General features: G+C 71.5%; 54 protein-coding genes, 1 tRNA gene and 2 pseudogenes (1 of these 57 cut by a window edge). 38 read left to right on the forward strand and 19 right to left on the reverse strand.

Annotated features, from left to right (window positions below; translation table 11 throughout):
- Positions 1-118: 118 nt before the first annotated feature.
- The gene (locus ABZU99_RS28355) at positions 119-1,090 is read right to left on the reverse strand and encodes a YafY family protein (RefSeq protein WP_355946288.1); all 972 of its coding nucleotides are present in this window, start codon (positions 1,088-1,090) and stop codon (positions 119-121) included.
- Positions 1,091-1,189: 99 nt separating this feature from the next.
- On the opposite strand from ABZU99_RS28355, the gene ABZU99_RS28360 reads away from it, so the two are divergent.
- Positions 1,190-1,753, forward strand: coding sequence for a DinB family protein (locus ABZU99_RS28360; RefSeq protein ID WP_356050488.1), 564 nt, complete (start codon positions 1,190-1,192; stop codon positions 1,751-1,753).
- Positions 1,754-1,851: 98 nt separating this feature from the next.
- On the opposite strand, the gene speB is transcribed toward ABZU99_RS28360, so the two are convergent.
- Positions 1,852-2,838: an agmatinase gene (gene speB / locus ABZU99_RS28365; RefSeq protein WP_355946282.1), complete on the reverse strand. Its 987-nt coding sequence runs from the start codon at positions 2,836-2,838 to the stop codon at positions 1,852-1,854.
- A 164-nt stretch (positions 2,839-3,002) separates the two neighbouring features.
- Positions 3,003-3,302 (reverse strand): SCO5918 family protein, encoded by a 300-nt coding sequence (locus ABZU99_RS28370; protein ID WP_355946279.1) that lies wholly within the window; start codon positions 3,300-3,302, stop codon positions 3,003-3,005.
- Between the two features lie 296 nt (positions 3,303-3,598).
- On the opposite strand from ABZU99_RS28370, the gene ABZU99_RS28375 reads away from it, so the two are divergent.
- The 3 genes and pseudogenes from ABZU99_RS28375 to ABZU99_RS28385 all read left to right on the forward strand — a co-directional run bounded on the left by ABZU99_RS28375 (position 3,599) and on the right by ABZU99_RS28385 (position 5,260).
- A complete protein-coding gene (locus ABZU99_RS28375; RefSeq protein ID WP_010986199.1) occupies positions 3,599-3,802 on the forward strand; it encodes a cold-shock protein in 204 nt (67 codons plus the stop codon).
- A 253-nt stretch (positions 3,803-4,055) separates the two neighbouring features.
- Positions 4,056-4,394, forward strand: a pseudogene (locus tag ABZU99_RS28380) (hypothetical protein); the annotation flags it as partial.
- Between the two features lie 65 nt (positions 4,395-4,459).
- Positions 4,460-5,260, forward strand: a complete 801-nt coding sequence (locus ABZU99_RS28385) for a phosphatase (protein ID WP_355946277.1) — start codon at positions 4,460-4,462, stop codon at positions 5,258-5,260.
- A 99-nt stretch (positions 5,261-5,359) separates the two neighbouring features.
- On the opposite strand, the gene ABZU99_RS28390 is transcribed toward ABZU99_RS28385, so the two are convergent.
- From ABZU99_RS28390 to ABZU99_RS28400, 3 genes are all read right to left on the reverse strand, one after another.
- The gene (locus ABZU99_RS28390) at positions 5,360-6,250 is read right to left on the reverse strand and encodes an acyl-CoA thioesterase II (RefSeq protein ID WP_355946274.1); all 891 of its coding nucleotides are present in this window, start codon (positions 6,248-6,250) and stop codon (positions 5,360-5,362) included.
- A 65-nt stretch (positions 6,251-6,315) separates the two neighbouring features.
- The gene (locus ABZU99_RS28395; protein WP_355946271.1) at positions 6,316-7,473 is read right to left on the reverse strand and encodes an acyl-CoA dehydrogenase family protein; all 1,158 of its coding nucleotides are present in this window, start codon (positions 7,471-7,473) and stop codon (positions 6,316-6,318) included.
- A 142-nt stretch (positions 7,474-7,615) separates the two neighbouring features.
- Entirely contained in the window at positions 7,616-8,239 is a 624-nt protein-coding gene (locus ABZU99_RS28400; RefSeq protein WP_355946268.1) for a TetR/AcrR family transcriptional regulator, read from the reverse strand.
- A 97-nt stretch (positions 8,240-8,336) separates the two neighbouring features.
- On the opposite strand from ABZU99_RS28400, the gene ABZU99_RS28405 reads away from it, so the two are divergent.
- The 5 genes from ABZU99_RS28405 (at position 8,337) to ABZU99_RS28425 (ending at position 15,498) form a co-directional block, all read left to right on the forward strand.
- Complete coding sequence (locus tag ABZU99_RS28405) at positions 8,337-9,989, forward strand: carboxyl transferase domain-containing protein (protein WP_356048961.1); 1,653 nt, start codon at positions 8,337-8,339, stop codon at positions 9,987-9,989.
- Between the two features lie 14 nt (positions 9,990-10,003).
- A complete protein-coding gene (locus ABZU99_RS28410; protein ID WP_356048963.1) occupies positions 10,004-12,127 on the forward strand; it encodes a biotin carboxylase N-terminal domain-containing protein in 2,124 nt (707 codons plus the stop codon).
- Positions 12,128-12,195: 68 nt separating this feature from the next.
- Entirely contained in the window at positions 12,196-13,116 is a 921-nt protein-coding gene (locus ABZU99_RS28415) for a hydroxymethylglutaryl-CoA lyase (protein ID WP_356049028.1), read from the forward strand.
- Positions 13,117-13,119: 3 nt separating this feature from the next.
- Positions 13,120-14,286, forward strand: coding sequence for an acyl-CoA dehydrogenase family protein (locus ABZU99_RS28420; RefSeq protein ID WP_355946258.1), 1,167 nt, complete (start codon positions 13,120-13,122; stop codon positions 14,284-14,286).
- A gap of 207 nt (positions 14,287-14,493) precedes the next feature.
- Positions 14,494-15,498 (forward strand): hypothetical protein, encoded by a 1,005-nt coding sequence (locus ABZU99_RS28425; protein ID WP_356048966.1) that lies wholly within the window; start codon positions 14,494-14,496, stop codon positions 15,496-15,498.
- Positions 15,499-15,577: 79 nt separating this feature from the next.
- On the opposite strand, the gene ABZU99_RS28430 is transcribed toward ABZU99_RS28425, so the two are convergent.
- A complete protein-coding gene (locus ABZU99_RS28430; protein WP_356048968.1) occupies positions 15,578-17,173 on the reverse strand; it encodes a beta-N-acetylhexosaminidase in 1,596 nt (531 codons plus the stop codon).
- 103 nt (positions 17,174-17,276) lie between these two features.
- Between ABZU99_RS28430 and ABZU99_RS28435 the strand changes: the two genes are divergently transcribed.
- From ABZU99_RS28435 to glmS, 3 genes are all read left to right on the forward strand, one after another.
- Complete coding sequence (locus ABZU99_RS28435; RefSeq protein WP_356048969.1) at positions 17,277-18,191, forward strand: DUF4429 domain-containing protein; 915 nt, start codon at positions 17,277-17,279, stop codon at positions 18,189-18,191.
- 74 nt (positions 18,192-18,265) lie between these two features.
- Positions 18,266-18,541, forward strand: a complete 276-nt coding sequence (locus ABZU99_RS28440; RefSeq protein WP_355946246.1) for a hypothetical protein — start codon at positions 18,266-18,268, stop codon at positions 18,539-18,541.
- Between the two features lie 94 nt (positions 18,542-18,635).
- The gene (gene glmS, locus ABZU99_RS28445) at positions 18,636-20,468 is read left to right on the forward strand and encodes a glutamine--fructose-6-phosphate transaminase (isomerizing) (protein WP_356048971.1); all 1,833 of its coding nucleotides are present in this window, start codon (positions 18,636-18,638) and stop codon (positions 20,466-20,468) included.
- Positions 20,469-20,835: 367 nt separating this feature from the next.
- Here the strand turns inward: glmS and ABZU99_RS28450 are convergent, their stop codons facing one another.
- A complete protein-coding gene (locus ABZU99_RS28450) occupies positions 20,836-21,357 on the reverse strand; it encodes a universal stress protein (protein ID WP_356048973.1) in 522 nt (173 codons plus the stop codon).
- Between the two features lie 447 nt (positions 21,358-21,804).
- On the opposite strand from ABZU99_RS28450, the gene ABZU99_RS28455 reads away from it, so the two are divergent.
- The 4 genes from ABZU99_RS28455 to ABZU99_RS28470 all read left to right on the forward strand — a co-directional run bounded on the left by ABZU99_RS28455 (position 21,805) and on the right by ABZU99_RS28470 (position 24,778).
- Positions 21,805-22,227, forward strand: a complete 423-nt coding sequence (locus ABZU99_RS28455) for a hypothetical protein (RefSeq protein ID WP_356048975.1) — start codon at positions 21,805-21,807, stop codon at positions 22,225-22,227.
- A 439-nt stretch (positions 22,228-22,666) separates the two neighbouring features.
- Entirely contained in the window at positions 22,667-23,995 is a 1,329-nt protein-coding gene (locus tag ABZU99_RS28460) for a helix-turn-helix domain-containing protein (RefSeq protein WP_356048977.1), read from the forward strand.
- Positions 23,996-24,000: 5 nt separating this feature from the next.
- Entirely contained in the window at positions 24,001-24,609 is a 609-nt protein-coding gene (gene orn / locus ABZU99_RS28465; RefSeq protein WP_356048979.1) for an oligoribonuclease, read from the forward strand.
- A gap of 96 nt (positions 24,610-24,705) precedes the next feature.
- Positions 24,706-24,778, forward strand: a tRNA-His gene (locus tag ABZU99_RS28470).
- A 389-nt stretch (positions 24,779-25,167) separates the two neighbouring features.
- Here ABZU99_RS28470 and ABZU99_RS28475 read toward each other — a convergent pair.
- Positions 25,168-25,425, reverse strand: a complete 258-nt coding sequence (locus ABZU99_RS28475; protein WP_355946225.1) for a hypothetical protein — start codon at positions 25,423-25,425, stop codon at positions 25,168-25,170.
- Between the two features lie 164 nt (positions 25,426-25,589).
- Positions 25,590-25,802, reverse strand: coding sequence for a hypothetical protein (locus tag ABZU99_RS28480; RefSeq protein ID WP_355946222.1), 213 nt, complete (start codon positions 25,800-25,802; stop codon positions 25,590-25,592).
- A 114-nt stretch (positions 25,803-25,916) separates the two neighbouring features.
- Between ABZU99_RS28480 and ABZU99_RS28485 the strand changes: the two genes are divergently transcribed.
- From ABZU99_RS28485 to ABZU99_RS28535, 11 genes and pseudogenes are all read left to right on the forward strand, one after another.
- Positions 25,917-26,258 carry a DUF6011 domain-containing protein gene (locus tag ABZU99_RS28485; protein ID WP_355946219.1) on the forward strand — a complete coding sequence of 114 codons (342 nt, stop codon included), beginning with the start codon at positions 25,917-25,919 and terminating at the stop codon, positions 26,256-26,258.
- A gap of 15 nt (positions 26,259-26,273) precedes the next feature.
- Positions 26,274-26,519, forward strand: coding sequence for a hypothetical protein (locus ABZU99_RS28490; RefSeq protein WP_356048981.1), 246 nt, complete (start codon positions 26,274-26,276; stop codon positions 26,517-26,519).
- A gap of 243 nt (positions 26,520-26,762) precedes the next feature.
- On the forward strand, positions 26,763-26,936 hold the full coding sequence (locus tag ABZU99_RS28495) for a hypothetical protein (protein ID WP_356048983.1): 174 nt from the start codon (positions 26,763-26,765) through the stop codon (positions 26,934-26,936).
- The gene (locus tag ABZU99_RS28500; RefSeq protein ID WP_356048985.1) at positions 26,933-28,393 is read left to right on the forward strand and encodes a glycosyltransferase; all 1,461 of its coding nucleotides are present in this window, start codon (positions 26,933-26,935) and stop codon (positions 28,391-28,393) included. Before ABZU99_RS28495 ends, ABZU99_RS28500 begins: the two co-directional genes overlap by 4 nt.
- 82 nt (positions 28,394-28,475) lie before the next feature.
- Entirely contained in the window at positions 28,476-28,760 is a 285-nt protein-coding gene (locus tag ABZU99_RS28505) for a hypothetical protein (RefSeq protein ID WP_355946208.1), read from the forward strand.
- An 18-nt stretch (positions 28,761-28,778) separates the two neighbouring features.
- Complete coding sequence (locus ABZU99_RS28510) at positions 28,779-29,969, forward strand: M20/M25/M40 family metallo-hydrolase (protein WP_356048987.1); 1,191 nt, start codon at positions 28,779-28,781, stop codon at positions 29,967-29,969.
- 137 nt (positions 29,970-30,106) lie between these two features.
- Positions 30,107-30,280 (forward strand): hypothetical protein, encoded by a 174-nt coding sequence (locus ABZU99_RS28515; protein WP_355946202.1) that lies wholly within the window; start codon positions 30,107-30,109, stop codon positions 30,278-30,280.
- Positions 30,281-30,361: 81 nt separating this feature from the next.
- Positions 30,362-31,084 (forward strand): asparagine synthase-related protein, encoded by a 723-nt coding sequence (locus tag ABZU99_RS28520; protein ID WP_356048989.1) that lies wholly within the window; start codon positions 30,362-30,364, stop codon positions 31,082-31,084.
- Positions 31,085-31,138: 54 nt separating this feature from the next.
- The gene (locus ABZU99_RS28525; RefSeq protein WP_356048990.1) at positions 31,139-31,630 is read left to right on the forward strand and encodes a DUF2975 domain-containing protein; all 492 of its coding nucleotides are present in this window, start codon (positions 31,139-31,141) and stop codon (positions 31,628-31,630) included.
- Positions 31,630-31,851: a helix-turn-helix transcriptional regulator gene (locus tag ABZU99_RS28530; RefSeq protein ID WP_355946194.1), complete on the forward strand. Its 222-nt coding sequence runs from the start codon at positions 31,630-31,632 to the stop codon at positions 31,849-31,851. Before ABZU99_RS28525 ends, ABZU99_RS28530 begins: the two co-directional genes overlap by 1 nt.
- 332 nt (positions 31,852-32,183) lie before the next feature.
- Positions 32,184-32,438, forward strand: a pseudogene (locus ABZU99_RS28535) (BTAD domain-containing putative transcriptional regulator); the annotation flags it as partial.
- A 341-nt stretch (positions 32,439-32,779) separates the two neighbouring features.
- Here ABZU99_RS28535 and ABZU99_RS28540 read toward each other — a convergent pair.
- From ABZU99_RS28540 to ABZU99_RS28550, 3 genes are all read right to left on the reverse strand, one after another.
- Positions 32,780-33,076 (reverse strand): hypothetical protein, encoded by a 297-nt coding sequence (locus ABZU99_RS28540; RefSeq protein ID WP_355946191.1) that lies wholly within the window; start codon positions 33,074-33,076, stop codon positions 32,780-32,782.
- A gap of 252 nt (positions 33,077-33,328) precedes the next feature.
- Positions 33,329-34,078 carry a hypothetical protein gene (locus ABZU99_RS28545; RefSeq protein ID WP_356048992.1) on the reverse strand — a complete coding sequence of 250 codons (750 nt, stop codon included), beginning with the start codon at positions 34,076-34,078 and terminating at the stop codon, positions 33,329-33,331.
- A gap of 83 nt (positions 34,079-34,161) precedes the next feature.
- Positions 34,162-35,208 (reverse strand): LacI family DNA-binding transcriptional regulator, encoded by a 1,047-nt coding sequence (locus ABZU99_RS28550; RefSeq protein WP_355946186.1) that lies wholly within the window; start codon positions 35,206-35,208, stop codon positions 34,162-34,164.
- Between the two features lie 277 nt (positions 35,209-35,485).
- On the opposite strand from ABZU99_RS28550, the gene ABZU99_RS28555 reads away from it, so the two are divergent.
- The 5 genes from ABZU99_RS28555 to ABZU99_RS28575 all read left to right on the forward strand — a co-directional run bounded on the left by ABZU99_RS28555 (position 35,486) and on the right by ABZU99_RS28575 (position 42,118).
- Positions 35,486-36,826, forward strand: coding sequence for an ABC transporter substrate-binding protein (locus ABZU99_RS28555; protein ID WP_356048993.1), 1,341 nt, complete (start codon positions 35,486-35,488; stop codon positions 36,824-36,826).
- 5 nt (positions 36,827-36,831) lie between these two features.
- Positions 36,832-37,848 (forward strand): sugar ABC transporter permease, encoded by a 1,017-nt coding sequence (locus tag ABZU99_RS28560; RefSeq protein WP_355946180.1) that lies wholly within the window; start codon positions 36,832-36,834, stop codon positions 37,846-37,848.
- 18 nt (positions 37,849-37,866) lie between these two features.
- Positions 37,867-38,769: a carbohydrate ABC transporter permease gene (locus ABZU99_RS28565; protein ID WP_356048995.1), complete on the forward strand. Its 903-nt coding sequence runs from the start codon at positions 37,867-37,869 to the stop codon at positions 38,767-38,769.
- A gap of 76 nt (positions 38,770-38,845) precedes the next feature.
- Complete coding sequence (locus ABZU99_RS28570; RefSeq protein ID WP_356048997.1) at positions 38,846-40,285, forward strand: GH1 family beta-glucosidase; 1,440 nt, start codon at positions 38,846-38,848, stop codon at positions 40,283-40,285.
- A gap of 162 nt (positions 40,286-40,447) precedes the next feature.
- Entirely contained in the window at positions 40,448-42,118 is a 1,671-nt protein-coding gene (locus tag ABZU99_RS28575) for a cytochrome bc complex cytochrome b subunit (protein WP_356048999.1), read from the forward strand.
- Positions 42,119-42,261: 143 nt separating this feature from the next.
- On the opposite strand, the gene ABZU99_RS28580 is transcribed toward ABZU99_RS28575, so the two are convergent.
- Positions 42,262-43,320 (reverse strand): chitinase, encoded by a 1,059-nt coding sequence (locus ABZU99_RS28580; RefSeq protein ID WP_356049000.1) that lies wholly within the window; start codon positions 43,318-43,320, stop codon positions 42,262-42,264.
- A gap of 225 nt (positions 43,321-43,545) precedes the next feature.
- Between ABZU99_RS28580 and ABZU99_RS28585 the strand changes: the two genes are divergently transcribed.
- The gene (locus tag ABZU99_RS28585; protein ID WP_356049001.1) at positions 43,546-44,505 is read left to right on the forward strand and encodes an SGNH/GDSL hydrolase family protein; all 960 of its coding nucleotides are present in this window, start codon (positions 43,546-43,548) and stop codon (positions 44,503-44,505) included.
- Between the two features lie 37 nt (positions 44,506-44,542).
- Here the strand turns inward: ABZU99_RS28585 and ABZU99_RS28590 are convergent, their stop codons facing one another.
- The gene (locus tag ABZU99_RS28590) at positions 44,543-45,928 is read right to left on the reverse strand and encodes a HAMP domain-containing sensor histidine kinase (RefSeq protein WP_355946168.1); all 1,386 of its coding nucleotides are present in this window, start codon (positions 45,926-45,928) and stop codon (positions 44,543-44,545) included.
- Positions 45,925-46,626, reverse strand: coding sequence for a response regulator transcription factor (locus tag ABZU99_RS28595; RefSeq protein WP_355946165.1), 702 nt, complete (start codon positions 46,624-46,626; stop codon positions 45,925-45,927). The genes ABZU99_RS28590 and ABZU99_RS28595 overlap by 4 nt, the downstream gene beginning before the upstream one ends.
- Before the next feature lie 42 nt (positions 46,627-46,668).
- Between ABZU99_RS28595 and ABZU99_RS28600 the strand changes: the two genes are divergently transcribed.
- The gene (locus ABZU99_RS28600; protein ID WP_356049002.1) at positions 46,669-47,211 is read left to right on the forward strand and encodes a hypothetical protein; all 543 of its coding nucleotides are present in this window, start codon (positions 46,669-46,671) and stop codon (positions 47,209-47,211) included.
- Positions 47,212-47,322: 111 nt separating this feature from the next.
- On the opposite strand, the gene ABZU99_RS28605 is transcribed toward ABZU99_RS28600, so the two are convergent.
- On the reverse strand, positions 47,323-48,213 hold the full coding sequence (locus ABZU99_RS28605) for a fused MFS/spermidine synthase (protein ID WP_356049003.1): 891 nt from the start codon (positions 48,211-48,213) through the stop codon (positions 47,323-47,325).
- A gap of 66 nt (positions 48,214-48,279) precedes the next feature.
- Complete coding sequence (locus ABZU99_RS28610) at positions 48,280-48,702, reverse strand: hypothetical protein (protein ID WP_356049004.1); 423 nt, start codon at positions 48,700-48,702, stop codon at positions 48,280-48,282.
- 209 nt (positions 48,703-48,911) lie between these two features.
- On the opposite strand from ABZU99_RS28610, the gene ABZU99_RS28615 reads away from it, so the two are divergent.
- On the forward strand, positions 48,912-50,279 hold the full coding sequence (locus ABZU99_RS28615) for a tetratricopeptide repeat protein (protein WP_356049005.1): 1,368 nt from the start codon (positions 48,912-48,914) through the stop codon (positions 50,277-50,279).
- Between the two features lie 49 nt (positions 50,280-50,328).
- Here ABZU99_RS28615 and ABZU99_RS28620 read toward each other — a convergent pair whose 3' ends face one another.
- Positions 50,329-50,922, reverse strand: coding sequence for a histidine phosphatase family protein (locus ABZU99_RS28620; protein WP_355946153.1), 594 nt, complete (start codon positions 50,920-50,922; stop codon positions 50,329-50,331).
- Between the two features lie 324 nt (positions 50,923-51,246).
- Here ABZU99_RS28620 and ABZU99_RS28625 point away from each other — a divergent pair, with 324 nt between their 5' ends.
- The 3 genes in view from ABZU99_RS28625 to ABZU99_RS28635 are tightly spaced (at most 31 nt apart) and all read left to right on the forward strand, a layout consistent with a single transcriptional unit that may run on beyond the window.
- Positions 51,247-52,374: a phosphatase PAP2 family protein gene (locus ABZU99_RS28625; RefSeq protein WP_356049007.1), complete on the forward strand. Its 1,128-nt coding sequence runs from the start codon at positions 51,247-51,249 to the stop codon at positions 52,372-52,374.
- Positions 52,375-52,405: 31 nt separating this feature from the next.
- The gene (locus ABZU99_RS28630; protein WP_356049029.1) at positions 52,406-53,518 is read left to right on the forward strand and encodes a hypothetical protein; all 1,113 of its coding nucleotides are present in this window, start codon (positions 52,406-52,408) and stop codon (positions 53,516-53,518) included.
- A protein-coding gene (locus tag ABZU99_RS28635; RefSeq protein WP_356049008.1) for a hypothetical protein crosses the window boundary here: on the forward strand, positions 53,509-54,986 show its 5' portion. The gene runs 106 nt beyond the window's last position; only the first 1,478 of its 1,584 coding nucleotides appear in the window; the start codon lies at positions 53,509-53,511; its stop codon lies off the right edge, out of view. Before ABZU99_RS28630 ends, ABZU99_RS28635 begins: the two co-directional genes overlap by 10 nt.

The following is a 54,986-nucleotide window of genomic DNA, read 5'->3' on the forward strand; positions in this document are numbered from 1 at the left end:
CGTGCCCCGGCCGGCGCGGCTGAACCGGGCGCCCCAGGGACGCCCAAGCCTGAGTCCTACGGCATGCCCCGGCCGGCGCGGCTGAACCGGGCGCCCCAGGGACGCCCAAGCCTGAGTCCTACGGCATGCCCCGGCCGGCGCGGCTGAACCGGGCGCCCCAGTCGCGGATGCGGTCGGCCAATTCGGGCGGGTTGATGACGCGGAAGTCGGCGCCGACCACGCCCAGCGCCATGACCGGCCAGTCCAGGGAGTCGACGGTCATGCGCACCCGGCAGTGCGCGGCGTCCACCGCCTCGACCGTGCTCCACCGGCCGATCCGTTCGCGCGCCGTCGCGGCCGGGGCATCGACCAGGACCTCCACCTGGTACGGGCGCGGCAGGCTGCCCAGGCTGGTGCGGATGAACTCGGCGGCGTCGGCGGCGGGCAGCTCGCGCGGCCGGAACCGGGAGCCGGTGCCCTGCGGCGCGGTGAGCCGGTCGGCCCGGAAGCTGCGCCAGTCGTGCCGGACGAGGTCGTAGGCGACCAGGTACCAGCGACGGCCGAGACAGACCAGCCGATGCGGTTCGACATGCCGGTCGGTGCGCTTGCCGTCGGCCGCGGTGTAGGAGAAGCGGAGGTGTTCGCTGTCCCGGCAGGCCAGCGCGACCGTGGTGAGCACGCCCGGGTCGACGCCCGCCCGCGCCGGGCCGCCGCCCCAGTCGGCGGGCACGGTCATCGCGCGCAGCGCCTCGACCCGGCGCCGCAGCCGGGCAGGCATCACCTGCGCCACCTTGGCCAGCACCCGGACGGAGGACTCGGCGATGCCCTCCACCGCCCCCTGCGCGGCGGTCTGCAGCCCCACGGCCAGGGCGACCGCCTCCTCGTCGTCGATCACCAGCGGCGGCAGTGCCGCGCCCGCGGCGAGCTGGTAGCCGCCGTCGACGCCGCGCTGCGCTTCCACCGGATAGCCCAGCTCGCGCAGCCGGTCGACGTCCCGGCGCAGGGTGCGTACGGAGACGTCCAGCCGCTCGGCCAGTTCGGTACCCGGCCAGTACCGGTGGGTCTGGAGCAGGGACAACAGCCGCAGCGTCCGGGTGCTCGTGTTCGCCATGCCCCCGATTCTCCCGCCCATTGCGGTCAGAAACTGACCGCAATGGTCCCTAGCGTGGTCGTTGACCGACGGACGGGAACATACGAAAGGGCGGGAGCCATGACCGTTGACGAGCTGACCACCGAGGGCAAAAGCCCGGCCGACGCCACCGCGGCCACCGGCGAGCGCGCCGATCTGCTGGCGATACTGACCAAGCAGCGGCACTTCCTGCGGTTCACCACCCGCGACCTCACCGACGAGCAGGCCGGGCAGCGGACCACCGCCAGCGAGCTGTGCCTCGGCGGCCTGATCAAGCACGTTACCTCGGTCGAACGACACTGGGTGGCCTTCATCCAGGAGGGCCCGGTGGCGATGGGCGACTTCACCGCCATGACGGAGGCCGACTGGGCCCGGCGGGCCGACGAGTTCCGGCTGCTGCCGGGTGAGACGCTGGCCGGTGTGCTGGCGGACTACGCCGAGACGGCCCGCCGGACCGACGAGCTGATCGCCACTGTGCCCGACCTGGGCGCCTCCCAGCCGCTGCCGAAGGCTCCGTGGTTCGAGCCCGGCGCGCGGTGGTCGGTCCGACGCGTGGCGATGCACATCATCGCCGAGACCGCCCAGCACGCCGGCCACGCGGACATCATTCGCGAGTCCCTGGACGGAGCCAAGACCATGGGCTGACCAACGGGCCGGGGAAGGGCGAGGGGGAGCGCGAACGGCAATCCGTTCGCGCTCCCCCTCGCCTGCTCCGTCAGCGCTCAGGCGTCCGGCGACGGTGCTCAGGCGTCCCGCGACGCGGCGATCTGGCGGGCCATGATCGTGGTGAGCTCGTACGCCGCGTGGGAGGCGGCCACGGAGGTGATCTCCGCGTGGTCGTAGGCCGGGGCGACCTCGACCAGGTCGGCGGAGACCAGATGGCAGGAGGCCAGCCCGCGCAGGATCTCCAGCAGCTCGCGGGAGGTCAGGCCGCCCGCCTCGGGGGTGCCGGTGCCGGGGGCGTGGGCCGGGTCGAGGCAGTCGATGTCGATGGAGATGTACAGCGGGCGGTCCCCGATGCGCTGGCGCAGCTGGTCGGCGACCTCGTCGGCGCCGCGCCGGTAGACGTCGGCGGAGGTGACGATGCCGAAGCCCAGCTTCTCGTCGTCGGTGAGGTCCTTCTTTCCGTACAGCGGACCGCGGGTACCGACATGCGAGAGGGCGGAGGTGTCGAGGATGCCCTCCTCGACCGCGCGCCGGAAGGGCGTGCCATGGGTGTACTCGGCGCCGAAGTAGGTGTCCCAGGTGTCCAGGTGGGCGTCGAAGTGGAGCAGGGCGACCGGGCCGTGCTTGCGGGCCACGGAGCGCAGCAGCGGGAGGGCGATGGTGTGGTCGCCACCGAGGGTCATCAGCCGGGCGCCGGTGTCCAAAAGCTCGTCCGCAGCGCCCTGGATGGTCTCGACGGCCTCGTTGATGTTGAAGGGGTTGGCGGCGATGTCACCGGCGTCGGCGACCTGCGCGAGGGCGAAGGGGGAGGCGTCCTGGGCAGGGTTGTACGGGCGCAGCAGCCGGGACGCCTCGCGGATGGCGTTGCCACCGAAGCGGGCGCCGGGGCGGTAGGAGACGCCGGTGTCGAAGGGCACGCCGACCACGGCGACGTCCGCGCGGCCGCCGACCTCGTCGACGCGCGGCAGCCGCGCGAAGGTCGCGGGGCCTGCGTAGCGCGGGATGCGGGAGGAGTCGACGGGGCCGACGGGGGTGGCGGAGGGAGTGCGCGGTGCAGTGGTCATGGGGTCGAGCGTAGGCAGTCCCGGCGATCATCCACATATACGATCCCGAGTCCCCGGGGTCGCTCATTTGGACACCTCGTCCATGTCCCCAGGGCCCCTCCGCCGCCCCGCGCTCCCGTCCGCGGGCATCCGCGCTCGCCCCTCGCGAGGCGCCCCTGCGCGCGTCAGCCGTCCGTCGACCTGCCCAGGAGCTCGGAGGCGGTCTCGACGGGGTCGGGGGCCGTGGGAGCGGGCGCCGGATGGCAGGTGAAGCCGAGGCGCTGCATGGCCCGGGTCACCTCGCCCGCCGTGAAGTCACGGCGGTCCTGACGAGTGATCACCGCCCCGACCTGCTTGACCGGATACGTGCGGCGGCCGATCCGGACCGACGGACCGGTGATCGGCTCGGGGCTGATACCGCTCATCGCGTCCGTCACCTCGCTCGCGGTCAGATCGAAGGCGAAATTGGCGATGATGCAGCGCATAGTGCCTCAACGGGGAGAGAAGGGAGCCGGAATCGCCAGCGTGCCACACCTCGAAGCGGGAAGCGACAGCTCAGCGGAAAAATTCGCCCGCCCGGTACCCCCCGTTCCACCACCCCCGTGATAGAGTCCTCGTCAGTTGCAGTTTTGGTACCCATGAACTCTGTGTGCGCCTGACGGTATGTAGCCCTCAGGTGCATTTTTTTGTTTCGCCGGTCATTTCCGGATGGGGACATTGCGGCGACACGGGATGCGCTCCCGCGTATTTCGGCTCTGCCCCTATTTTGAAGGAGAAGGACATGGCTACTGGCACCGTTAAGTGGTTCAACGCGGAAAAGGGCTTCGGCTTCATCGAGCAGGACGGCGGCGGCGCCGACGTCTTCGCCCACTACTCGAACATCGCCACCCAGGGCTTCCGTGAGCTGCAGGAGGGCCAGAAGGTGACCTTCGACGTCACCCAGGGCCAGAAGGGCCCGCAGGCGGAGAACATCGTTCCCGCCTGATCGCAGCGCCTCTCACAAGCCGGGGCCCGCACCTCACGAGGTGCGGGCCCCGGCTTGTGTCCGCTTCTGCAGACCGCCTATCAGAAGGCACCGCCTTGAGCCGCTCCACCCGTTCGTCCCGTGGGAAACCCGCGCACTCCCGTTCCACCGTCCCTGACCGCCGGCGCTCCGCCGGCGGGGACGAATTCGCCCTGCCGCCCGGCACCACGCGGACCACGCGGACCACGCGGACCACGCGGACCACGCGGACCACGCGGACCACAAGGACTATCTGCACCGTGGCGGCCGGACCGCCCGGGCGGGCGGCTCGGGCAGCGTCGTGACGCTGGTCACCCCGGACCAGCGCCGTGCGATGGTCCGGCTACTCGCCGACGCGGGCGTCACCCCGCGAACCGCCCGGGTCCACTCCGAGGACGCCGAACTCACCCGGATCACCGGGGCCCGGGATCCGTCCGGTGTCCCCGTGACCATCAGCGCGCCCGCGTCCGCGCCCCCGCAGGCGCGCCGCGGCGGTGAGGCCGCTCGTCGCCCTGCCCGTAGCCGCCGGCCCGGACGCCGGGCCCGGTCGGCGAGCCCCCGAAAGTCGTCATGATCGTGCCATGCCCGGCGCGCGGGGGATGCCCCCATTCCCCGGCCGCAGGGGAGACAATGGGCGACATGCCGATACCCAGTACCGTGCCCAGCCGTGCCGAACTGATCGACCATCTCATCCGTACGCGGATCGCGGGCGACGTCGCCACCCCCCGGGAGAACAACCTCTCCCACTACCGCAAGCTCGCGAACGGCGACCGCCACTACTGGCTCGGCCTGGAGTTGGGCGACCGCTGGACCGATGAGCAGGATGTGCTGGCGGTCATGGCGGAGCGGTGCGGGGTGGTCGACGACCCCGGGCACCGCTCGGGGCAGGACACGATCGACCCGGAGCTGACGGTCGGCGCGCTGGACCGGATGGCGTCCGTACTACGGAAGGCCGCGGAGGCGCAGGAGCGGGTGCTGTTCGCCACCGGGCATCCGGGCGGGCTGCTGGAGGTGCACCGGGCCACGGCGGCGGCGCTCGGCGCGGCGGGGTGCGAGATCGTGGAGATCCCGGGCGGGCTGGAGGCGGACGAGGGGTACGTCTTCCAGTTCTGCGATGTGGCGATGCTGGAGCGGGGCGCCACGCTGTGGCACACCCACTCCCCCGCCCCCATGGCCGCGATTCTGGACGGGCTGGCCCGCGAGGGGCGGCCGCTGCCCGATCTGGTGGTCGCCGACCACGGCTGGGCGGGGTGCGCGGGACAGCGGGGCATCGACGCGGTCGGCTACGCGGACTGCAATGACCCGGCGCTCTTCCTCGGCGAGGCCGAGGGGACGCTGGCGGCGGTGGTGCCGCTGGACGACCATGTCACCAATCCGCGGTTCTACGCGCCGATGACGGCCTATCTACTGGACGCGGCGGGGCTGACGGCCCAGTTCTGACGCGCCCTCGCCGCGGGCCGGACCGCCGTCCCCGGCCCGCCGTTCCGGGACGGCCCCAGGCCGGATCACCGTCCGGCCGGACCGTCCGGCCCGCCGCGCTCACTTCTCGCGCGGCACCCGCATGACTCCCTCCTGGATCACGGAGACGGCCAGCCGCCCGTCGGCGGTGAAGATACGGCCCTTGGCGAGCCCGCGGCCTCCCGAGGCGGACGGGCTCTCCTGGTCGTACAGCAGCCAGTCGTCCACCCGGAACGGCCGGTGGAACCACATGGCGTGGTCGAGGCTGGCGCCGACGATGTCGCCGACCGCCCAGCCGCCACGGCCATGGGCGAGGAGTATCGAGTCCAGCAGCGTCATGTCGGAGACGTAGGTCGCCAGGCAGACGTGGAGCAGGGGGTCGTCGGCGGCGCCGTCCAGTTTGCCGTTGGTCCGGAACCAAACCTGCGACTTCGGCTCACGCGGCTGCCCGACGCTGGCGAACGGCGGATCGTCCACATACCGCAGATCGACGGCTTCCCGTGCCTTGAGCATCCGCTCGGTCACCCCCGGCCCGATGAAGAGGTGCTCGTAGCGGGGCAGCAGCTCCTTGGCGGTGGGCAGGGAGAGCGGGTCGGGCACCTCCGGCATCTGCTCCTGGTGCTCAAGGCCCTCCTCGTACAGCTGGAAGGAGGCCGAGAGATGGAAGATCGGCTGCCCGTGCTGGACGGCCACCACCCGGCGGGTGGTGAAGGAGTGGCCGTCGCGGATCCGGTCCACGGTGTAGACGATGGGCGCCCCTGGGTCGCCGGGCCGCAGGAAGTACGCGTGCAGCGAGTGCGCGGAGCGGTCGTCGGGGACGGTACGTCCCGCGGCGACCAGGGCCTGAGCGGCGACCTGACCGCCGAAGACCCGCGGTACGAGAGGTGCGGCGTCACTGGTGCCGCGGAAGATGTCCTGCTCGATCTGCTCGAGGTCGAGCAGATCGAGCAGGCGCTCAAGTGCGTCATTCATGGTTCAAGCAGTCTTGCAGACCTGTATTGCGGCGGGATTGCCGACGGGGATGGTCGCAATGACCATCACAGGCCCATCGCCTTCGCGATGATCGACCGCATGACCTCGCTGGTGCCGCCGTAGATGCGGCTGACCCGGGTGTCCCCGAACAGCCGGGCGATCGGGTACTCCATCATGTAGCCGTAACCGCCGTGCAGCTGGAGGCACTTGTCGATGACGACGGCGGCGCGCTCGGTGGTGAAGAGCTTCGCGGACGCGGCGTCGGCGGCGCTCAGCTCCCCGGCGTCGTGCGCGTCCAGCGCCCGGTCCACGACCGCCTGCATCGCGTCCACCTCGGACTTGCAGTCGGCCAGCACGAACTTGGTGTTCTGGAAGGACGCCACCGACTTGCCGAAGACGGTGCGGTCCTGGACATAGGTCTTGGCGAACTCGACGGCCGCGGCGGACTGGGCGTACGCGCCGACGGCGATGCCGAGCCGCTCCTGCGGGAGGTTGTGGGCGAGGTAGCCGAACGCCTTGCCCTCCTCGCCCAGCAGGTCCTCCACCGGCACCTTGACGTCGGTGAAGGAGAGCTCGGCGGTGTCGGAGGTCTTCAGCCCCAGCTTCTCCAGCTTGCGGCCGACCGCGTAGCCTTCGCTCCTGGTGTCCACGACGAGGATGGATATGCCGCCCCGGCGGTCCTCGGGGGTGGCGGGGGCGGTACGGGCGCATACCAGCACGCGGTCGGCGAGCACGCCGCCGGTGATGAAGGTCTTGGCGCCGTTGAGGACGTAGTGGGTGCCGTCCTCGGAGAGCTTGGCGGTGGTCTTCATGCCCGCCAGGTCGGAGCCGGTGCCCGGCTCGGTCATGGCGATGGCGGTCATCAGGTCGCCGGAGACGAAGGAGGGCAGCCAGCGCCGCTTCTGCTCCTCGTTGGCGTACTTGAGGATGTACGGCAGGCACAGCGCGGTGTGCACGCTGCTGCCGCCGAAGCTGACCCCGGCCCGGGCGCACTCCTCGGTGATGATCGCGTTGAACTTGAAGCTGGTCTCGCCCGCGCCGCCGTACTCCTCGGGGACCTCGATGCCGAAGACGCCCAGCTCGCCCAGTTTCTTGTAGAAGTCGCGCGGGGCCTGGCCGGCCTCCCGCCACTCGTCGTAGTACGGCACGACCTCGGCCGCGATGAAGTCGCGGATGGTCTCCCGGAACGCCTCGTGGTCCTCGTTGAACACCGTGCGACGCATCGCCAACCCCTCCTTGCGGCCATCCGCCGCCGCGCTCTGGCGGACGCGGCCGATCGCCTTTGTGGTTCCTCGATCGATGGCTTGGCGGTACCCGCTTGACAGGATCCACCTAAGCGTTTGCTCAGCGAAAGCTACCCGTGAGTCACCGGGGCTGTCCAGCGCCGTCCGGACCCTGGGCGGCGGCGAAGGCGCCGAGCGCCAGACGGTGCAGCAGGGCGGCGGTGGCCGCCCGCCCCGGGAGGGCGCCGGGGCGGCCGAGGTGAGGGGTGGAGTTGAGGAGCCCGAAGACGGCGTGGACCGAGGCGCGGGCCGCGGCCTCGGAGAGGTCCGGATAGACCTTCCGCACGACCTCGACCCACAGCTCCACGTACTGCCGCTGGAGCGAGCGCACCAGCTTGCGGTCGGAGTCGCGGAGCCGGTCGAGCTCGCGGTCGTGGAGGACGATCAGCGGGCGGTCGTCGAGAGCGAAGTCGATATGGCCCTCGATCAGCGAGTCCAGCACCTCGGCGGGGCTGCGCTCGGCACCCTCCTCCCCGGCGGCGCGCCGCTTGCCGCCGGTCAGCAGCCGGCCGCTGATGCCGACGAGCAACTCGGCCAGCATCGCCTCCTTGCCGGGGAAGTGGCGGTAGAGGCCGGGGCCGCTGATGCCGACCGCCGCGCCTATCTCGTCGACGCCGACGCCATGGAAGCCGCGCTCGGCGAAGAGGCGCGCGGCCTCCTTGAGGATCTGTTCACGGCGGGTGGGCGCCGGGGCGTGGGTACTCATGAAATCAATTCTAGACAGCGACGTTAGTGGTCGTTAACCTGGACGGGAACGGGTTAACGATTATTAACCTCGCGATCGTGCAAGGGGGCTCGTGGCCATGGAGCAGGCACCGGCGCTGCGCAGCGGCGCCGACCCGGCGTCCGACGCCTGGAAGGCGAATGAGGTCGCGCACCGTGAGCTGGCCGCGCGGCTGCGCGAGAAGCTCGCCGCGGCGCGGCTGGGCGGCGGTGAGAAGGCGCGGGCCCGGCACACCGCGCGCGGCAAGCTGCTGCCGCGCGACCGGGTGGACACCCTGCTGGACCCGGGCTCGCCGTTCCTGGAGCTGGCGCCGCTCGCGGCCGACGGGATGTACGAGGGGCAGGCCCCGGCGGCGGGGGTGATCGCCGGGATCGGGCGGGTCGCGGGCCGCGAGGTGGTCGTGGTCGCCAATGACGCCACGGTCAAGGGCGGCACGTACTACCCGATGACGGTGAAGAAGCATCTGCGCGCCCAGGAGGTCGCGCTGGAGAACCGGCTGCCGTGCGTCTATCTGGTCGACTCCGGCGGCGCCTTCCTGCCCATGCAGGACGAGGTCTTCCCCGACCGCGATCACTTCGGGCGGATCTTCTACAACCAGGCACGGATGTCGGGCGCCGGGATTCCGCAGGTGGCGGCGGTGCTGGGATCCTGCACGGCGGGCGGGGCGTATGTCCCGGCGATGAGCGACGAGGCCGTGATCGTGCGCGGACAGGGCACGATCTTCCTGGGCGGGCCGCCCTTGGTGAAGGCGGCCACCGGAGAGGTCGTCACGGCCGAGGAGCTCGGCGGCGGCGAGGTCCACTCCCGGATCTCGGGGGTCACCGACCATCTCGCGGAGGACGACGCGCACGCGCTGCGGATCGTCCGCTCCATCGTCTCCACCCTGCCGCGGTCCCCCGCACAGCAGGGGTCGCCGCCCTGGCCGGTGACGCCCTCCGAGGAGCCCGCGGTGGACCCCGCGGGGCTCTACGGGGCGGTTCCTACGGACTCGCGGACCCCGTACGACGTGCGAGAGGTGATCGCGCGGGTGGTGGACGGCTCGCGCTTCTCCGAGTTCAAGGCCGACTTCGGGACGACGCTGGTCACCGGCTTCGCGCGGATCATGGGCCACCCCGTGGGCATCGTCGCCAACAACGGCATCCTGTTCTCCGAATCGGCCCAGAAGGGCGCCCACTTCATCGAGCTGTGCGACCAGCGCGGCATCCCCCTGGTCTTCCTGCAGAACATCTCGGGCTTCATGGTCGGCCGCAGCTATGAGGCGGGCGGGATCGCCAAGCACGGCGCCAAGATGGTGACCGCGGTGGCCTGCACCCGTGTCCCCAAGCTGACGGTGGTGGTCGGCGGTTCGTACGGCGCGGGCAATTACTCCATGTGCGGCCGCGCCTATTCGCCGCGCTTCCTGTGGATGTGGCCCAACGCCAAGATCTCGGTCATGGGCGGCGAGCAGGCCGCCTCCGTCCTCGCGACCGTCAAGCGCGATCAGCTGGAGGCGCGCGGCGAGACCTGGAGCGCCGAGGACGAGGAGGCGTTCCGGGGGCCGGTCCGCGAGCAGTACGAGACGCAGGGCAACGCCTATTACGCCACGGCCCGGCTGTGGGACGACGGTGTGATCGACCCCCTGGAGACCCGTACGGTGCTCGGCCTCGCCCTCACCGCGTGCGCGAGCGCGCCGCTGCCCGACCGCATGTCCAAGGAGCCCGCGGCGCCCGGCTACGGCGTCTTCCGGATGTGAGGGGGATGCACCCGATGTTCGACACAGTCCTGGTGGCCAACCGCGGTGAGATCGCCGTGCGGGTCATCCGCACCCTGCGACGGCTCGGGGTGCGCTCCGTCGCCGTCTACAGCGACGCCGACGCGGACGCCCGGCATGTGCGGGAGGCCGACACCGCCGTCCGTCTCGGCCCCGCCTCCGCCGCCGAGAGCTATCTGTCCATCGAGCGGCTGCTGGACGCCGCGGCGCGCACCGGCGCCCAGGCCGTCCACCCCGGCTACGGCTTCCTCGCGGAGAACGCGGTCTTCGCCCGCGCCTGCGCCGACGCCGGGCTCGTCTTCATCGGCCCGCCCGCCAGGGCCATCGAGCTGATGGGCGACAAGATCCGCGCCAAGGAGACCGTGCGGGCCGCCGGGGTGCCGGTGGTGCCCGGTTCCACCGGCAGCGGGCTGACCGACGCTCAACTCATCGACGCCGCCCGGGAGATCGGCACCCCGGTGCTGCTCAAGCCCTCGGCGGGCGGCGGCGGCAAGGGCATGCGGCTGGTGCGGGACGAGACGCTGCTCGCGGACGAGATCGCGGCCGCGCGGCGTGAGGCACGCGGCGCGTTCGGCGATGACACGCTGCTGGTGGAGCGGTGGATCGACCGGCCCCGCCATATCGAGATCCAGGTGCTGGCCGACGGCCATGGCCGGGTCGTCCACCTCGGCGAGCGCGAGTGCTCGCTCCAGCGTCGCCACCAGAAGATCATCGAGGAGGCGCCCAGCCCGCTGCTGGACGATGCCGTCCGGGCCGTGATGGGCGAAGCCGCGGTGCAGGCGGCGCGCTCCTGCGGGTATGTGGGGGCGGGCACGGTGGAGTTCATCGTGCCGGGCGCCGACCCGTCCGCGTATTGCTTCATGGAGATGAACACCCGCCTCCAGGTCGAGCATCCGGTCACCGAGCTGGCCGTGTCGATCGCGGGGCAGGGCGGTCTCGACCTGGTGGAGTGGCAGCTGCGCATCGCCGCCGGCGAGCCGCTGCCGTACGCACAGGACGACATCGGCTTCAGCGGTCATGCGGTGGAGGCCCGTATCTGCGCGGAGACCGCCCGAGCGGCGGCCGACGGCCGGACGGACTTCCTGCCCTCGGCGGGCACGGTGCTGGCGCTCGACGAGCCGGTGGGCGAGGGGGTGCGCGTCGACTCCGGGCTGAGCGCGGGCACGGAGGTCGGCACGGTGTACGACCCGATGCTCGCCAAGGTCATCGCCCATGGCCCCGACCGCCCCACGGCCCTGCGCCGGCTGCGCGCCGCCCTCGGCTCCCTGAGCGTGCTCGGTGTGGACACCAACGCGGGCTTCCTGCGCCGGCTGGCCGCCCACCCCGATGTCGTCTCGGGCGACCTGGACACCGGCCTGGTCGACCGTGCCGCCGCGTCGCTGGTCCCGTCGGCGACAGGGGACGAGGTGCACGCGGCGGCGGCGCTTCTGCGCCAGGCGGCGCTGGAGCCGGTCGGATCCGGCGCGCGGCCGGAGCCCGGCGGCCCCGGCCCGGGCGCCCGGGCGGCGGCCGTCTGGGTCGATCCGTTCTCCGTACCGACCGGCTGGCGGCTCGGCGGCGAGCCCGCCTGGACCGTGCACCGGCTCCGGGTCCCCGGCCACGCCCCGGTGACGGTCCGCGTGCGCGGCCGCGCACACGACGCCGAGCTGCTGATCGAGCGGGCGGACGAGGACGCGCCGAGGGGCGTGGTCGTGCGGGCGCGGCTCCGGGAGTTGGGCGGGGGCACTGTGCTGCTGGATCTCGGCGGGGTCACCCACCGCTTCCGGCACGTTCCGGACGGCGCGAGCCATTGGCTGGGGCAGGGCGGGGATGCCTGGCGCGTGGTCGGCCATGACCCGGTCGGCGAGGCGCTGCGCGGCGGGGCGGCAGCCGCGCACGCCGGGGAGCTGACCGCGCCGATGCCCGGCACCGTCACCGTCGTCAAGGCGGCCGTCGGCGATGAGGTCACCGCCGGTCAGGGCCTGGTGGTGGTCGAGGCGATGAAGATGGAGCACCTCATCTCCGCCCCGCACGACGGCACCGTCACCGAGCTCGATGTGAGACCCGGCAGCACGGTCGCCATGGATCAGTTGCTGGCGGTCGTCACCCCGCGGGAGACGACGCCCGAGGAGGGGGAGTGATGTCCCAGCCCGACGCCCTCAACGGCCCCGGCGGACTGGGCGGCCCCGGCGGCCCCGGCCGGCTGCCCATGACGGTCCCCGCCCCGGGGCTGCCCGCCCGGGTCCGTATCCACGAGGTGGGCCCGCGGGACGGCCTGCAGAACGAGAAGGCGCTCGTACCGGTCGCCGTCAAGGCGGAGTTCATCCGGCGGCTCGCCGAGGCCGGTCTCACCACCATCGAGGCCACCAGCTTCGTCCACCCCGCCTGGGTGCCCCAACTGGCGGACGCCGAGGAGCTGATGTCGCTGATCGACGATGTGGAGGCCCGGCTGCCCGTGCTGGTGCCCAACGCGCGCGGGCTCGAGCGGGCGCTGGCGCTCGGGGCGCGGGAGATCGCCGTCTTCGGCAGCGCGACGGAGTCCTTCGCCAAGGCCAACCTCAACCGGACGGTGGACGAGGCGCTCGAGATGTTCCAGCCGGTGGTCGCCCGGGCCCGCGAGGCGGGGGTGAGGGTGCGCGGCTATCTGTCGATGTGCTTCGGCGACCCGTGGGAGGGGCCGGTCCCGATCTCGCAGACCGTCTCGGTCAGCCGCCGCCTCCTCGACATGGGGTGCGACGAGATCAGCCTCGGCGACACCATCGGCGTCGCCACGCCCGGCCATGTGCGGGAGCTGCTGGCCACGCTCAATGAGGCGGGCGTCCCCACCGACCGCCTCGCCGTGCACTTCCACGACACCTACGGCCAGGCGCTCGCCAACACCCTCGCGGCGCTGCAGCACGGCGTGACCACCGTCGACGCCTCCGCCGGGGGTCTCGGCGGCTGCCCGTACGCGAAGAGCGCCACCGGCAATCTCGCCACCGAAGACCTCGTGTGGATGCTCGACGGCCTCGGCATCGAGACCGGGGTCGACATCGGCCGTCTCACCGCGACCAGCGTGTGGATGGCCCGGCACCTGGGGCGACCCAGTCCCTCCCGCACCGTCCGCGCACTCTCCCAGAAGGAGACGTAAGACATGCCGATCGACCACCGACTCTCCACCGAACACGAGGAACTGCGGCGCACCGTCGAGGCGTTCGCGCATGATGTGGTCGCCCCGAAGATCGGGGAGTACTGGGAGCACCATGAGTTCCCGTACGAGATCATCCGCGAGATGGGCCGGATGGGCCTGTTCGGGCTGCCCTTCCCCGAGGAATACGGCGGCATGGGCGGCGACTATTTCGCGCTCTGCCTCGCCCTTGAGGAGCTGGCCCGAGTGGACTCCTCCGTGGCGATCACCCTGGAGGCCGGGGTCTCGCTCGGCGCGATGCCGATCTTCCTCTACGGCACGGAGGAGCAGAAGCGGCGATGGCTGCCGGGGCTGTGCTCCGGCGAGACCCTGGGCGCGTTCGGTCTGACCGAGCCGGGCGGCGGCTCGGACGCGGGCGCCACCCGGACGACGGCGCGGCTGGACGAGGCGACCGGCGAGTGGGTGATCAACGGCACCAAGTGCTTCATCACCAACTCCGGTACGGACATCACGGCCCTGGTCACCGTCACCGCCGTCACCGACCGCACGGCCGACGGCCGCCCGCTGATCTCCTCGATCATCGTCCCGTCCGGCACCCCCGGCTTCACCGTCGGCGCCCCCTACTCCAAGGTGGGGTGGAACGCGTCGGACACCCGTGAGCTGTCCTTCGCCGACTGCCGGGTCCCGGCCGCCAATCTCCTGGGCGAGACGGGCCGCGGCTACGCCCAGTTCCTGCGGATTCTCGACGAGGGCCGGATCGCGATCTCCGCGCTGGCCACCGGGCTCGCCCAGGGCTGTGTGGACGAGTCGGTGCCGTATGCGAAGACCCGCGAGGCGTTCGGCCGCCCCATCGGCGCCAACCAGTCCATCCAGTTCAAGATCGCGGACATGGAGATGCGCGCCCATATGGCCCGAGTGGCCTGGCGTGACGCGGCCTCCCGACTGGTGATGGGTGAGCCCTTCAAGAAGGAGGCGGCCATCGCGAAGCTCTACTCCTCCGAGGTGGCGGTGACCAACGCCCGTGAGGCGACCCAGATCCACGGCGGCTACGGCTTCATGAACGAGTATCCGGTGGCCCGGATGTGGCGGGACTCCAAGATCCTGGAGATCGGCGAGGGCACGAGCGAGGTCCAGCGGATGCTGATCGCCAGGGAGCTGGGCTTCGCGAGCTGACCGCCAGGGAACTGAGCTTCGCGAGCTGACCGCCAGGGAGCTGCGCTTCGCGAGCTGACCGCACTGCGCCGTGACTGTCCGGTGCGCCGTAACTGTCCGGCCTGGTCGGCGGGGTGTCCGGGGCCGTGTCCGGACGCCGGGCACCCGCCGTGGGAGAGGCGTGAAAGGGCGTTGTCACCCGACGCCGTGCCCGCGAGGATGTCGGGCATGGGGACCCAGGGGGAACCGGAGCCGCGCTCGGCGCGCACCGCCGCCGAATTCGTCGCGCTGATGCGGCAGCTCAAAGAGAGATCGGGACTGACGTATCGGCAGTTGGAGAAGCGTGCGGCCGATCGTGGCGATGTGCTGGCGCGCAGCACCTTGGCCGATGCGTTACGTCAGGACGCCTTGCCGCGCGCCGAGACGCTGATGGCATTCCTCCGGGCATGTGGGGAGGAGACCCGGGCCGGGGAATGGCTGGACGTCCGGAACGACATCGCCGCGGGCCGCGCCCTGGAGAGCCGCGCCGACCAGGCCCACCCGGCATCCGGCGGCCCCAAGAGCCCTACCGCCGACGACACACGGCCGGGCCCCTCGCCGCGAGCGCGCCGGAGCGTGCCGCGTGGCCGGCTGGTCGGGGCGGTGCTCGCGCTGTTGGCCGTGGCCGGCGCGTCCCTCGTGATCGCGATGACGTCCGGCGACAAGGATCAATCGGCGCGGGAGACCGGTGCGGGGGCCTCTGCTACCCCCACCGCTCCCCCGCCCGGCACCTACCGCATCCGCTCGGTCGTCTCCTCCTTGTGCCTGTCCGAACGCCACAGCGAGGACGGGGGCAATATCTTCCAGTCCGACTGCCGCAGCAGCGTCCCGGTCTACGCCCTGGAGGGGGCGCAGGACGCCACCTACCGGATCCGGTCCCTCCACCCGGTCCTCGGCTATGGATGTCTGGGCGTGGGGCACGGCAGTTCCGAGGGAGGCGCCCAGATGATGGACGACTACTGCGGTCACCGCGGCACCGCCGAGCGGTTCCGTATCGAGCGGGTCGCGACGCCGGTCCGCGGGTACCGGATCAGGCCCCTGCACACGGGTGACTGCGTATCGCTGCCCGGCGGCTCGAAACGTGCCGGGTCCCCGGTGCTTCAGCTGCCCTGCCGCACCGGCGACACGGGACAGATCTTCCGCTTCGACCCGGTCCGGGCCCCGACAGCCATTCCGACCATCACCAGCAACTGAGCCCGGCTCCTTCCCTCCCAGGCATCCGGCCCCTTCCCTCCCCGGCATCCGGCCCCTTCCCTCCCGTCATTCAGCCCCGTCATCGGGCCGGCCACGGGACCTGGGGCGAGTGGTAGTAGCTGATGCCGAGCGCGTCCCAGCGGGGACTCTGCGCCGCCAGCCGCACCTTGTAGGTGTCCCAGTCGTGCGTGGCCGGCGGTGACCAGCCGAGTTCGGCGATGCCGGGGAGGCGGGGGAAGGCCAGGTACTCGATCTGGGCGCTGGTCTGGATGGTTTCCGACCACAGGGGCGCCTCGACGCCGAGCACGGAGGACGCCGGGGCGGTCTTGATGTACGCGCCCGGGTCCCAGTCGTACGACTGCTTCGCCTCGACGTACCCGGCCCAGTCGAGCCCCAGCGGGGTGTTCGCGTCGTACTTCATGTCCAGGTAGGCACGGTTGGCGGGCGAGAGGACCAGCCGGGTGCCCGCCTTGGCCGCGTCGGCGACCTGCTTCTCGCTGCCGTCCAGCCCCCAGTACTGGGCGATCGCGCCCTTGGGGGGGTGCGCGCCGGTCAGCTGGTGCCAGCCGACTACCGTCTTGCCGTACTTCGCGACGACCGGCTGCACCCGGTCCATGAAGGCCACATAGTCGTCATGGCTGGTGGAGTGCGCCTCGTCGCCGCCGATATGGAGGTAGCGGCCGGGGGTGAGGGCGGCGAGTTCGCGGACGACGTCGTCCACGAAGTCGTAGGTCACCTGCTTGGGCACGCACAGCGAGCTGAAGCCGACGTCGGTGCCGGTGTAGAGCGGCCGGGCGACGCCGTCGCAGTTGAGCCCGGCGTAGGAGGCGAGCGCCGCGTTGGTGTGGCCCGGCATGTCGATCTCGGGGACGACGGTCAGCCGCCGGCTTGCCGCGTAGCGCACGATCTCGCGGTAGTCGGCCTTGGTGTAGAAGCCGCCCGGCCCGCCGCCGACCTGGGTGGAGCCGCCGTACGTCGCGAGCCGTGGCCAGGAGTCGAGCGCGATCCGCCACCCCTGGTCGTCCGACAGGTGCAAATGCAGCTTGTTGAGCTTGTAGAGGGCGAGCTGGTCGACATAGCGCTTGATCTGGTCGACGGTGAAGAAGTGCCGTGAGACGTCGAGCATCGCGCCCCGCCAGGCGTAGCGCGGCCGATCGGTGACGGTCCCGCCGGACACCCGCCAGGGGCCGGGCTGCCGGGTGGTGCGTTCGATGGACGCGGGCAGCAGCTGCCGCAGCGTCTGGACGCCGTGGAAGAGCCCCGCGGACGCGCGGGCGCTGATGGTGATCGCGCGGCGGTTCACCTGCAGCCGGTACCCCTCGGCGCCGAGCCTCCGTACGCCGGGAGCCTTCGGCGTGAGCCGCAGCCGGATGCCGTCCCCGCTCCCGTGCGCGGTGACGGGCAGCCGGTAGCCGGTGGAGGGCCGCAGCACGCCCGCCAGATAGTCACCCACCTGCCGCGCCCCGCGCGACGAGGAGACCAGGATGCGGGTGTGGGGACCGATGGCGTACGGGCCCCCGTCGGGCCGTACGGAGGCGGGCGCGGGCACGACCCGGTTCAGCGGGGTGGGGGGCGCGGCGGAGGCGGCTGACGGTTCCGCCGTGGCGGCGGTCCCCGCCCCGGCCACCACGGTCAGCAGGAGGGAGCACAGCAGTCGGGCACGGCGTCGTCTCACCGGGGGTCCCTTCAACGAAGCGTCGCGTCCTGGTTACCGTGCGGCACAGTCGAGGTCAAGGTGTAGACCAATGTGTCGCTGTCGGCCTGTCAGAATTCAGTCCATGGCGGAAATAACGCAGCGCGAGGGCGCCTGGACCTTTGACGGCGCCGCGGTACGGATCGTCCCGGGGCGGGACCGCAGCGTCCATCCAGCACGGCAGGCCCTCGGCGAACTCACGATCCCCCTGGAGGCGTTGGCCGGCATCGCCTACGAGCCGGGGCGCAAGCTGGGGCGGCTGCGGCTGAGGCTCCGCGAGGGCGCGGATCCGCTGCTGCAGGCCACGGGCGGCAAGCTGCCGGACGCGGCGGATCCGTATCAGCTGCCGGTCGAGCCGGACCGGGCGGGGGTCGCGGAGTATCTGGTCGACGAGGTCCGTCAGGCCCTGCTGCTCGATCAGGTGCCGTCCGGCCTCTGTGACCGCTATCTGCTGCCCGGCCCCTCGGTGCCGCTGTCCGCGGCGGCGGGCGACGCCACGGCCTCCTTCGACGGGGAGCGGATCCGGTTGGAGTGGAACTGGAAGACCGAGGAGTCGAAGAAGTCGGGCGGACCCCGCACCATCCCGCTGGCGGACGTAGAGGAGGTGGAATGGTTCCCGGCCGTCGGGCTGGAGAACGGCTTCCTGCGCTTCGTCATGGCGAAGGCGACGGCGAAGGCCGCACCCAAGTACGACCCGCACGCCGTGGTGCTCTACGGCTTCAAGAAGGATCCGCTGATGGCGCTGGTCGCGGCGGCGGTCACCGCGCGGATGCCGCATCCCGCCGCACCGCCGGAGCCGCGGGCGCTCTCGGCGCCGCCGCCCGCCGACGTCGTGGCCGCTCCCGGCTACGGCCCCGAGGGCACCCACGAGGGTCACGGTGACGCGGATCACGACGCCTTGCTGCGACGGCTGCGCGAGCTCGGCGATCTTCACCGGCAAGGGGTCCTCACCGAGGAAGAGTTCACCGCCGCCAAACAGGCCGTGCTCCGCCGTTTCTAGCCGCCCACCCCGCACCCTGCCCGATATCGGGCAGGATTCTTGCGAAACCTTCCTCTTCGCCGCAGTATCTACGGGTGCTCGAACGCCGTATGTCCCACGATGACCTCGTCGACCACCTGGTCCGCACCACGCCGCTCAGTCGCGGCGAGGCGGCCCGGGTGGTGTTGGACGTCCTGGCGTACTTCGACGAGACGACCGAGGCGTTCGTCCGCCGTCGCCACCGCGAGCTGCAGTCCGGCGGGCTGACCAACGCGGACATCTTCGAGCGGATAACGGCCGAGCTGCCGTACCGCGCGGTGGCGCCGCCCGAACTCTCACTGCGCCAGCTGCGGCGCATCGTCTACGGCTGACCGCCGTCACGGCCGCCACCGCGGCCGTGCCGTCCGACCGGCGGCCGCCACCGCCGAGCACACCGACACAGATCCCTGGGAGGGGCTGAACACCATGTGCGGAATCGTTGGGTACATCGGGAAGCGCGATGTGGCACCGCTGCTGCTGGAGGGGCTGCAGCGGCTGGAGTACCGCGGCTACGACTCCGCGGGCATCGCGATCCAGGCCAAGCCCGCCAAGGGCGCCCAGGCCGCCGGGCTGAAGACCGCCAAGGCCAAGGGCCGGGTCCGCGACCTGGAGGCCAGGCTCCCCAAGCGCTTCGCGGGCACCACCGGCATCGCCCACACCCGCTGGGCCACCCATGGCGCGCCCAATGACATCAACGCCCATCCGCATCTGGATGCGGACGGCAAGGTCGCCATCGTCCACAACGGCATCATCGACAACGCCTCCGATCTGCGCGCCAAGCTCGTCGCCGACGGTGTGGAGCTGATCTCCGAGACCGACTCCGAGGTCCTGGCCCATCTGATCGGCCGCTCGCAGGCCGGCACGCTGGAGGAGAAGGTCCGCCAGGCGCTCGCCCTGATCGAGGGCACCTACGGCATCGCCGTCCTGCACGCGGACTTCCCGGACCGCATCGTCGTCGCCCGCAACGGCTCCCCCGTCGTGCTGGGCATCGGCGAGAAGGAGATGTTCGTCGCCTCGGACGTCGCCGCGCTGGTCAGCCACACCCGCCAGGTGGTCACCCTGGACGACGGCGAGATGGCGACCCTCAAGGCCGACGACTACCGCACCTACACCACCGAGGGCAGCCGCACCTCCTCCTCCCCGACGACCGTGGAGTGGGCGGCCGAGTCGTACGATATGGGCGGCCACGACACCTATATGCACAAGGAGATCCACGAGCAGGTCGACGCCGTGGACCGGGTGCTGCGCGGCCGGATCGACGACCGCTTCTCCACCGTCCGGCTGGGCGGGCTGAACCTCGACGCGCGCGAGGCGCGCGGGGTGCGCCGGGTGAAGATCCTCGGCTGTGGCTCCGCGTACCACACCGGTCTGATCGGCGCCCAGCTGATCGAGGAGCTGGCCCGGATCCCGGCGGACGCCGAACCCGCGAGCGAGTTCCGCTACCGCAACCCGGTGGTGGACCCGGACACCCTCTACATCGCGGTCAGCCAGTCCGGTGAGACGTACGACACCCTGGCCGCCGTCCAGGAGCTCAAGCGCAAGGGCGCGCGGGTCCTGGGCGTCGTCAACGTCGTGGGCAGCGCGATCGCCCGGGAGACGGACGGCGGGGTGTACGTCCACGCGGGCCCGGAGGTGTGTGTCGTCTCCACCAAGTGCTTCACCAACACCGCCGTCGCCTTCGCGCTGCTCGCCCTGCACCTGGGCCGGATCCGCGATCTGTCGGTCGCCGACGGCAAGCGGATCATCGCGGGGCTGCGCAAGCTGCCCGAGCAGATCAGCGAGGTGCTGCGCGGCGAGGAGGAGATCAAGAAGCTCGCCGCCGAATACGCGAATGCAAAGAGCATGATGTTCATCGGCCGGGTCCGCGGCTACCCGGTGGCGCGCGAGGCGTCCCTGAAGCTCAAGGAGGTCTCCTACGTCCACGCCGAGGCGTACCCGGCCTCGGAGCTCAAGCACGGGCCGCTCGCGCTCATCGAGCCGGACGTGCCGACCGTGGCCGTGCTGCCGGACGACGACCTGCTGGAGAAGAACCGCGCGACGCTGGAGGAGATCAAGGCCCGCAGCGGCCGGATCCTGGCCGTCGCGCACCAGGAGCAGGAGAAGGCGGATCACACCATCGTGGTACCGCGCAACGAGGTCGAGCTCGACCCGATCCTCATGGGCATCCCGCTCCAACTGCTCGCCTACCACACGGCCCTGGCGCTCGGCCGGGACATCGACAAGCCGCGGAACCTCGCGAAGTCGGTGACGGTGGAGTAGGCCCGCCCCGCCGCCCGCCGGGCACGCCTTCGGCGGTCCCCCGCGTGTGCCACCACGCACGCGGGGGCCGCCTCCCCTGCGCCGGCGTCGCCCTTCCGCCGGCGGCTGCCGCCGCGCGGGAACCGTCACTTCCCGCGCGACAGCACGACCGATCGGTTCGTACCCCTCACCAGGGCCCGATCCACCTCTACGCGCCGGTAGATTTGTCGACTGTCAAGGTGTACTTGACGCCATCTCACCTGCGGTCAAGGGGAGTTGTGCGTGACCGATTCCCGGCGTCCGCCCAAGTCGGGTGCGCTAAAGAGGTTTTGAGCTCAACGAATGCGGCGTGACCACGCCTGATGGCCGTCGGCGGCGCGGAGGCCGCTCAGGGAATGACGACGACGGGCCGCTGCGCCCGCCGGGCCAGCCGCCCCGCGACCGAGCCGAAGATCCGCCCCACCAGACCGTGCGTGGAGCCCACCACGATCGCGTCGGCCGCGTACTCCCGGCCGACCTCCTCCAGCTCATGGCAGATGTCCCCGCCCCGCTCGACGAGGATCCAGGGCACCTCGCAGAGGTGATCGGCACAGGCCAGCTCAAGGCCCAGCACCTCGGTGCGGTGATCGGGAACATCGACGAAGACGGGTGGCTCGCACCCCGCCCATACCGTCGTCGGCAGCCGGTTGGCCACATGGACGATGATCAGACCGGAGCCGGACCGCCGGGCCATGCCGATGGCGTACGCCAGGGCGCGCTCGCTCGATGTCGAGCCGTCGAATCCGACCACGACACCGTGCTGGAACGCTGGATCGCAGGAATGACGTGTTTCTTCCGCCGCGTCGGGGTGCGCCGTGTGATCGGCGACCCGCTTGCGGTCCGCGGGTTCGGGGATTTCGTGACCGGCCATCGGTGTCTCGGCGAAGGGTGTCCTCGTGCGGAGGGATCGGCGGGGGCTCGGGTTGGAGTTGTCGGGGGACGAGAACTCCGCTGGAGCTCGGCGACGGTAGCGAACGAACAAAATCCGTCCGGGATTCATCTTTCCAAGCCCTTACCCTCAGGGTACGGCGCCATTCCTCGCCTGCCCAGGGGTCGCCACGGGAGCGGAGCGCCCGAAGCGTTCCCCGGAGCATGCCGGAGGGCGGCCCGTAACGCAATGCCCCAAGTGGTCCCTACCGGGCACGCCACCCGGCCCCGGCGGACCGGCCGCATATGCCGTGCCGCCCTCGCACAGTGACCTCACGGCAGCCTCGGCGTTGTAGTAGCCGCCGCCGGTCGCACCCGGCCCCGGCCGCCCGGCCACCTGCCGGGCCCGCCCCCATCGGCCCACGTAAGCCGCGCCAGAGGAGCCCCGCCCGTGACCGTCGCCCCCGAGGTCGCCCACGAGTACGGCGCCACCCGCCCCGCCCCCGGCGGCGCCGACGGCGGGCGGGGCCCGACCCCCGCCCACGCCGCCCGCCCGGGCCCCGTCCGCTCCTCGGCTCCAAGTGCCGCTCAAGCCCCGGCCCAGGCCCCCGCGAGCGATGCGGTGAACGAGGTGATCCGCTGGGCCGCCTTCGGCTGTGCCGTGGTTCCCGTCGTCCTGCTGATGTGCGGATTACCGCTCAGCGGAGCGGTCGGCGCAGCCGCCGGCCTGGCCGCCGTGACCGCCGCCAGCCACACTCTGCTGCGCCATTCCGAGCGCGCCACCGCCCGGCTGGGCGCGGGCGGCGTGAGCCCGCACCGGGGCCGTCACGGACGTACCGGGATCGGGGCGCACCGGGGCGGCCGGCACGGCTGAGAGCGCGCTGCGTAGTACTCCGTATACGCAGCGGTGATGGCGTACGAGCGGGTCGTACGCCGGTCGCATGACCCATCCGCACGTCTGCGCCCGCCTTTTTTCGGCCAACTTCGCGTCAGAGTTCTTCCCTTGGCAAACGCCGTGCTCAACACCCGTCGGGCCAGCGTGGAAAGGGGTACGAGGGGCGCCGACCCCCTACGCGAAGTGGGTGTCCGCGTCAGGCGCACTTCACAGCGGGGGCTACGAGTGCAACGCTTCGTGATCGAATGCTTCGCGCCAAGTTGTCATGTCGACATAGTGGCGGGTGGTGAACTGGTCACGGCGACCACACGACACACAGTAGATTCGATCTTGGCCATGACCGGCGGGGGAACCGTTCAGGACCGAGGGGAAACGTGCAGGACCGAGAGGACGCGACCACCGAGGGGGGCTTAGAGCCATGAGCCAGGACTCCACGACCGCACCGGAGACCTCGCGCAAGCTCTCCGGACGCCGGCGACGAGAAATCGTCGCGGTGCTGCTGTTCAGCGGCGGACCGATCTTCGAAAGCTCCATCCCGCTCTCCGTCTTCGGTATCGACCGGCAGGACGCCGGAGTCCCTCGGTACCGATTGCTGGTGTGCGCGGGCGAAGATGTGCCACTGCGAACGACTGGCGGACTGGAACTGACCGCACCATACGGCCTGGAGGCGCTGTCCCGGGCCGGCACCGTCGTCGTACCGGCCTGGCGGTCGATCACCCAGCCGCCACCGGCCGCCGCGCTCGACGCGCTGCGCCGCGCGCACGAGGAGGGCGCGCGGATCGTAGGCCTGTGCACCGGGGCCTTCGTACTGGCCGCCGCCGGGCTGCTCGACGGCCGCCCGGCGACCACGCACTGGATGTACGCGCCGACGCTCGCCAAGCGCTATCCATCCGTCCACGTGGATCCACGCGAGCTCTTCGTGGACGACGGGGACATACTGACCTCGGCGGGCACCGCCGCCGGGATCGATCTGTGCCTGCACATCGTGCGCACCGACCACGGCGCCGACGCCGCGGGGGCCCTGGCCCGGCGCCTCGTCGTACCGCCACGCCGCGGCGGAGGACAGGAGCGCTACCTGGACAGGTCCTTACCAGAGGAGATCGGCGCCGACCCGCTCGCCGAGGTCGTGGCGTGGGCGCTGGAGCATCTGCACGAGCAGTTCGACGTCGAGGCCCTGGCCGCCCGCGCCTACATGAGCCGCCGGACCTTCGACCGCCGGTTCCGCTCGCTCACCGGAAGCGCGCCGCTCCAGTGGCTGATCACCCAGCGGGTGCTACAGGCACAGCGGCTCCTGGAGACCTCCGACTACTCGGTCGACGAGGTCGCCGGGCGCTGCGGCTTCCGCTCACCGGTCGCGCTGCGCGGACACTTCCGGCGGCAGCTGGGGTCCTCCCCGGCCGCCTACCGGGCCGCGTACCGCGCCCGCAGGCCCCAGGCCGGGCCCGCAGAGCGCACCGACCGGCCGGACCGGCTGGAGCGGCTGGACCGGCTGGAGCGGGCCGACCGCCCCGACCGGGAGGTGATCGAGCAGCGCTCCGGTGAGCACGCCATGCCGCTGCGGCGGCCGGGCGGGCCCGTCGGGCACCCCGGTCACACCGGTCATCCGGCCCACCACCATCACCCTCCGCACCCGGACCCTGGCAAACCGGAGTCGGACGCCTACGCCCCACGCCTGCCCGAGCAGGCCACGGGCCGCGCCTCGGGCCGTCCGACCCTGCCCGGCCAGCGGGAACGCCCCGTAGGGTGAGACGTATGAACGATCGCATGGTGTGGATCGACTGCGAGATGACCGGGCTCTCGCTGTCGGACGACGCGCTTATCGAGGTGGCCGCACTGGTCACGGACTCCGAGTTGAACATCCTGGGCGAGGGCGTGGACATCGTTGTCCGGCCCCCCGCCAAAGCGCTGACCACCATGCCCGAGGTGGTGCGCGAGATGCACACGGCCTCCGGCCTGCTCGCCGAGCTCGACGGCGGGACCACGCTGGAGGAGGCCCAGGAGCAGGTCCTGGCGTACATCCGCGAGCACGTCCTCGAGCCCGGCAAGGCCCCGCTGTGCGGAAACTCGGTCTCCACCGACCGCGGCTTCCTCCTGCGCGACATGCCGACGCTCGAGAGCTACCTCCACTACCGGATCGTCGACGTCTCCTCGATCAAGGAGCTGGCCCGCCGCTGGTACCCGCGGGCCTACTTCAACAGCCCCAAGAAGAACGGCAACCACCGCGCGCTCGCCGACATCCACGAGTCCATCGCGGAGCTGCGCTACTACCGGGAGGCGATCTTCGTCCCCCGGCCCGGCCCGGACTCGGAGACGGCGAAGTCGATCGCGGCCAAGCACGTCCTGCCCGCCCGGCAAGCCTGAGGCTGTGCTCGCTCCCGGCGCCCGAAAAGCCGGGAGCGAGCACCCCCTCCGACCCTGTACACTTTTACTCGGCCGGTGCGGAGAGCGCCGGTCGTGGTGGGTATAGCTCAGCTGGTAGAGCACCTGGTTGTGGTCCAGGATGTCGCGGGTTCAAGTCCCGTTACTCACCCTGAACGATCAAGGGCCTGACCTGCGAAAGCGGGTCAGGCCCTTGGTCGTCTCCGAAACTTGGGGCCCCGCGGGGCCCCGACCCCGCAAAACCGCCCTATCGTCCCCCCATGGCGTACATCCAAGGGCGCCTGCGGAAGAACGGGCCGAGCGCATTTCAGGTGCGGTGGCGAGAGGGCGGCGGCCGCTGCGGCGACGAGCAGAGCGGGAAGTTCGCCGACCGCCCATCCGCCGAGAAGTTCCAGGCCCTCGTCGACGCACACGACCAGCACTGGCCACACGGGCTGGGTGAAAGGGTGAGGGCTTCGTCGAGCAGCCCAAGGTCCCCGGCGACATGCCCTTCGTGAAATACGCGACACGGTACGTCGACCGGCTCGGGCTGCTCTTCGCTCATGTCTGGCTCCTGCGGTCCGGCCGCGCCCACGCCATCAGCCGGTCGGCCAGGATCTCCGGTGCATTCGGCGCGCCCCGCGCGTCCTCCATCGCCCGTACCCGCTGCGCCAGCTCACGGGCATGCAGCGGCAGCACCCGGTCCAGCACCCGCGCCATCGCCTCCTCGGACGTGGCGCCAGCGGCGATGGCCTGTTCGTAGACCGCGACGGCGCCGGCGGTGAGCTGGGGGACGCGGGCGAAGATGTGGTCACCCATCGCCGGGCTCCGGCTCCGGCTGCTCGTCGCCGCGGCCGGGCTCTTGCAGGTCGGGGTGGGTGTCGAACATGAGCGCCGCTCGGACGTCGTTCACGGCGTTGGTGAGGCCGGGGTGTCTGCGGTGATCTCGACCGTGCGGGGTCGGCTGGCGTCGGGCTCATGACTCATGCGCTCTTCTCCTCTGCGTTCTTGAGCAGACGCCGCAGGTGCTCACGGGTCCAGCCCGTGATGCGGGCCACGGTGGCCTGGGCGCCGCGCTCCTCGGTCTGGCGTAGCACGGCGATGGCTTCGGCTTGGAGGTCGGCACGGGCCGCGTCAAGGGCGGCCTCGGCTTCTCGGTAGCGCTGGGCTGCGAGTTCGAGCTTGGCGGTGTCCATGGGGACGAGTGTCCCACGAGATTGGCCAACTGGGTAGGCCAACCCTATTAACAAATGCCAACCGAGTAGGCCAACATGGGTGCCACAAGGGAACGCCGCACCGAGGGGGACACCATGGCCAGCACCACCACCCACCCCCACTGCCTCCGCTGTGGCCACACCCTCACCTCCCCCCGCTCCACCCGCACCGGCTACGGCCCCACCTGCGCCGCCAAGGTCCGCGCCGCCGCCAAGACCGCCGACCTCGCCGACTACAAGCCCGCCCAGCTCGACTCCGCCCGCCAGCTCATCGAGGACGGCGCGATCATCCGCATCCGCCCCACCGTCTTCCGCGCCGTCAGCAGCGACGGCATCGAGACCTACCTCGCCCACCCCACCAACCGCACCTGCCCCGGCGGGATCAAGGGCCGCCGCTGCTACCACACCGCCGCCGCCCGCATGCTGCTCGCCGCTTGAGAGATGGAGCCACCCATGACCTACACCCCCGCCGTCGGCGATCGCATCCTCGTCCGCCGCGTCTACCCCTCCGGCCGCGTCGGCACCATGACCGGCACCGTGCGCGACATCGTCACCCTCCACGGCTCCAAGGGCGACATTGAGGGTGTCCTGCGCTTCGACGACGACAACGTGGCGGGCTGCGCATCCCTGGGCACTAGCGAGCAGATGGCCGCGGTCGGCGTCACGCAGACCTACGAGCCTCTCCCTGACGGCACCTGACCGCGCCGCGCAGGTTCGGGCCCGCTCCGGAGGGTGGACGGAGCGGGCCACGGGTCGCGCCCTCAGCCCACGCACCACCCGCACCCAGGAGACGCCGTTACCCAAGGGGCGCGCGAGGTTGCGCCACGGGGCGCGCGACCAACCGTTACGCAACTATCCCCATGTCAGGAAATTGTCACACCATCACCACAACCAGCCCCCATGCGCTGGAATCATCACCCACACACCAGGGGGGACCTGATCATGTCCGACAACGCCCAACTCGCCCGTACCGGCTCAGCAGCAGGTGCCATCGTCGTCGGTACCACCGTCATCACCGGCTGGTGGCTCCTCGCCATCGCCGCCGGCATCATCGCCATCGGCGCCCTGGCCATCCGCTTCGGCTTCCGCAACGGCCACCAGGCAGGGCAGAAGTGACCCGACCAGGCGTGCTCGCCGCGCACCCACACCGCTCCGGCATGGTCTTCACCGGAGCGATCGCACTCACGCTCGCCGCAGCCTGGGCCGCACAGCACGCCCTCCAAGCGGCGCACTACGGCGGCCAGAGCAGCCGCCTCGCCGCCGTGTGGACCATCACCTTCGCGCTGCTCATGCTCCAGACCGTCATGTACCACCTGGAGCGCGCCCGCCGCCTCACCCCCCGCATCAAACGCCAGCTCGATGCGCTCCACGTCGCGATCCTCATGCCCACCTACAACGAGGACCCCGGCTATCTACGGCTCGGCCTCCAGTCGTTCATCGACCAGAGCAGGCGGCCGGACTCCGTCCACGTCGTGGACGACGGATCGACGAACACCGACTACGCCGAGGTGCGCGCCTGGTGGCACGCCGCCGCAGCAGCGGCCGGCATCGCCACCACGTGGCAGCGAGTGGACAACGGCGGGAAACGCCACGCCCAGGCCCACGGCGTGAGGATGAGCCCCGGCGCGGACATCTACGTCACCGTCGACTCGGACTCGTGCCTGGCGCCGAACGCGATCGAGCAGGTACTGGTGCCGTTCGCCCGGCCCCGGGTGCAGTCGGTGGCGGGCATCGTCATCGCCACCAACCACCGCGTGAACCTCCTCGCCCGGATCACCGACCTGTGGTTCGTCACCGGGCAGCTGGTCGACCGCAGCGCCCTGTCCGCCATGGGCAGCGTCCTCGTAAACTCCGGACCGCTCGCCGCGTACCGGGCCGAGGTGGTGCGCGACAACCTCGACAGCTACCTGAACGAGACCTTCATGGGCAGGCCCGTGATGTTCTCCGACGACTCGCTGCTCACCCTCTACGCCCTGCTGCGTGGTCAAACCGTCCAACAGCCGTCCGCCGTCGTGTTCACTGCCATGCCGGAGAAGGCCGGGCACCTGCTGCGCATGTACCTGCGGTGGATGCGCGGCTCCACGATCCGCTCGATCTGGCGCATGCGGTACCTGCCGCTGAACCGGTGGGCGTACTGGGCACACCTGCTGCGCTGGTTCCAGGTGGCGCTCTCCACAACCGTCCTGGTGTGGCTGCTGGTGGTCGAGCCGGCCGCTTACGGGAACTATCCGCCCGCGTCGTTCGTGGTGGTGCCGTTCCTGATCGGCTGGGCGCAGGGCCTGCGCTACCTGGGGCTGATTCGCAGTGACGAGCGGATCCGATCCCGGATCCTGACGTGGCTGCTGATGCCGCTCGCTGTGGTGTGGGCCTGGACGGTGCTGCGGTTCATGCGCTGGTACGGCGTGGCGACGTGCGCCAAGACAGGGTGGGGTACGAGGCAGAACGGTGCTGAGGTCTCGCTCGGCGACTCACCGGCGGTGGCGGCCGCTTCGGAGGCGCCGTTGACCAAGCTGTTGGACCCGCTCACGGAGACGACCATCGAAATGCGGATCCCGCGGCGCTCCACGGTCTGATGGAAGCCCCGGATCGGAGCCCCTGCCCGTGCGGGTGGGGGCTCCGTCGCATAGAGGGTGGGTCACTGCGCTCTGACAACATGTGGCCCGCTCCGGAGGGTGGACGGAGCAGGCCCAGTCGCGCTCGTACTCCGCCCGCTCCTCCGCGAACAGCGGCCGCCCAGCGCGCTCGAACTTCGTCGCCTCCGAGACCGCGGCGGTGGTGCCGCTGCCCAGTTTTCATGGGGCCGAGGGCTTTGACTGCGGCGTCCTACTCAGCCGGGAGGCGGCCGTTGGACTGGTCCACCATGGGCGGGAGGCGTGCGCGTCCGCGCGGCCGGTGGAGACGATCGAGGCCGTCCGCGGGCTGCCGGTACGGCACAACTAGAAGGGGCGAGTGAGAGGCGTGAGCGACAACCTTCAGCAGGCGGCCGAGGCCCGCGCGGCATCCGTGATCGGGCTGGCCCAGGAACTGATCCGGCGCCCGAGTCGTGCCGGGATCGACGACTACGGGCCGGTCCTGGACGTGCTGGAGGACTGGCTTGCCGCCCGCGGCCTGCCGCACCGCCGCCTGCACGACGCGGCAGGCGAGCTGGTCGGGCTGCTGGTGGAGATCCCCGGCGGCCGACCGGGCGCCTGGTGGACGCTGGACGCGTGCGTGGACACCGCCCCCTACGGCGACGAGGCCGCCTGGTCCTTCCCGCCGGACTCCGGCGACATCGTGGACGGCTGGCTGCGCGGCCGGGGCGCGGCCGACTCCAAGCTCGGCGCAGCGATGTTCTGCCACATCGCCGCAGATCTGATGCCCCACGCCGCTGATCTGCACGGCGGGCTCGCCGTGCTCCTGGACGTGGATGAGCACACCGGCGGCTTCGGCGGCGCCCGCACCTATCTCACCGACCCCGCTGCGGCTCGCCCGGCCGGGGTGATGATCGGCTACCCCGGGCTGGACGATGTCGTGGTCGGTGGTCGGGGCCTGTGGCGAGCCAGCGTCGCGGTCCACGCCCCCTCTGGGCACTCCGGATCGAGTCGGGCCGTGGTCGGCGCCATCTCCCGGGCCGCGCACCTCGTACGCCTCCTGGATGCCGCCGACCTGCCCGGCGTCGACAGCGCCTTGGCCTTCCCCCTGCCGCCGAAGCTGTCGGTCACGTCCTTCCACGGCGGCCAGGGCTTCTCGGTCACTCCCGACCGGTGCGACCTCAACGTCGACATCCGCACCACCCCGACCTTCGACGCCCATGACGCCGAGACGCTCGTCCGCAAGGCCGTCGCCGAGCTCGATGCAGAGTTGCCCGCCCCGAAGCCCACCGAGGTCACCCCGGTCGCCGCTTGGCCGCCCTTCCGCCTCGCCGAAGGCGAGCAGCCCGCCGCCGCCCTGCTGAACGCCGCCGCCGAGGCAGGGCTGATGGTGCGGGCGAAGACCGCGGGGCCGTCGAACATCGGCAACCTGCTCGCCGGGGAGGGCATCCCGGCCACGGCCGGCTTCGGCGTGCCGTACGAGGGGCTCCACGGCATCGACGAGCGCGCCCGCCTCGCCGAGCTGCCTCAGGTCTACACCGTCTACCGGCGGGCCGTGCTCCAACTCCTTGGGGGCTGACGTCCCAGGCCCGTCCCAACTTCCTCCCAGATCCACTCCCAGGAAGCGCCCAACTCCGTCTCTGGGAACGGGACTTGTCTCGCGGTGACATAGAGGCAGCACCACCTCCACATCCACGGAGACAAGGGAGGCCGTCCATGGCCGCACAGATCACCGTCACCGCCCAGCCCGCCGCGGAGAGCGCGCCCATCCCGGCGCCGCGCACCGGCCGGTTCGCACCGCAGGTCAGCATCCACCCGGTGGCCACCCTCACCCTGGGCAGGCAGAACGCCAACGACTCGGACAAGAGCAACTACTTCGAGAGCCCCTGACCGTCCAGGACACCACCGAGCACCTCGGGGGCCGGCCGCTCGACGGCCGGCCCCCGGGCCCGTCACAGGGGAGGCGAACAGATGGAACAGGAGTGGATCACCGGCGGCACCGCCACCGTGGACGGAGTGATGATCGACGGGCTCGGCGATGTCCGCCGGGCTCCGACCACGCGAGTGCGCACCGCCGTCGATGGACCGGTCGTGCTCGCGGTCGTGGGCGACTGCCTGGCCACCGCTCAGGAGGTCCGCGACGCGCTTCCGGCCGTACGGGCGGGCCGTTGGGGTGAGCTGAGCCGGTGGGCGGGCTCGTACTGGGTGGTCGCGGACGACGGGCGGCAGCGGTTCGTGTGCGGCGACCTGGCGGGCATCCGGGCCGTCTATTACGCGCGTGGCGAGGAAGGAAAACAGTGGGCGACCGAGCCCGGCCTGCTGGGGCGTCCTCTTGTGGCAGATCTGCCGTATTTGGCGGCCCGGCTCGCGGCGGGTGAGCATCACTGGCCGCACCGCAGCCCGTACGAGGAGATCAGCATGGTGCCCGGCGGGTTCGGGCTGCTTCTCGCGTCTGGGGCACCTCCGCGGCTCATCGACATCACCGATGTCGAGCCTGTAGACGAACTCCGCGAGGGCGCTGAGCGGTTCGGGCAGGCACTCACCGATGCCGTCCATCTGCGGGTCCGCGCGGCCAACGGGGTGGTGGGGGCAGACCTGTCCGGCGGCCTGGACTCTTCGGCGGCCGTCGTGCTCGCCGCCGGCGCGGGGCCCGTGCACGCAGTCCCACCGTCCATCCTCCGCCTCAACCCTTGATTCATCTATCGATATTCGATAGATTTCCATCGAATATCGATGGAAGGATGGGGCATGGGACAGCTGGCAGTGCGTGCGCTTCGCGCCGTGCTCGTGGTGGTGCTCGCCGGCACCGTGTTCGTGCAGGCATTGATGGTGTGGGTGTTGGTCAGCGGGAGCGATCCGGAGGACGGGTCGCTCCCGCTGACCGCGCTGCGCGTGATCACGGTCCTGGGCATGGGCTCGGCCCAGGTCGCCCTGGTCAGCGTATGGCGGCTGGTGACGATGGTGCGACGCGGAACCGTGTTCTCCCACGCCGCCTTCCGGTACGTGGACGCCGTGATCGGCGCGATCGTGGCGGCTGCCCTCCTGTGGTTCGCGGTCACGGCCCTCAACGCGCCGGGCCAGCGGGACGACCCGGGCGTCACCGTCATCATGGGCGGGATTGGCCTGGCCATCCTGGGGGTCGCGCTCATCGTGCTCGTGCTGCGGATGCTGCTCGCCCAGGCCGTCGCGCGCGACGTCGAAGCGGCACAGATGCAGGCCGAGTTGGACGAGGTGATCTGATGCCGATCACCGTCGACATCGACGTGATGCTGGCCAGGCGGAAGATGTCCGTGGGCGACCTCGCGGACCGCGTAGGGATCACGCCCGCCAACCTGGCGGTACTCAAGAACGGCCGCGCCAAGGCAGTGCGTTTCGCGACGCTCGCCGCGCTCTGCGAGGTGCTCCAGTGTCAGCCGGGCGACCTGCTGCGCTGGGAGGCCGAGGACGCCGCGGGCGAATGACGTCCCCCGGCGGGCGTGAAAACGCCTGGGGCCACCGGCCCGCGACACGGCACGTGGACCGCATGGACGTGAATCGCCGATCACCCGCAGCCCCGTCCCGATTTTCCACGGACCAGATCAGCTGAGACATAGACCAGATCCCTTGAGACGGGACAGCCACGCAACACCCCCAAGGGTGCTCACTGTCCGATCTCAACGAATCCTGTCGCCTTCTCATCCAAGGCAGTCGGGGTTGGGGGAATGTAGCCAGCCAAGGTGCGTAGGGCTGCCCTAAACCACGCTGTCTGAAAGACAGGTCGGCTCTAGGCACCATGGGTGATCTTGGATTGCAGTTCGTGGCCGCGTTGCGCCGCGCGGTGGAGCCGCAGCGCCCGCGCCGCGCTCCGGCCCTGCTGCTGGTCACTGAGGGGCCCCGGTACGCGCTGCGCGCCGACGTGGCCGCGATGGACGCCTGGCGCTTCGAGCGGGTGGTGGCCGACACCGCGACGCTGCCGCCGACGGATGTGCTCGCGCGGCTGGAGGAGGCGCTGGGGTGGTGGCGCGGGCCCGCGTACGCCGACTTCGCCGACGAGGGCCGGGCCCGCGCCTAGCGCTCCCCTCCGGGTGCGGCTTCCTCCTCGCGGACGCGCCGGCCCGGCACGGGACGGCGGCGCTCATGGTGGACGACACACATCGCGCGGCACTGCGGCTGTACGAGGGCTGGACCCGCGCCGAGCGCTCCCCTTCGGGTGCGGCTTCGTCCCCGCGGACGCGCCGGCCCGGCACGGGACGGCGGCGCTCATGGTGGACGACACACATCGCGCGGCACTGCGGTTGTACGAGGGCTGGGCCCGCGCCACCGGCCGGTGCGCAGCGCGACGGTGGCCTGATGGCGGTCGGGGCGCCCCACGGCCGCTCTCCCTCACGCGCCGCCGCGCCGCCCCTGCCGTCAGTGCCGTCTCCTGTGGTGGCGGCCCTCGTGGCGCGGCTCGCGCTTGGGCCAGAACCGCGTCCAGGTGAACTTGTCGCCGCCCACCCACCGGACCACGTCCGGGTCGTCGAGGTCGATGTCATCCAGACCGACCACCCGGGCGAGCTCGATCACGTCCACGACCGAGTACGCCTTGCCGACCAGCTCGCCGGCGACCTCCACCAGCCGGAACGGGGCCTCCGGGGGCTCCGCCGGCTGGACACCGAGCACCACGAGCGGAGGCGTTGTGATGCGCGGGCTCTCACTCTCGGTCATATGTCCACGCTGCCGTCGTCACCCGTCCCCCGCACCTTGGACGCATCGGACGGGCGACCGGGGACGCTCCCCCGGCCCCCGGCCCGAGACAGTCCGAGCCGGTCCGATCTGTTCTGAGGCGGTCCAAGTCGGTCCGAGCCGGTCCGATCTATTCTGAGGCGGTCCGAGGCGGTCCGAGGCGGTCCGAGGCGGTCCGAGGCGGTCCGAGGCGGTCCGAGGCGGTCCGAGGCGGTCCGAGGCGGTCCGAGGCGGTCACTCCAGCGTGCTCTCCTCCAGGTTCTCCATCCGCGCGTACAGCACCTGCTCATTGATCTCCAGATTGTTGATCAGCCGCAGACAGGCGCCGATGCCATTGCCGACCAGCTCCTCGGCGATCTCGCCGTACTCGACCTGGAGCAGCGTGTTCGGCGCCCGCTCGTCGTCGGCGGCGCCCTGCGGATCGCGCCAGGTGCCCTCGGCGCCGATCCCGGTGGCCGCGCGCAGGACGAAGCCGATGGTGTGGGCCTTGGCGCGCGGCATGGTGAGGGTGAGCAGCTCGCGTTCGACGCGGTCGAGGTGGACGCCCGCGTCCTCATCGGCGAAGAGCAGGGCGTACAGCAGGTCCTTGGCCTCGCGCAGCAGCTCTTCGGCGGCGGCGGAGCGGTGGCCGGGGCCGATGAGCGCGGCGCCCTTCAGGGGCGGGTCGATGAGCAGCCCCTCGGCCTCCAGACGCTCACGGCTCAACCGGCGGTAGCGGCCGACGAATCCGGCGAGGGACTGGGCGTCCAGGCCCCATGCCCGGATCCGCTCGATCCGCGCGACGCGCGCCTCCTCGGGCTCCCCCGAGGCCGCGGGGCGCCGGGGCGGGGGCAGCGGCAGGCCGGCGGGCGGCAGCACCCGGTCCAGCAGCTGGTCCACAAGCCAGTCGTGCGGCCGCTCGGCCAGCGCCCGCCGGGCGCGTTCGCGCAGCTCGTCGTCCATCTCGTCACGGATGCTCGCGATGATCTCCTCGATGGTGGTCATGGGGCGGACGCTAGGACGCCGCTCCCGCCAGGTGGACGGGAACGGCGCGAAGGTCAGGCATACGGGTGAGCGCTGCACAACGGTCAGGACGACTGCCGGCGCACCAGCCGGGTCGGCAGGACCAGCTGCGGCCGCTTGGCCCCAGGCGCCGACGTCCCCTCGATCTCCTCCAGCAGCACCCGCACCATCGCCCGCCCCATCTCCTCGGTCGCCTGCCGGACGCTGGTGAGCGGCGGATCCATGTGGCGGGCGACGGCCGAGTCCTCGAAGCCGACGAGGGCGACATCGTCCGGGACCCGGCGCCCGTCCTCGCGCAGCACCTGCCGGGCACCCGCGGCCATCACGTCGGAGGCGGCGAAGACGGCGTCAATGTCCGGTCGCCGCTCCAGCAGGGCGCGCATCGCCCGGCGGCCGCCCTCCTCGGTGAAGTCCGCGGCCGCCTCCAGCGCGGGGTCCGGCTCCCGGCCCGCCGCCCGGATGGCGGCGCGGTAGCCGTCGAGCCGGCACTGGGCCACATACATGTCCAGCGGGCCGGTGATGGTGGCGATCGCGGTGCGGCCGCGGCCTATCAGATGCTCCACGGCGGACTGCGCGCCCCCGGTGTTGTCCGAGTCGACGTACGGCACCGACTCATGCGCGGAGCGGCGTCCGTTGAGCACCGCGGGCACCTCGGTGCACTCCAGCAGGTCGGGCAGCGGGTCGTCCGCGTGCACGGAGACCAGCAGCACCCCGTCGACCCGGTGCGCGGAGAGGTAGTCCGCGAACCGCTGGCGCTCCTTGGGGGTCCGGATGAGGGTCAGGAGCAGCTGGAGATCGGTGTCGGCGAGCTCGGCGCCGACACCGCGGATGATGTCGGAGAAGTACGGCTCGGCGAACAGCCGGGTCTCGGGCTCGGGGATCACCAGCGCGACGGCGTCGGCACGATTGGCTGCGAGCGCGCGGGCCACCCGGTTGGGCACATAGCCGAGTTCGGCGACGGCCCGCTCCACGGCGGTACGGGTGCGGTCGCTGACCCGGGGTGAGCCGTTGATCACCCGGGAGACGGTGCCGCGGCCGACTCCGGCGCGGGCCGCGACCTCCTCGAGGGTGGGCCTTCCGCGCCCAGCTCCGTGTCGCCGCGTTCCTGCCATCTCGCGCCTCCAAGCCGTCCGTACCCAGCAGCTTCACCCCCCTGGGCGGCCGCGGGGGCCATTCAACAGCAGTGTTATTTCGGGAAGTTGTTGAGCACGCTCCCTTGACACCCCGACGGGGAGCCGCGACCCTTCAACACATCACGACTGGGAGCGCTCCCACAGTAGCCGAGCCCTACACAACCCGTACGTGGCCCGCTCGCGCCGGTCTTCTCAACGTCCCATGTATATGCACTTTTTGGCCGGGAGCGGTACGTCAAGGTGCCAGGAGGACGGAATGCGCAGAATCACCGGTACGTACCGCGGCAGAGCGGTGGCCCTCGCGGCCATCGCCGCCTTGAGCGCGGGACTGCTCAGCGGCTGTGCCGACGACGGCGACGACAAGCACCGCGAATCCGGCGGTGGCGGTGGCGGCGGTGGCGGTGGCAGGACCACCATCACCATGGGCCTGTTCGGCGCCTTCGGCTTCCAGGAGGCCGGCCTCTACGACGAGTACATGAAGCTCCACCCGGACATCAAGATCCAGCAGACGGTGATCGAACGCAACGAGAACTACTATCCGCAGCTGCTCAACCACCTGAGCACGGGCAGCGGTCTCGCGGACATCCAGGGCATCGAGATCGCCAATGTCACGGAGGTCGCCCAGACCCAGGCGGACAAGTTCATTGATCTGTCGAAGACAGCAGGGGTCAAGAAAGAGAACTTCCTCGGCTGGAAGTGGCAGCAGGGGTCCACGAAAGACGGCAAGGTGATCGGCCTCGGCACCGACATCGGCCCCATGGCGATCTGTTACCGCAAGGACCTCTTCAAGAAGGCCGGACTGCCCACCGACCGTGAGAAGGTCGCGCGACTGTGGGCCGGCGACTGGAACAAGTACCTGGAGGCCGGCAAGACCTACAGGAAGAAGGCCCCGAGCGGCACGGCCTTCGTCGACTCGGCCGCCGGCGTCTACAACGCGGTGATCTCCGGCAGCGCGGAGCGCTACTACGACAAGAGCGGCAAGCTCATCTACAAGGACAGCCCGGCCGTCAAGAACGCCTGGAACATCGCGACCAAGGCGGCCACCGGGCATCTGACCGCCAGGCTGCAGCAGTTCCAGAAGACCTGGGACCAGGCGTACGCGAACGGCACGTTCGCCACCGTCTCCTGCCCGCCCTGGATGCTCGGCTACATCCAGGAGAAGGCCGGGGACAAGGCGAAGAACCAGTGGGACGTGGCCGCCGCACCCAAGCCCGGCAACTGGGGCGGATCCTTCCTCAGCGTCCCCAAGGCGGGCGGGCACACGGAGGAGGCGGCCGAGCTCGCCGCCTGGCTGACCGCACCCGAGCAGCAGGCCAAGCTGTTCACCAAGCGCGGCAGCTGGCCGAGCGCCCAGGCGGCGTACTCCCTGTCCGAGGTGGCGAACGCCAAGCACCCCTATTTCGACAACGCGCCGATCGGCTCCATCTTCGCCCGGGCCGCCAAGGGCATTCCGCTCCAGGTGCTGGGGCCGAAGGACGGCATCATCTACCAGAACATCACGGACATCGGCCTGCTCCAGGTCGATCAGCAGGGCAAGTCCCCGGAAGCGGGCTGGAAGGCCGCGACCAAGACGATCGACAACGCTCTGGACCAGTGACCGGAATGACAGCACCTTCCAATGCCGCCGCGCCCCCCGCAGGGCAGGGGGGCGCGGCCCCGCACGGCGCCACCGCGGTGGCGCCCCTCGATCCCAGGGAGCAGCGGCGGCGTACCTGGCGCGGCCGCCGCCACCGCTGGGACGTGCGGTGGAGTCCGTACGCCTTTGTCGCCCCCTTCTTCGTCTTCTTCACCGCCTTCGGGCTCTTCCCGCTGCTCTACACGGGCTGGGCCTCGCTGCACCGGGTGGAGCTGACCGACCCGGCCCATATGGAGTGGGTCGGGATGCGCAACTTCTCCCGGCTGTGGGACGACGAGTTCTTCTGGAACGCGCTCCAGAACACCTTCACCATCGGGCTGATCTCCACCGTGCCGCAGCTGCTCATGGCCCTCGGGCTGGCGCATCTGCTCAACTACCGGCTGCGCGGCTCGATGTTCTTCCGGGTCGCCGTGCTCACGCCGTACGCCACCTCGGTCGCCGCCGCGACGCTGGTGTTCGTGCTGCTCTTCGGGCGCGACTACGGCATGATCAACTGGGCGCTCGGCGCGATCGGCATCGACGGGATCGACTGGCAGAGCTCCGCCTGGAGCTCGCAGTTGGCGGTTTCCACGATCGTGATCTGGCGCTGGACCGGCTACAACGCGCTGATCTACCTGGCCGCGATGCAGGCCGTCCCGCACGATCTGTACGAGTCGGCGGCGCTGGACGGGGCCTCGCGCCGGCAGCAGTTCCTCCATGTCACGATCCCCTCGCTGCGCCCCACCATCCTGTTCACCGTCGTGGTGTCCACGATCGGGGCCACCCAGCTCTTCGGTGAGCCGCTGCTGTTCAACGGCAGCGCGGGCGCGACCGGCGGGGGCGACCACCAGTTCCAGACGCTGGGGCTGTATCTGTACGAACAGGGCTGGGTGAATCTGCACCTGGGCCGGGCCTCGGCCATCGCCTGGACCATGTTCCTGATTCTGCTGCTGATCGCCGCGGCCAACTGGCTGCTCGGGCGACGGCTGCGGAAGAGCCAGTGAGGGAGACGAGGGACCACCATGACCGCCACCGTGTCTTCCCGACCGGCCCCCGCGCCGCCCCTGACACCCCCGCCCGGCAAGGGCCGGAGCAGAGCCGGCCGGCAGCTGCACGGCGGAAAAATCACCTACGCCGTGCTGATCCTGTTCACCCTGGGCTCGCTCTTCCCGCTGGTGTGGACCGCCATCGCGGCCTCCCGCACCAACACCCGGCTGGCCGAGACCCCGCCGCCCTTCTGGTTCGGCGGTAACCTCTTCGCCAATCTGCAGACCGCGTGGAGCGACGCCAACATGGGTGCCGCCCTGCTGAACACGACGGTGGTGGCGGGGACCATCGCGATCGGGACCGTCCTCTTCTCCACCATCGCCGGCTTCGCCTTCGCCAAGCTGCGCTTCCGGTTCAAGAACCTGCTGCTGATGCTCACCATCGGGACGATGATGGTGCCGCCCCAGCTCAGCGTCGTGCCGCTGTACATGATGATCGCCAAGCTGGAGTGGACCGACCGGCTGCAGGCCGTCATCCTGCCCGCGCTGGTCAGCGCCTTCGGTGTCTTCTTCATGCGGCAGTATCTGAGCCAGGCGCTGCCGACCGAGCTGATCGAGGCCGCCCGGATGGACGGCGCGAGCAGCCTGCGGATCATCTGGCATGTGGTCTTCCCGGCGGCGCGCCCGGCCATGGCCGTGCTGGGGATGCTCACCTTCGTCCAGGCGTGGAACGACTTCTTCTGGCCGATCATCGCGCTCACCCAGACCGGCAACCCCACCGTCCAGGTCGCGCTGGCCGGGCTGGGCCGTGGCTATATCCCCGACCAGTCGGTGATCATGGCCGGTGCGCTGCTCGGCACGCTGCCGCTGCTGATCGCCTTCGTCCTCTTCGGCAAGCAGATCGTGGGGGGCATCATGCAGGGCGCGGTCAAGGGCTGAGCCGGCCGCCACCGCCCTTCCTTTCCCTCCCTCGCCCCGTCCTCCCCGCACCACGACCTCGAATGGGAGCGCTTCCATGACCCTTTCCTTCCCGCCCGGATTCCTGTGGGGCGCGGCCTCGGCCGCCTATCAGATCGAGGGCGCCGCACAGGAGGATGGCCGCACCCCGTCCATCTGGGACACCTTCAGCCACACCCCGGGCAAGGTGCTCGGCGGCGACACCGGCGATGTGGCCGTCGACCACTACCACCGCTTCCGCGAGGACGTCCGGCTCATGGCCGACCTCAACCTGGGCGCGTACCGCTTCTCGGTCTCCTGGTCACGGGTGCAGCCCACCGGGCGCGGGCCGGCCGTCCAGCGCGGGCTCGACTTCTACCGCTCACTGGTGGACGAGCTGCTGGCCGCGGGGATCAAGCCGGTCCTGACCCTCTACCACTGGGACCTCCCCCAGGAGCTGGAGTCCCGGTTCAACGGCGGCTCCGCCGCGGGCGGCGGCTGGCCCGAGCGCGAGACCGCCGAGCGCTTCGCCGAGTACGCGGGCCTGGTGGCTCAGGCGCTTGGCGACCGCGTCGAGCACTGGTTCACCCTCAACGAGCCCTGGTGCAGCGCCTTCCTCGGCTATGGCTCGGGGGTGCACGCCCCCGGCCGCACCGAGCGGCTGGCCCCGCTGCGCGCCGCCCACCATCTCAACCTCGCCCATGGCCTGGGCGCCCAGGCGCTGCGCGCCGCGCTGCCCGCCCGCGCCCAGGTCGCCATCAGCCTCAACCCGGCGGTGGTCCGGCCGCTCACCGACAAGCCGGAGGACCTGGACGCGGCCCGGCGTATCGACGCGCTCGCCAACCGCGTCTTCACCGGTCCGCTGCTGCGCGGCGGGTACCCGGACGACCTCATCGAGGACACCGCCCCTGTCACCGACTGGTCCTTCGTCCGCGATGGCGACCTGGCCGTCATCAAGCACCCCCTCGACGCGCTGGGCATCAATTACTACACACCGTCATTGGTATCAGCCGCCACCGACAACGACCGGTCCCCCGCCCGCCATGACGGCCACGGTGCCAGCGCCCACTCCCCCTGGCCGGGCTCCGAGCGCGTCGCCTTCCACCAGACGCCGGGCGAGCGCACCGAGATGGGCTGGACAGTCGACCCGACCGGGCTGCACGACCTGCTGATGCGCTACACCCGCGAGGCCCCGGGCGTGCCGCTCTACATCACCGAGAACGGCGCCGCCTACGACGACAAGCCGGACGCCGACGGCACCGTCCACGACCCGGACCGGATCGACTACCTCCACGCCCATCTGGCCGCCGCGCACCAGTCCATCGCGGACGGCGCCGATCTGCGCGGATACTTCCTCTGGTCGCTCATGGACAACTTCGAATGGGCGTACGGATACAGCAGGCGCTTCGGTGCGGTCTACATCGACTACCCGACCCAGGCCCGCGTCCCCAAGTCCAGCGCGCGCTGGTACGCGGAGGTGGCACTCACGGGAGAGCTGCCGAACCTGCCGAACGGCTAGGGGGTGTCCTCCGGTGGCTCCACCCGCCGTGGGGGCGGGCGGAGCCGACCGTAATCCTCATCCCTGGTTTTTCCCACGTTTTCCTTCAACATTTCCGCCATCGGGAGGACCGATGCCCGCCGCCGGGGGCGGAAAGGACGAACGGCTGGTAATCCATGAGACATGAGAGCACTTCCGGGGCACCGCCCACGAGACCGCGAAGACGACTCCGGTCGGGCCAGGCCTGCCGGAAAGGGTGAGAGGATCGCCGACTGGTTCGACGGGCGGGTGGGCCTCTACAAAGCGGCCAAGGCCAATCTGCGGAAAGTCTTCCCGGACCACTGGTCCTTCCTGATCGGTGAGATCGCCCTCTACACCTTCATCATCATCATTCTGACCGGGGTCTATCTCACCCTGTTCTTCGAGCCCTCCATGGCGGAGGTCGACTACGACGGCAGCTACACCCCGCTGCAGGGCATCCGCATGTCAAAGGCGTACGAGTCCACCGTGCACATCAGCTTCGACATCCGCGGCGGACTGCTGATGCGGCAGGTCCACCACTGGGCGGCGATCCTGTTCATCGCGAGCATGCTCGTCCATATGATGCGGACCTACTTCAACGGGGTCTTCCGCAAGCCGCGCGAGATCAACTGGCTCTCCGGTGCCGGGCTGCTGATTCTCGGCATGTTCGACGGATTCATGGGCTACTCGCTCCCCGATGACCTGCTCTCGGGCACCGGGCTCCGCTTTATGGAGGGCGCGATCCTGTCGATCCCCGTCGTCGGCACGTATCTGTCGTTCTTCTTCTTCGGCGGGGAGTTCCCCGGAACGTCCATCGTGCCGCGGCTGTTCACCGTCCATGTGCTGCTGATCCCCGGCATCATGCTCGGTCTGCTGGCGCTCCATATGATTCTGCTCGTCTACCACAAGCACACCCATCTCGCCGGGCCCGGCAGGACCAACATGAACATCGTCGGACCGCCGCTGTGGCCGGTCTATGTGGCCAAGTCGGGCGGGTTCTTCTTCCTCGTCTTCGGCGTCACCACCCTCATGTCGGCCATCGCCCAGATCAACCCGGTCTGGGCCTACGGCCCGTACCGGCCCGACCAGGTGTCCACCGATGCCCAGCCCGACTGGTACATGGGCTTCTCCGAGGGGCTGATCCGGCTGATGCCGGGCTGGGAGATCAATCTGTGGGGCCACACCCTGGTCCTCGGCGTGCTCATCCCCTTCATGATCTTTCCGACCGTGCTGCTCATCATCTGGATGTATCCGTTCCTGGAGGCATGGGTCACCGGCGACAAGAGCGAGCACCATCTGAACCAGCGCCCGCGCAACGCCCCGACCCGCACCGCCTTCGGCGTCGCCTGGATCACCCTGTACGCCGTTCTGCTGGTCGGCGGCGGCAACGACCTCATCGCCACGCACTTCCATCTGTCGATCAACGCGATCACCTGGGCCTGCCGGATCCTCTTCTTCGTGGGGCCGGTTGTGGCCTTCGTCATCACCAAGCGGGTCTGCCTCGGCCTCCAGTGGCGCGACCGGCACAAACTGCTGCACGGCCGCGAGACCGGCATCATCCAGCGGCTGCCGCACGGCGAGTACGTCGAGGTGCATGAGCCGCTGTCACCGGCCGAGCGGTACACGCTGACCGCCTTCGACCAGTACGAGCCGCTGGAGCTGCCCCCGGCGGTCGACGAGGCCGGGGTCGCCCGGCGGCTGTCCCGCAAGGAGCGGCTGCGCGCGTGGCTGTCCCGCTTCTACTTCGGCGCGGGCGGCCAGGTCTCCAAGCCCACCAAGCAGGAGGTCCGGGAACACCAGCGTGAGCCCGAGGAGGAGCGCCAGCCTCAGTGACCACGCACGCGAGCGGCGGAGCGCGGCGGGTGGGGGATTCCGTCCGCGCCCCGCCGTGTGGGGGGGGTGCCTGTGGGGGGTGTGGGGGTGTTGGGGGGGTGCCTCGGGGGCGGTGGGGGTGTTGGTGAGTTCCTCGGGGGCGGTCAGCCCTGATAGGCGGCGAGCGCCTTGGTGAACGCCAGCTCGCCCTGCTCTATCGAGCTGCAGGTCGGCGACGCGGAATTCTGAGCGCCGCCGGGGCACTGCTTGTCGCGGGTCGCGGACCACATGGACAGCCAGGCCAGGCCCTTGGACTTGGCGAACTCCACCAGCTGCGAGGCGTCGTCCACCTTGAATACCTCGGCGGCGACGTCATTGACGCCGATCATCGGGGTGACGGCGACGGCCTTCCAGGCGGCGTCGTCGCTCAGCCCGAGGGCGTCCTTGATCTGCTTCTGGGTCGCGGTGGCCGCGTCGATCGCGTACTGGCCCATGTCGCCGGTGAAGGAGGGTCCGTAGTCCATCGCCATGATGTTGACGGCGGAGACCTTCACCCCGTTCTTCTTGGCGTCCTCGACCAGGTTGACGCCGTCCTGGGTGAGGCCGGTGGGCAGGACGGGCAGCGTGAAGGAGACATCCAGATCCGGGTTCTTCTTCTGGAGCGCGGCGATGGCCTGGGCGCGCCGGGTGTTGGCCGCCGTGTTGGGGAGCGCGGCGCCCTCGATGTCGAAGTCCGCCTTCTTGAGCTTGAAGGTGTCCACGACCTTGCCGTACGCCGCGGCCAGCTCGTCCGCCGAGGAGCAGGCCACGCCCAGCTCGGAGCCGGAGGCGCCGCCGAAGGAGATCCGGACGTCGCCGCCGTCCGCGCGCAGCTGGTCGATCTGCTTGGCGACCGCGTCGCTGCCCAGGTCGGTGACGCCGCCCCACTTGGGCGTACAGCCGCCGCCGGAGGTGACGAAGGCGAGGTTGAACTCCTTGACGCCGGTCTTCTTGGCCGTGCCCACCATGTCGAAGGCGGGGAAGAGCGAGGTGTCGATGTACGGGGCGAAGCCCGCGTCCGCCGCCTTGGCCGCCTTGGTGGAGACGGCCGGCTTCTCGGAGACGGTCCCGGCGTTCGCCGCCCCGCTGAGCGCGAACGCCGCGCCGCCGGCCACCATGGCGGCGGCACCCGCGCATATCGCCTTGGTGGTCCGGCTCGCCTTGCGACGGTGCGTGCTGCTCATCTCATGCCTGCCTTGTGTGCGGGAGTGGGGGGTGGTGGTGCGGGCAGCACGCTAGCGACCGAAAATCCGACAAACGGCAGGATCCGTGCAGTAGGCACGGATCTTATGGCTCCCTTAAGGAACGCATCGGCGGCGATTAATCCTCCAGCGACCGCGCCACGACCGGGGGTCGATCGGCACGCCGTACGGTCGTCGCGCAGCTCCTGCCGTACATCTGGAGGTTTCATGGCACTTTTACGTACTCGGCTGGCCGTGCTCGGCTCGGCCGTGGCATTCGCCGCCGGCGTCTTCCTTCCCGCGCAGTCGGCCGGGGCCGCCCCGTCCGCCGCACAGCGCGTTGAGTGGGTCGCCCTGGGCGACTCGTACACCGCCGGAGCCATCAAGGCGGCGGGCGACACCTTCGAGGTCCCCCGCGACGGCTGTGAGCGCACCGACCAGGCCTATCCGCAGATCATCGACAGCGACCTCGGCTCGCTCGTCGGACTGACCAACGTCAGCTGCGGCAATGCCACCATCGAGAACGTCCACGTCAGGGAACAGGAGCCGATCGGACACCATCTCCCGCCCTTCTCCACCGACCCGGACTACCCGTTCCCCCCGGTGCCTCCCCAGATCGATGCGGTGGCCCCGGACACCGATCTGGTCACCGTCGGAGTCGGCGGCAACACCCTCGGATTCGGCGAGATCATCTTCAACTGCCTGCAGGTGGGCCAGGGCAGCGGCGGTGTGGGGACGCCATGCCGGGACGAGCTGGCCGACAGCATCCCCGAGCGGCTGGAGAAGGTGAGCAGCGAGTACGGCGACATGCTCGACGCGATCCACCGGCGGGCCCCGTTCGCCCGAGTCCTGACCGTCGGCTACCCCACCATCGTCCCCCAGGACACCGGCAAGTGCCGGTACAACGACTGGGAGCAGTTCGCCTCCATCACCCGTGACGATCTGGACTGGCTGCGGACGGACGTCCTGGAACCGCTCAACGCTGTCATCGAGCAGGCGACCCATCAATACGGTGACGCCTTCGTCGACCTCTACCGCTCTTCCCACAACCACAGCGTCTGTGACGCGGGCAAGTGGGTGGAGGGCATCTTCACGTCCTTCCCGAACGAGCCCGCCCTGGTGCACCCCAACGCCCAGGGGCACCAGAACGCCGCGCGCCACGTCGAGGACGCGATCCTGGGCGCCTGACGCGGACCCGGCCCAGCCGTACGGAACCGCATCCGTGTCAGCCGGATGCGGTTTCCGCCCGTTTACGCGCCCTTCTCTTCCGGCCGCGCCGCCGCTCCCCGCCGCCCGCGGGCCCACCGTCGTTCAGTGAGAGCCACATCCGTACCTCCGTACCGCCCAGCACCGACCGTCCGATCCGCAGATCGCCGCCGGTCGACTCCGCGACCCTGCGCACGATGTCCAGGCCGAGCCCGGTCGAGCCGGGGCCGCCGTCGCCGTGGCCGCGGCGCAGCGCCGCGTCCGGGTCGGCGATACCGGGGCCGGCGTCCGAGACCAGCACGATCACGCTGTCCTCGCCGTTGTGGACGTCCACCGCGAGCGCGGTTCCCTCGGGGGTGTGACGGAAGACGTTGCCGAGCAGCGCGTCGAGCGCGGCGGCCAGTTCGGGGCGGCCGACCGGCACGCGGACGGTCCGGTCGACGCCGGCCAGCCGTACCGTGCGGGCCTCGTCCTCGGCGAGCGCGGACCAGAACTCCATCCGCTCCCGGATCACCTCGGAGGCGTCGCAGCCGGAGGGGGTGCGGGACTTCTGCTGGCGCGCGGTGCGGATGATCTGGTCGACCTCGCGCTCCAGTTGTGCGACGGCGGCGCGGGTCTGGTCGGCCGCCGGGCCCTCGCCGAGCGAGGCGGCGTTCAGGCGCAGCACGGTGAGCGGGGTGCGAAGCCGATGGGAGAGGTCGGCGGCCAGCTCGCGCTCCCCGGCGAGGAGTTGGACGACCCGGTCGGCCATGGCGTTGAACGCGGCGGCGGCCGAGCGGAGTTCGGCCGGGCCGTCCTCGGGGACCCGGACGCCGAGCTCACCCTGGCCGAGGTCACGGGCGGCCCCGGCCAGCCGCTTGGCGGGGCGCACCAGCCGGGTGCCCAGCCGGTCGGCCGTCGCGACCGCGCCCACGATGAGCGCGAGGCCGACGCCCGCGAGCACCAGCCAGGAGGTGGTCACTCCGCTGGTGACCACCGCGCGCGGCACATAGACCTCCACGACCGCCACCCGGCCGGTGCTCAGCGCGGTCGGCTGGAGCAGTGCGTAGCCGCCGGGGACCCCGGAGACGGAGGCGCGGCCGAGCCGCCGCGCGGTGGCCACCCGGTCCTTGCCCGCCCGGCTCTTGCCGAGGTCGTAGCCGCTGCCGCGGCTGCCCGGCGCGTCCGGCAGGTGCAGCGCCATCCGGCCGTCCCCGCCCGCCTGGGTGCTGGCGACCGCGCGCTGCAGCCGCCCCCGCTCGGTGGTGATGGCCAGCGCCGGGCCCATCGCGGCGGCCTGCCGCTCGGCGTCGGCGAACGCCCGGTCCCGGGCCAGCTCCTTGACGACGAGGCCGAGCGGGACCGCGAAGGCGACCACCACCATCGCGGTGACGGCCAGACAGACCTTGACCAGCGCCCATCTCACGCGTGCTCCGCCGGTGGCTCGAGCTTGACCCCGACCCCGCGCAGCGTGTGCAGGTAGCGCGGTCGGGCGGCCGTCTCGCCGAGCTTGCGGCGCAGCCAGGACAGATGCACATCGATCGTCTGGTCGTCGCCGTAGGACTGCTGCCAGACCTCGGCGAGGAGTTCCTTGCGCGGTACGACGACGCCGGGGCGCCGGGCGAGAAAGGCCAGCAGATCGAACTCGCGGCGGGTGAGGTCGAGCGCCGCGCCGTCCAGCACGGCCTGCCGGCGCAGCGGATCGATGGTGAGCCCGCCCACCCGCAGCACGGCCGGGGGCGGCGCCTCGCCCGCCGGGCCACCGCGTGAACGCCGTAGTACGGCGGCCATCCGGGCGGAGAGATGGGCCACGGAGAACGGCTTGACCAGATAGTCGTCGGCGCCGTCGTTGAGCAACCGGACGATCTCGGTCTCGTCGTCCCGCGCGGTCGCGACGATGACCGGCACATCGGTGATGCCGCGCAGCATCTTGAGCGCCTCAGCACCGTCCAGATCCGGCAGGCCCAGATCCAGGATCACGACGTCGAATCCGATCTGTGCGACTTCCCGCAACGCCTCCAAGGCGGTGCCGACACTGCGTACCGTGTGGGACGCCTCGGACAACTGCCGTATGAGGGCTGAGCGCACGAACTGGTCGTCCTCGACCACGAGCACACTTGCCATGAGCGGCACCGTACGCCATTCGGGTGAGGCAGGATGAGGAAGATGCAAAGAGGTCTGGTCCAATGTCTGGCATGGATGCTGGCCACGGGCGCCGCGGTCATGGTCTCGTGGTACGGCGTGCGGACGGTGCTGACGGGCACGGCGTACGAACCACCGCGCGCGCTGCCGATCGCGGACGGCGCCGGGCCCTCGCCCGACTCCTGGTCGTCCTCGACCCACCGGCCCAAACCGCCCTTGCCGTCGGCCCCTTCGCCGTCCCCCTCGTCGCCGGCGTCAGCGGCGCCGAAGCCGAAGCCGACGGGGACCGGGAAGCCCTCGCCGGGGCCGGACCAAAAGCCCGCACCGGGGCCGGCGGAGCAGGGCGGGGACATCCGGAGCTATCCGGCCAAGGGCGGCCGGGTCGTCCTCGACATCCGCGACTCCTGGGCGGAGTTGGTCTCCGCGACACCGGACGGCGGCTGGCAGATGCAGGTGTGGAAGCAGAGCGAGTGGATCCGGGTGGACTTCGTCTCCGGCGCGGACACCACCACCGTCTTCTGCACCTGGCACGACGGCCCGCCCCAGGTCCGGGTGGACGAGCACTAAGCGGATGCGGCGAAGTCACGTGCTGATCCTTCTCGGCGTCCACGCCCTCGGCCAGGCCGGACGGCGAGGGATCAGCGGCGAACTTCACCGCATCCGCTCAGCACTCGTCGGTCAGTCGAAGACGGCCGGGGGCGGAGCCGGTGAGGGGGCGGCGGTCGCGTCGGTGACCGGAGCCGCGCCACCGGTGAAGTCCGCGAGCGCGCGCCCGTGTTCGACCCGCGCGGGGTGCGGATCACCGGCGGCCCGGCGGGTGAGCTCGGCCAGCGGCAGCGGGCGATCGGCGGCCAGCAGTACGGCGTTGCCGAAGCGGCGGCCGCGCAGCACGGCGGGGTCGGCGGTCAGGCACACCTCGGCGAACGCCGCGCGGGCGGTCGCGATCTGGGCCCGCAGATGGGCCAGCGGCGGGCCGTCGGCCAGGTTCGCCGCGTAGAGCCCGTCGGGGCGCAGCGCCCGCCGTATCTCGCCCAGGAACTCCACACTGGTGAGATGCGCGGGGGTGCGGGCCCCGCTGAAGACATCCGCGATGATCAGATCGGCCCAGCCGTCGGGCACCTTGGCGAGCCCGGCCCGGGCGTCGGCGCCGCGCACCCGTATCCGGTGCCCGGGGTCCAGCGGCAGCTCACGCCGGACGAACTGGACGAGCGGGGCGTCGATCTCCACCACCTGCTGGGTGGAGCGGGGCCGTGTGGCCGCGATGTAGCGGGCCAGGGTGAAGGCTCCGCCGCCCAGATGGACGGCGTGCAGCGGACGGCCGGGCGGGGCGGCGAGATCGGCGGCATGGCCGAGCCTGCGCTGGTACTCGAAGTCGAGATACGCGGGGTCGTCGAGATCCACATGCGACTGCGGCTTGCCGTCCAGCAGCAGCGTCCAGCCGCGCGGGCGGTCGCGGTCCGGCACGAGCTCGGCGAGCCCCCCGTCGACGGGTGCGGTGGCCGGCTCGGGGGTGCGTCCCCGGGCCGGCGCGCGCCCGCGCGGCGCTCGCTTCTTCGTGCCTTTCGCCATGTGTCCCAGTATGCGGCGGGCCACCGACAGCCGGTGCCGTGGCCGCGGGGAAGGCGGTGCCGGCGGCTACTGGCAGCGGTCGACGGCCTCGATGGTGCGGGCCGCCTCCCCGAGCGCCGCCCGTAAGTCGGCGGGGTCGGTGGCGACGGTGTACGCGGCGTCGGGCGGCACCAGCCAGCCGGTGTCGACGCCCGGGGGCTCGGCGTCGGCGGGCGCGGTGCTTATGCGCGTCCCGCGTCCCGCTGTCTGGGTGCACGCGCTGCCCGGCAGATCCCAGCCGTCCGCGGTGCCGGGCGGCACCAGGAAGCCGAGGGTGTCGCAGGTGTTGTCGTGCAGTACGGGGCCGAGGCCGTCGCACGCACGGCGCAGGATGTCCACCGCCTCCAGCCCCTGACGGGTCGGCACGGTGACGAGATCGCAGTCCTGGCGCGGGAGATGCTGGGCAGTCGTTCGTGAGCGGGTGATGTCCACTCCGGCCTCCCTCTTCATCGGGTTGCACCTGGTTCAACGCGCGACGGTGTCAACGGCTACGGCCGAATGACGCCGTAATGGGTGGCAGTTCATGGCAGATCGGGGGCGGTATGTTCTTTTTGCCGCAAATCTACGAGTGTCACGGATCTCACAGCCGGTACGGTTCTCCCCCGCCCACCGGCAGCACACAGCCCCGCCCACCCGGCAGCACACAGGGAGAGGCTTCCATGACGCCGCTTCCAGACCCCTCGTCCCCCCGGCCGAACACCGCGTTCCGGCGGATCCGCGGACAGCTCTCCCCCTCCGAGTTCGCGGCGTCCGTACGCCGCGCCGCCCGCGAGATCGGCGAGCAGGTCTCCTGCGACGCCCGCTATATCGGGCGCGTCGAGTCCGGCGCCATCCGATGTCCCAACTACGCGTACGAGCGGGTCTTCCGCCATATGTTCCCCGACCGGTCCCTCATGGATCTGGGCTTCACCCCGCGTGAGGCGGTCAGGGGCCACGGCACCCGCTGGGTGCCGGCCCCCCGCCCGGTCCCCGACGGCCCCGTTCCCACGGACCCGGAGGCCGAGCCCGATCCCGAGTCCGACGTCCTTGAGGAGAGCGAACTGCTACGGCGTGCATTTGTGACCGGTGGGGCGGCTGCCGCGGTGGCCGCGGGGGTGGGAGTCCGGCGGGTGGGCGAGGCCGAGGCCGCCGCCGTCGAGGAGTCCGTACGGCGGATCCGGGTGCTGGACGACCGGCACGGTGCGGACACCCTGTACGGGCACACCAGCAAGCCGCTGAGCGCCGCCTATGCGCTGCTCGACGCGGGCAGCTACGACCGCTCCATCGCCGAGCGGCTGTTCGCGGGCACCGGGGAGCTGGCCATCTCGGTGGGCTGGCTGGCCCATGACTCCGGCCGGCTGTCCGAGGCGCGTTCGCACTACGCCGAGGCCCTCGCCACCGCGCGCGTCTCGGGCGACGCCGCCCTGGAGGCGCACGCGTTCTGCAACACGGCGTTCCTGGCGCGCGACGCGGGACGCCCCCGCGAGGCCGTACGGGCGGCCCAGGCCGCACAGCGGGTCGCGGAGCGGCTCTCCTCGCCGCGGCTGCTGTCGCTGCTCGCGCTGCGCGAGGCGGGCGGCTGGGCCTGGCTGACGGACCGGGCCAGTTGTGAGCGGTCGCTGCTCCACGCCCGAGCGCTGTTCGGGCGCGGGCCCTCGGAAGCCGATCCGGAGTGGATGAGCTTCTTCGGGGAGGCCGAGCTGGAAGGGCTGGAGGCACAGTGCTGGTCGGCGCTGGGCCACTGGGGGCGGGCAGTGGACCACGCCCGTCGCGCGGTTTCCCTCCAGGACCCCCATTTCACCCGCAATATCGCGCTGTTCACCGCGGAGCTGGCGAGCGACCTCCTGGCGGACGGGGCGCCCGACGCGGCCGCCGCCGAGGCGGGCCGGGCGCTGGGGCTGCTGGACCAGGTGAAGTCCGGCCGTATCCGGCGGATGCTCGACGACACGGCCCGCCTGCTGCGTCCGTACACGCACAACGCGGCCGTCGCGGACTTCCTGGCCCGCCATGAGACGGCCGGGCGCCCGCGCCCGGTACAGCCGGCGTGACGGATATGGCCGTTATGGCCGCTCCCGCGGCGGCGACGCGCCCGCCGCCTCAGGCCAGATGGCCCGTGTCGTTCCAGCGCTCGATGGCCGGTTCCCCGTACGCCCAGCCCAGGATCGACAGGGACGTCGGGTCAAGGCGGATCCGGGCCGCGAAGGAGGCTTCGTAACCGAGCCAACGGGCGCCCAGGGTCCGCAGGATGTGGCCGTGCGCGAAGACCAGCACATCGCGGTCGGCCGAACGCGCCCACTCCACCACCGCGTCGGCCCGCGCGGTGATGCCGGCGATCGACTCCCCCTCGGGGACGCCGTCGCGCCAGATGAGCCAGCCGGGCCGGGCGGCCTTGATCTCGGCGGGGGTGAGCCCCTCGTAGGCGCCGTAGTCCCACTCCATCAGCGCGCCCCACTCGCGCGCCCGGTCGCCGAACCCGGCCAGCTCGCAGGTCTCCTTGGCGCGGCTGAGCGGGCTGGTGCGCACCTCGACGTCGGGCAGCCCCTCCCAGGGCGCGCGGTGCAGCCGCTCGCCGAGCAGTTTGGCGCCGCGCCGCCCCTCGTCGAGCAGCGGGATGTCCGTGCGGCCGGTGTGCCTCCCGGAGAGCGACCACTCCGTCTGTCCATGCCGGGCCAGGAGGATGCGTGGTGCCATGGGGACTGCCTTCTTTCACCGGATTTACACCGCTATGCGTCGTCGTGCGCCCTTACACGCCGCTGCCTGCCTGCGGTTCTGTGCAATTGCCGGGCCAGTCCGAGGCCTGCCCGCCATCCCTCCATCATCGCGCACCTGATCTGGAGGCAACCTCCGGGGCGGTCCCGGCGTCTTTCCGGTCGCGCATCTGTCTGCCGGGGGTTCAGCAGCGGGCGCCCGTCCGCGGCCGGGGCATCCCGGGGGCGGTGCGCGGTTCGCCTCGCCTACACCGTACGGTTGACCGCGCGCCTTGTTCTGGCCGCCTGATCTTTGGAGAACGTACGGATGCCCCATACCGCGCCCGGTGCCCTGGCAGCACAGGGCAGCCGGCCCCGTTGGTGGACCGAACTGCCGCTCATAGCGGTGGTGTACGCCGCGTACGCGGCCGGCCGGCTGCTGGCCCGCGGTGATGTGTCCACCGCCGTTGACCACGGTCTGGCCATCCTCCACTTCGAGCAGCGGCTGAACATCGATTTCGAGTCACCGCTGAACGACATCTTCACGGCCCACGCCTCGATAGGCATACCGGCCGATTTCGCCTACGCCTCACTGCACTACGTGGCGACCCCGGCGGTCCTGGTGTGGGTGTGGAAGCGCCGTAAGGCGGCCGACTACCGCTTTCTGCGAACCTGGCTGCTGGTCTCCACCATCGTCGGGCTGGTCGGCTTCACGCTGATGCCGACGTGCCCGCCGCGGCTGCTGGAGGCGAGCCACGGCTTCGTCGACACGATGGCGCAGTACGGCTCGTACGGCTGGTGGGGCGGCGAGGCGAGCGCGCCGCGCGGGCTCGGCGGGCTGACCAACCAGTACGCGGCGATGCCCAGCCTCCATGTGGGGTGGGCCATGTGGTGCGGGGTGGCGCTGTGGCGGCACGGGCGCTCGATGTGGGTGAAGACCGCCGCCATCGCCTATCCGCTGGCCATCGCGCTCGTGGTGATGGGCACCGCCAACCACTACTTCCTGGACGCGGCGGCCGGTGTCGCCACCATGGGGCTCGGGGCGCTGCTCTCGCGGCCCGTCCTGGGGCTCGTGGACCGGATCCGCGCCCGCTTCCGCCCGGCGCCCGAGGCCGTCACCGCGACCGCCTCCACCACCGCCTCCACGGCCGCCGCCACGCCGGCGCGGACGGCCTCCCCGACGGCCACACCGACAGCCGCGGGCGTTGCCGGAAACGGCGGTGCGGCCACGAATGTCAGTGACAAGTGCGAGACTTCGGCGCGTGAACGGGAACGGATCCCCCGACAGCAGAGCAGGGGCGCGGACAGGCAACGGACGGACGGCGCCGTCGTCGGCGACGGCGGCCGGGGAGCCGGTGCCGCTGCCGCTGCCGGTCCAGGCGCCGACCGGGCGCCCGGAGCGGGCGGCGACACCCCGGCCGCGGCCGGTGACGGGGCTGCGGCAGCGGCTCGCTGAGCTGCGCGGTCCGGACACCGTTCCCCAGCCGATGGACGCCCGTGCGCTGGCAGCGCTGGCCGCCAACCCGGGTTGCCGTCGCCGCGCGTTGCTGGACGGCGCGGGGGTGGACAAGGGGGCGCTCGCCCGGGCCCTGGGAGCCACCGTCGCCTTCGGCCAGTCGCAGTTCGCGCACCAGCGCGGCAACTCCTTCGAGGCGCGGGTCAAGGCGGACCGCGGCGAGGAGCTGCTGCGGCTGCTGCACGAGCGGCTGCGCGACGGCTCGGCCCCGCCCGAGCCCGGCGCCGTCGCGACCCCCGACCTGACGGCGGCCGGCCCCCAGGGGCGCACGGCTCGTACGTCGCTGGCGCTCAGGGAGGCCACGGCGGCGGGGCAGTGGGCGCTGCTGGACCACCCGATGGTGAGCCTGGACGTGGCGGGCTCCCCCGCCTTCCTGGAGCCGGACGCCGTCGTGGTGCACCCCGACGGCTCGTGGACGGTCATCGAGATCAAGTCCTTCCCCATGGTGGACGGCTCGGCGGACCCGGCCAAGGTGGGGGCGGCGGCGCGCCAGTCGGCGGTGTACGCGCTGGCCCTGGAGCGGGTGGCGGCCCTGATCGGCGATCCGCCGCAGGCCGGGAAGGCCCGGGTGCGCCATGACGTCCTGCTGGTCTGCCCCAAGGATTTCTCCAATCTCCCGACCGCCGAACTGGTCGATGTGCGCAAGCAGCTGGCCGTCACCCGGCGGCAGTTGACCCGGCTCGCCCGGATCGAGGAGATCGCCGCCGCCCTGCCCGAGGGCACCACCTTCGATCTGCGGCTCACGGACGACGGCCGGACCGCGACCCGGCCGGTCGAGGAGCTGACGGCCGCCGTCGAGGCGGTGGACGCGGCGTACGCGCCCGAGTGCCTGTCCACCTGCGAGCTGGCCGCCCACTGCCGCGCCCGGTCCCGCGCGGCGGGCGCCGTCGAGTCGCTGGGCCGCGGCGTACGGGGCGAGCTGGGCGGGCTGACGACGGTGGAGGCCGTCCTGGCGGCCGCCCTGGGCGAGGCCGCGGGCACCCGCGCGGAGCCCACCGGCGACCCGGCCGTGGACGCCCTGCGCCGCGCGGCGGCCCTGCGCGCCGAGGCCCTGGCGTCCCCCGGGGCGGTGGCATGTCGCTGATCACCACGCTGGCCCGGATGGAGGCCGTCCGGGAGGGGCGGGCGCGCCCCATCGCGACGGTGCGGCACCGGCATCTGTCCGCGCGGCCGCTGGCGTTCGTCCCGCTGACCACCGCCGGTGAGGCCGGGGCGCCGCTGGGGGCGCTGGTGGGAACCGACCGGGACGCGCCGCGGCTGCTGGTCGTGGCGCAGCCGCGCAACCGTGATCTGCGGTTCGCCTTCCTCGCCGAACTGGCGGAGGAGATGCTGCCGTATCTCGACGCGTACGCGGACGAGGTCGAGCTGGAGGAGCGCAAGGAGACCGACCCGGAGACCGGGAAGAAGGTGCCGGTCCAGGTCGAGCTGTGCACGGACGCGCCGCAGCTGCTGGTGCCGAGCGCCGCGGGCGTGGCGTACGTACGGCTGCTGGGCCGCTCTATGCGGTTCCGGCGCACGGCCGAGCAGGATCCGCAGACGCCGTTTCCGGCCCCCGCGCGGGTGCCACTGCTCGGCCGGTGGCTGACGCACTACGGGGAGCGGTCGCGGGTGCCCGGATCGTCACTGCTGCTGTCGCTGACCGAGCTGCTGAGCCGTCATTGGGCGACCGGGCAGAGCAATCTGGAGGACCAGCACCTGGGCTCGCTGCTGGGCTGGATCGACCCGCCGGAGGGCGTGCCGGGGGCGGAGGCGGCCCTGCGGGCGGAGTCCGGGCGGGACGCGGACGGACAGCTGCTGTGCCCGCCCGCGGGCCCGGCCACCGACCCCGCCTTCGACAACAAGCTGCTGGCACCGGCGATGTCCCGCTATGACGCGGCGCGCGCCGAGGTGGCCGGGGGCAGGCCCGGGGCGCCGGCCCGGCTGCGGCTCGCCGAGGCCGAACTGCGCGGGCTGATCGAGTCACAGCTGCGGCCCACCTGGGACGCGCTGTGGCACGGCGTGGATCTGCTGCGTGCCCTACCGGAGGGGGCGCGGGTGGCGGACCGCTGGAAGCGTGACCGCTGGTCGTACACCGGTCACCGGGACCGGGTGCGGGCGGGCGAGCCGCCCCAGCCCAAGCGGGACGACGCGGTGACGGCGGCGCAGAAGCTCTCCGCGCGGGAGACCGCGCAGGCACAGCTGGAAGCGCAGGAGGCGCTGGACGATCCGCTGGTCATGGCCGGGCGGCGGCTGGCCGGGGAGGCGTTCGCGGGCGAGGTCACCGAGGTGGTGATGGCCTGGTCGGAGGCGAAGGTGCCCCGGCCGCGCCCGCTGGTCACCGTCGTCACGGAGGACCGCCCGCATCTGGCCGAGCAGGTCAAGCTGTACCGGGTGCTGGCCGACGGCAGGACGCAGACCGGGGAGTTCGCCGGTGAGGCGGGCCCCGGCGCGCTGGTGGTGCGGCTGACCGGCGGGATGGGCCGGGGCAAGACCCCGGAGCCGGGCTCGGTGCCCGCGAAGGGCGACGCGGTGTGCTGGACGCTCTTCGAGCACGCGCCGCGCGGCGGCCCGGG

The sequence above is a fragment of the Streptomyces sp. NPDC005266 genome (assembly GCF_040607655.1).
Taxonomy (GTDB): Bacteria; Actinomycetota; Actinomycetes; order Streptomycetales; family Streptomycetaceae; genus Streptomyces.

Excerpts from the sequence above, each read along its gene's own strand:
- ABZU99_RS28355 (WP_355946288.1), bottom strand. The coding sequence starts at position 1,090 with ATGGCGAACACGAGCACCCGGACGCTGCGGCTGTTGTCCCTGCTCCAG.
- ABZU99_RS28360 (WP_356050488.1), top strand. The coding sequence starts at position 1,190 with ATGACCGTTGACGAGCTGACCACCGAGGGCAAAAGCCCGGCCGACGCC.
- speB (WP_355946282.1), bottom strand. The coding sequence starts at position 2,838 with ATGACCACTGCACCGCGCACTCCCTCCGCCACCCCCGTCGGCCCCGTC.
- ABZU99_RS28370 (WP_355946279.1), bottom strand. The coding sequence starts at position 3,302 with ATGCGCTGCATCATCGCCAATTTCGCCTTCGATCTGACCGCGAGCGAG.
- ABZU99_RS28375 (WP_010986199.1), top strand. The coding sequence starts at position 3,599 with ATGGCTACTGGCACCGTTAAGTGGTTCAACGCGGAAAAGGGCTTCGGC.
- ABZU99_RS28385 (WP_355946277.1), top strand. The coding sequence starts at position 4,460 with ATGCCGATACCCAGTACCGTGCCCAGCCGTGCCGAACTGATCGACCAT.
- ABZU99_RS28390 (WP_355946274.1), bottom strand. The coding sequence starts at position 6,250 with ATGAATGACGCACTTGAGCGCCTGCTCGATCTGCTCGACCTCGAGCAG.
- ABZU99_RS28395 (WP_355946271.1), bottom strand. The coding sequence starts at position 7,473 with ATGCGTCGCACGGTGTTCAACGAGGACCACGAGGCGTTCCGGGAGACC.
- ABZU99_RS28400 (WP_355946268.1), bottom strand. The coding sequence starts at position 8,239 with ATGAGTACCCACGCCCCGGCGCCCACCCGCCGTGAACAGATCCTCAAG.
- ABZU99_RS28405 (WP_356048961.1), top strand. The coding sequence starts at position 8,337 with ATGGAGCAGGCACCGGCGCTGCGCAGCGGCGCCGACCCGGCGTCCGAC.
- ABZU99_RS28410 (WP_356048963.1), top strand. The coding sequence starts at position 10,004 with ATGTTCGACACAGTCCTGGTGGCCAACCGCGGTGAGATCGCCGTGCGG.
- ABZU99_RS28415 (WP_356049028.1), top strand. The coding sequence starts at position 12,196 with ATGACGGTCCCCGCCCCGGGGCTGCCCGCCCGGGTCCGTATCCACGAG.
- ABZU99_RS28420 (WP_355946258.1), top strand. The coding sequence starts at position 13,120 with ATGCCGATCGACCACCGACTCTCCACCGAACACGAGGAACTGCGGCGC.
- ABZU99_RS28425 (WP_356048966.1), top strand. The coding sequence starts at position 14,494 with ATGGGGACCCAGGGGGAACCGGAGCCGCGCTCGGCGCGCACCGCCGCC.
- ABZU99_RS28435 (WP_356048969.1), top strand. The coding sequence starts at position 17,277 with ATGGCGGAAATAACGCAGCGCGAGGGCGCCTGGACCTTTGACGGCGCC.
- glmS (WP_356048971.1), top strand. The coding sequence starts at position 18,636 with ATGTGCGGAATCGTTGGGTACATCGGGAAGCGCGATGTGGCACCGCTG.
- ABZU99_RS28450 (WP_356048973.1), bottom strand. The coding sequence starts at position 21,357 with ATGGCCGGTCACGAAATCCCCGAACCCGCGGACCGCAAGCGGGTCGCC.
- ABZU99_RS28460 (WP_356048977.1), top strand. The coding sequence starts at position 22,667 with ATGAGCCAGGACTCCACGACCGCACCGGAGACCTCGCGCAAGCTCTCC.
- orn (WP_356048979.1), top strand. The coding sequence starts at position 24,001 with ATGAACGATCGCATGGTGTGGATCGACTGCGAGATGACCGGGCTCTCG.
- ABZU99_RS28475 (WP_355946225.1), bottom strand. The coding sequence starts at position 25,425 with ATGGGTGACCACATCTTCGCCCGCGTCCCCCAGCTCACCGCCGGCGCC.
- ABZU99_RS28480 (WP_355946222.1), bottom strand. The coding sequence starts at position 25,802 with ATGGACACCGCCAAGCTCGAACTCGCAGCCCAGCGCTACCGAGAAGCC.
- ABZU99_RS28485 (WP_355946219.1), top strand. The coding sequence starts at position 25,917 with ATGGCCAGCACCACCACCCACCCCCACTGCCTCCGCTGTGGCCACACC.
- ABZU99_RS28490 (WP_356048981.1), top strand. The coding sequence starts at position 26,274 with ATGACCTACACCCCCGCCGTCGGCGATCGCATCCTCGTCCGCCGCGTC.
- ABZU99_RS28495 (WP_356048983.1), top strand. The coding sequence starts at position 26,763 with ATGTCCGACAACGCCCAACTCGCCCGTACCGGCTCAGCAGCAGGTGCC.
- ABZU99_RS28515 (WP_355946202.1), top strand. The coding sequence starts at position 30,107 with ATGGCCGCACAGATCACCGTCACCGCCCAGCCCGCCGCGGAGAGCGCG.
- ABZU99_RS28520 (WP_356048989.1), top strand. The coding sequence starts at position 30,362 with ATGGAACAGGAGTGGATCACCGGCGGCACCGCCACCGTGGACGGAGTG.
- ABZU99_RS28525 (WP_356048990.1), top strand. The coding sequence starts at position 31,139 with ATGGGACAGCTGGCAGTGCGTGCGCTTCGCGCCGTGCTCGTGGTGGTG.
- ABZU99_RS28530 (WP_355946194.1), top strand. The coding sequence starts at position 31,630 with ATGCCGATCACCGTCGACATCGACGTGATGCTGGCCAGGCGGAAGATG.
- ABZU99_RS28540 (WP_355946191.1), bottom strand. The coding sequence starts at position 33,076 with ATGACCGAGAGTGAGAGCCCGCGCATCACAACGCCTCCGCTCGTGGTG.
- ABZU99_RS28545 (WP_356048992.1), bottom strand. The coding sequence starts at position 34,078 with ATGACCACCATCGAGGAGATCATCGCGAGCATCCGTGACGAGATGGAC.
- ABZU99_RS28550 (WP_355946186.1), bottom strand. The coding sequence starts at position 35,208 with ATGGCAGGAACGCGGCGACACGGAGCTGGGCGCGGAAGGCCCACCCTC.
- ABZU99_RS28555 (WP_356048993.1), top strand. The coding sequence starts at position 35,486 with ATGCGCAGAATCACCGGTACGTACCGCGGCAGAGCGGTGGCCCTCGCG.
- ABZU99_RS28560 (WP_355946180.1), top strand. The coding sequence starts at position 36,832 with ATGACAGCACCTTCCAATGCCGCCGCGCCCCCCGCAGGGCAGGGGGGC.
- ABZU99_RS28565 (WP_356048995.1), top strand. The coding sequence starts at position 37,867 with ATGACCGCCACCGTGTCTTCCCGACCGGCCCCCGCGCCGCCCCTGACA.
- ABZU99_RS28570 (WP_356048997.1), top strand. The coding sequence starts at position 38,846 with ATGACCCTTTCCTTCCCGCCCGGATTCCTGTGGGGCGCGGCCTCGGCC.
- ABZU99_RS28575 (WP_356048999.1), top strand. The coding sequence starts at position 40,448 with ATGAGAGCACTTCCGGGGCACCGCCCACGAGACCGCGAAGACGACTCC.
- ABZU99_RS28580 (WP_356049000.1), bottom strand. The coding sequence starts at position 43,320 with ATGAGCAGCACGCACCGTCGCAAGGCGAGCCGGACCACCAAGGCGATA.
- ABZU99_RS28585 (WP_356049001.1), top strand. The coding sequence starts at position 43,546 with ATGGCACTTTTACGTACTCGGCTGGCCGTGCTCGGCTCGGCCGTGGCA.
- ABZU99_RS28595 (WP_355946165.1), bottom strand. The coding sequence starts at position 46,626 with ATGGCAAGTGTGCTCGTGGTCGAGGACGACCAGTTCGTGCGCTCAGCC.
- ABZU99_RS28600 (WP_356049002.1), top strand. The coding sequence starts at position 46,669 with ATGCAAAGAGGTCTGGTCCAATGTCTGGCATGGATGCTGGCCACGGGC.
- ABZU99_RS28605 (WP_356049003.1), bottom strand. The coding sequence starts at position 48,213 with ATGGCGAAAGGCACGAAGAAGCGAGCGCCGCGCGGGCGCGCGCCGGCC.
- ABZU99_RS28610 (WP_356049004.1), bottom strand. The coding sequence starts at position 48,702 with ATGAAGAGGGAGGCCGGAGTGGACATCACCCGCTCACGAACGACTGCC.
- ABZU99_RS28615 (WP_356049005.1), top strand. The coding sequence starts at position 48,912 with ATGACGCCGCTTCCAGACCCCTCGTCCCCCCGGCCGAACACCGCGTTC.
- ABZU99_RS28620 (WP_355946153.1), bottom strand. The coding sequence starts at position 50,922 with ATGGCACCACGCATCCTCCTGGCCCGGCATGGACAGACGGAGTGGTCG.
- ABZU99_RS28625 (WP_356049007.1), top strand. The coding sequence starts at position 51,247 with ATGCCCCATACCGCGCCCGGTGCCCTGGCAGCACAGGGCAGCCGGCCC.
- ABZU99_RS28630 (WP_356049029.1), top strand. The coding sequence starts at position 52,406 with ATGGACGCCCGTGCGCTGGCAGCGCTGGCCGCCAACCCGGGTTGCCGT.